The organism is Streptomyces sp. NPDC002817 (assembly GCF_053592055.1).
The window spans coordinates 1-53407 of the sequence record NZ_JBSFUY010000047.1 but is presented as its reverse complement, the minus strand read 5'-3'; the positions used below and the strand labels follow the sequence as shown (position 1 = coordinate 53407).

Genomic DNA, 53407 nt, shown 5'->3' with positions numbered 1-53407 from the left:
TCGGACGACGCAGGGACACTGCTGTCGTCATCGATCACCCAAGCCTCGATCATGAGCACGACGATCTCACAGCCGGATCTGAGAGACAGTGCCTATCCGTCGATGACGCATGGCGTGAGCTCGGCGATGGTCTTGCTCGACAGGCCGACAAGCGGCGCGGTTGGGGTCACGGAGACAACGACCAGCGGTGATTGGCAGGCCGGCGTGGACGGCCTTCGCCGGTGCCGTCGGTGCACTGCTCATGTCAGCGTGTACCTACCCCGGCAACCCTGCGGAGTTCGGCTACAAGAAGACGGCCGGCGGCGACATCGTGATCGCCTACCCACGGTGTCCTGGGTACACCGTGTCCGGCGGCGCTGCTATCTATGCCCGTGCTGACGACGAAGGGAAAATCGACTTCAAGACTCTCTGGCAGGCTGACCGACAGGCCTCCAAGTCCGTGGAAGCCGGAGTGTTCACCGTGGGAGTCCCGGAAGCTTCCAGACCGAGAAGCGACCGCTGAAGGGGGAGTTGCCCAACGGATTCCACGTCGAGGTCACCGAGACGTCCCAGGGCCGTACGGAGCACGGCAGAGACGGCTGGATCGACCTCAAGCGCCTGACGTCTGAGCCCCTCAAGAACGACGAGTTCATGACGAACGAGGGGGAAGTGATGACGCGGGCCGAGATATCTGACCAACTCAAGTGCGAGAGCGCCGGCCCGACCTCGTAGGCGAGGGAGCGCTTCACCCTGACACTGTGCCCGCCGGGCCCCCCGTACGGGCGGGCACAACGTTGCCGCACGGGCCGGTCGTATCGCTTCGGAAAATGTCGTCTACCTGCACAACCCTTTCGCTGTCTGGAGAGTCTTGCGGGCACGTCTGTGACGGTGTCCTGTCACGTCCCGTGTCGCGTTCTCTGGAGTTGCCCGTGCGTAAACGCACTCTGCTGATGTCCGCCACCCTGCTGGCCTCCGGCCTCACACCGCTGGCCATGGCGAGTGCCGAGGCCGCTGTCGGCACACCGGGTGACGTGAACAAGGATGGTTACCGCGACGTCGTCATCTCGGCTCCGGACGCCACCGTGGCGGGCCGCACGAAGGCCGGGGCGGTGGTGGTGCTCTACGGCACGGGGCACGGCATCGATCCCTCCAGACGCACCGTACTGACGCAGAACTCGACCGGCGTCCCGGGAACAGCCGAGTCCGGCGACCGGTTCGGCGCGGCCGTCGTCGTGTCGGATCTCAACCGGGACGGCTACAGCGACCTCGTGGTCGGCTCGCCCGGCGAGGAGGTTTCGGGGGACGCCGGCGGCGGCTCGGTCACCGTCGTCTACGGCACATCCTCTGGCTTGACGAAGGCGAAGCCGGTCGAGGACCCATGGCCGTCGTCTCACGACGCCTACGGGCGGACTCTTGCCGTGGGAACCTACAACGGCCTGAACCCCGTCAACGACGGCAAGCTGTCGATCGTCGTGGGCGCCAACGACGCCGAAATCACCTTCATGCCCGCCGACCTGTCCGGGCAGTCGGGGACCTCGGGCAACGGGTTCGCGTTCAACCCCGCCTACGGCATCGTCGCGCTCACGGCGATCGATCTGCCCGCTAGTGACGACGATCGCCTGATCGTCCACGGCCGGGGCGTCGGCGACGGCGGCTGGGGCTACGACGGCACCGGGGACGACCCGCGCGCCTATTTCGCCGACCCGGCCGGGTTCGAGGATGCCGACCTGCCCGCCGGTACCACGTCCGCCGTGGGGGACCTGGACGGCAACGGCTCCCTGGACCTCGTCATCGGCAATGCCGAGGACCCCTCGCAGAGCCCGGGCGCAGCGCTCGGCGGCAAGGTCACCATCTACTACGACGCCGGATACTCGGGCTCCTCGAGCCGGGTGCAGACCATCACCCAGGACACGGCGGGCGTGCCCGGGTCCGGTGAGGCCAATGACCGCTTCGGAGCTTCCGTCGCGATCGGCGACACCGACAAGGACGGCCGCGCCGACCTCGTGATCGGCGCCCCGGGCGAGAACGGCGCGAGCGGCGCCGTCACCGTCGTACGCGGCACCGCCGATCAACTGGACGCCGCCCACGCCCGCACCTGGTCGCAGAACACCGCGGGTGTAGCGGGCAGCTCAGAGACCGGCGACGCCTTCGGATCGGCCGTGCGGATCGTCGACACCAACAAGGACGGTTACGGCGACCTCCTTGTGGCTGCCTCCGGCGAGAACGGCGGTGCGGGAGCGCTGTGTTCGCTGCGCGGCTCGGCCGTGTCCGTCACCGCGACCGGCTCCACCAGCGTCAGCACCGGCGCACTGGGCCTCGGGTCGGCCGGCGCCGCGCACCTGGGAAGCGTGGTGACCGGTCCGTGATGCACCCCCGCCCCTTCTCGCACGCCACCGAACCCGGAGCCGTCATGACGCACCACGCGCCCGTTCGCCCCCGCCGCAGATCCTCCTCGCGCCTGCTGTCTGCCGCGATCGCCGTCAGCGCGACCACCACGCTGACCGCTGTCGTCCTGCCCGCCGGACTCGCGGCAGCCGCCGCACCCTACCGCGGCGCCAACACCCCGGCAGTGCAGGACGACTTCAACGGCGACGGCTACCACGATCTGGCCGTCGGAGCCCCCGGAGCCGCCAACGGCACGGTGGAGGCTGCCGGCGCGGTCGTCGTGCTGTACGGCTCGGCGAACGGCATCTCCGCCTCCCACCGCACGGTCATCACCCAGGCCACCACCGGAGTCCCCGGCAGCCCGGAGGAATGGGACGAGTTCGGCCGTGCGGTCACCTCGGCCGACCTCGACCGTGACGGCTACGCCGACCTGCTGATCGGCACACCGTCCGAGTCCGCCGGCACCATGGGGGGCGTCGGCTCACTGACCGTGGTGTGGGGAGGCTCGGCCGGCCTCAAGGGCGCGGCCTCCATCTCCCCGCCCACCGGACTGGACGAAGGCTGCGGTTTCGCGGCAAGTCTGGCCGTCGGGGACGTCACCGGTGACGGCGCACCCGACATCGCCGCCACCGGCAACTGCGGCGCTACCACTTACACCGGACCGTTCACCCGCACCGGCACCGCGGCGCAGCGGAACTTCGTTAACGCCCTCGGCACCAACCGCGGTGTCGTCATCGGCGACGTCGACGGCGACGGACGGGCCGAGCGCTTCTGGCTGCCCGGCCCCACCGACGGAGACGTGAGCGGACCCGTCTATGCCGAGGGCCACGACGGCCGCTACACCGAACTCCCGCTCGCCGACGGCCTGTCGGGCCAGATCGGCGACATCAACGGCGACGGCTACGGAGACCTGGTCACCGGCGTGCCCTACGACGCCTCCCTGAACCCGGGCGACACCCCCGCCCACCGCGGCGGCGAGATCCAGGTCCTCTACGGCAGCGCGCAGGGCATCACCCCCTCACAGAAGCCGCAGGTCATCCACCAGGACACCGCGGGCGTGCCCGGAACGGCCGAGGACGGCGACCAGTTCGGATCCTCCCTCGCCATCGGTGACACCAACGGCGACAAGTACGCCGACGTGCTGGTCGGCACTCCGGGAGAGGCCGTCGGGTCCGCCCAGTACGCGGGCGGGGCGACCCTGCTGCGAGGATCGGCCGCCGGTCTGACCACGACCGGAGCGACGGCCTACACGCAGAACACCAGCGGCGTCCCCGGGACAGCCGAGAGCGGCGACCAGCTCGGCGCTGCCACACACCTCGTCGACGTCACCAAGGACGGCAAGGCCGAGGTGATGGCGGGCACCCCCGGCGAGAACCACGACGGCGCGCTGTGGACCGCCCGGGGATCCGCCTCCGGCCCCCTCACCGGCGGATCCACCGCCATCAGCGGAACTGCCGCCGGACTCAAGTACAAATACACCGACATCGAATTCGGCGCGGCACTCCCCGCGGCCCGCTCCACCATCTGACCAGCCGAACAGCAACCAGCGGTGGCGGCGTGCCCCGGAGCCGGGCCGCCACCACCGGGACTCCTCGCTCGGCTGCAACGCCAAGGGCTCCCAGGAGGACGTGCGGACGTGCGGACGTGCTCTAGGTTGACTGACGTGAGCGAGTGGGGGCGGAGCTATCGATATGTCGGGCCGGCCGAGCTGAAAGCGGCAGTCCGGCCCGGTGACAGCGGGCGTCGCATCGGCTCGGCGGCTGACTTCAATGGCTTGATCAGGGAGCAATCGGCGACGGAGCTGACCGAACTGTTTACCTTCGTGGTCGGCATGGATGGCGTCCTTCGGCTGGCGCCGTGGCGAAGCGAGCACGTGGCCTGCGCGGGCGGCGACATGGCTGAGCGACGGCGAGATCAGCTTCGTACGTGGGGCAGACCGGTGGACCGTGAGCGAGGTCGGCAACCAGTCCACCGGCTGCTGCCCGGACGTCACCTCCTGGACGGAGGTCTCCCGCGCTCTGGACGCAGCAGAGCTCCGGCGGCCCTCCGGCTTCACCCACGAGGTGGTGTTCCGGCTGTGCCCCAACTGCCAGGAGCACAACATCGTCCGTGAGGACGACTTCGTCTGCGTCTTGTGCGGCAGCGATCTCCCCACGGCGTGGAACGCGGACTCACGGCATGACGGCCAAGGCGATACAGCCGATGAATGACGAGCCCGCGCCTGGCCAGGACGTTGCAGCGCAACATGGGTAACAGCGCTTTCGCACGTGAGGCATGTAGCCGATGGCACGCGAGACGTACGGTTTCGGGGCGGCCCTCGTGGGCTCGCCGCATTCGCCAGGGCAGCGTCAGCCGAACCCGATGAGCGAGGTGGCGACGCACACCGTCGGCCAGGTTCCGGCCGCTTGATCACCGACCGGCAAAGCCGGGAGCCCCTGCTTTCACAGCGCTTGTGACCTGCGGCTATCCTTTCGCCGCTGTCGTGCGGACGAACGTGAAGCCGTCCATTCGCCTTGGGGGAGGGGATCGGCAGCCATCCATTCGCCATGGGGGCACATTGAACCTGCGTACGCGCCGCAGATCCGCGGCGCTCACCACTGCCGCCGCACTCGCGGCGGGCCTCATCGCCGCGCTTCCCGGGCCGGCCGACGCCGTTCCCGGCAACTGGCCGGCCACCGACGGCAAGCTGCTCTACACGGACGTCGGCGATCAGATGGCGTTCGTCCGTCCCGACGGGTCATCGTGGTCCCAGTTCCACCCGACCGGACACCAGGGCGCCTGGTCCGCCGATGGCAGCCAGATCGCCTTCGTGAACCCTCACGACGACCATCTCCGCACGGCGTGGGCCGACTCCGAGGACACCGGTGTCGACTTCGCCATGCCGTCGGGCAGCGGCTGGCATCCTGCCGATCCGACCTTCTGGTACGGCGGCGGCGACATCGTCTTCACGGCCGGCGGCCGGCTGCGGCTGACCGCAGCCGACGGCACCCGCATGCCGAAGGCCCTGTTCGGTACCGATGTCGACGGCTGCGACTCCGAGCCAAGCGGCGCGGTGAACGGCATGCTGGCCTTCGTGCGCACCGGCACGAGCTGCGGGACCGCGGGTGCCCCTGCCGTCTGGGTCTACGACGGCCGCTCCGGGGCGTTCACCAAGCTGGCCGACGACGCCAAGGACCCGAGTATCTCCCCGGATGGCCGGTCAGTGGCCTTCACCCGGTCGGTCGATGGGCACAGGCAACTGTTCAAGGTCAACACCGACGGCACCGGGCTCACTCAGCTCACCACGGACGCCGTGGACCATCATCGGCCCGCCTGGTCGCCGCAGGGCAACCGGATCGCGTACGACGTCTACATCTCGGGCGACCCCGACGTCGCCGACGGACCCCAGGTGCGCATCCACGACCTCGGCACGGGCACGATGACGCGGGTACCCCAGGACACCGGCACCGACGTGGCCTGGCAGCCGCTGAGGAACAACGCGATCTCCCGGGTCTACGGCTCCGACACCTACGACACCAACATCGCGTCGTCCAAGTGGACCTGGAACACGGTCGGTGCCGGTGCGGCCGGCCTGCCGAACGCGAACGCGGCCGTGCTCATCAGCAAGTCCGACGCGGCCTACGCCACCACCGCGACATCGCTGGCCGGCAAGAAGCGGGGGCCGGTGCTGATGACCTCCGGGACGGTCCTGGATTCCTCGGTGCAGACAGAGCTCAAGCGCATGCTGCCCAAGGGCAAGACGGTGTACCTGGTCGGCGGCACCAAGATCCTCAGCAGCGCGGTGGCGTCCAAGGTGACCTCGCTCGGGTACGTGGCCAAACGGCTGTCCGACGTCTCGCGCTACTCGACCTCGGTGGCCGTGGCCAAGGCCATCACCAGCACACCGAAGTACGTCTTCCTGGCAACCGGCACCGACTACCACAACGCCCTCGCGGCGAGTTCCGCTGCCGGTTCGATGGGCTCAGCCGGTACCGCGACCGTCCTGCTGACCGAGGGTGGGACCATGACCGCGTCGGTCCACGGGTACCTCAACAAGTACAGTCCCGCCACGACGAAGATCATCACAGTGGGGACCGACACCGAGTCGGCGCTGACCAAGGCGTACAAGGCCGGGAAGATGCCGAACTGGCCCGGCTCGTTCAGCTACTACCGCGTCACCGGCGCCACGCCGCAGTCGAACGCCATGCGGCTCGCTGACATGTGGTGGTCGCTGCCGTCGAACGCCGCCGTCGCCTCCGCGGGGAGCTGGCGGGGCGGTGTCTCCGCATCCTCGGCGATGACCACCCACGGCCCGCTGCTGTGGACCGACGTCACCGCACTGTCGTCCGACACCAAGCGGTACCTGATGCGCATGTCGTCGAGCATGTACCACGTGGCCGTCTTCGGCGGCTCGGGATCGGTCGACGCCTCCGCCATCCCCAAGATCGGCGCGGCCATCGGCGTGGGCACCAACTACGTGTACACGTCGTACTACAAGGGCGTGGCATCGCAGATCCCGACCACGCAACCACTGCCCGGCGCCACCGGGCCCACGCCGAGCCCGGACCTCGCGCCCCTGCGGGTGGCGACAACGCGGTAGCCCTCACGGCCGGCAGGGCCCCGACCGGTCAGCCGCTCGGGGTCTTCAGCGCAGCCGCATGTCCGATGCAGCCAGCACACCCCCAGCCCGCAGAGGCCGGGCCCGTATCCAACACAGCCTCCAGCACACGCAGTTGGCGCGCTTCGCGCTTGCACCGGGCACAGCCGGGGCCCTTGGGGACCAGGGCCTGCCGCCTACCCGAAGCCAACGCCCGTCGCCAGCGGTTCGCCGACATCCGGGCCACCCTGACCCGCCGGGCCGCCTCCCCGTCACTGGCCCCGGCCTCGATCAGATCGGCGGCCGCCAACCTGACCCGCTCACGCCGAACCCGCTCCTCCGCCGTCAGCCATCCACCACCGGGACACCTCATCTCTACGGCATAGCGCGGCCTACGACAGCCGTCACAACCCCACGTAACCCAGACCCTTAAAGATCTCTAGCCTGACTACAGGTAGCCGGCCACCACCAAATCCGGGCCAAGGACATGAGGATGCCCAACTGTCGCCCACGGCCGCACCTTCTACCAGCGCATGCCGAGGGCATCGAGGTCCGCCCAGCGCTCTGCCGGCAGCCTGACCGCACGGCGCCAGGTGTTGTCCAGGAAGGACCTGAGCTTGATCTCCTCGCCGTCGACGACCTCGAGTGCTTGCGCGCCGGCCGCGGCCTGGACCTGTTGCAGGAGGCGTTCCCAGGTGCCGTCGGCCGACCACAGCCGGTGGCGTTCATAGACCGTTTTCCATGGCCGAACCGCTCGCAGCCGGTAGTCGCCGGGGCCGCTGAACGACAGAACGGGGAGCTCTTCGTCCAGGTCGTCCATCGTGCCGCGGACCACCAGGTCGCCGGAGACGGAGTGCGCCGAAACCTCCACGACCTCCTGCCAGTCACCCTCGCCGGGTACCGGCTCGGTTTCGTGGAGGGTGAGCGTGACGTCGACGGCCGAGGCGGCCGTCGCGGTGCACCGCGCGTGTCAGGCCAGGGACTTCTTCCCAGGCGGTCGGCTCACAGCACCGTCGGCGGACGTGCGCGTGTGGATCTCGGTAGGGTCAGAAGCGTTGACTGACCGTTGACCGAAGGGTGCGGGCATGCCGGTGGTGAGGCGTCAAGAACTTGAGCCGTATGTCGAGTTCTACGCCCTGTGGGCCGAGGACGCCGATGAAGAGGAGCCCGCAGAGAGTCCTGAGCCCGCTGAGGCTGAACTCCTCGAAGTGCGTGAGCGGCGTCTGTGCTTCAGGAGCGGCGGTCACACACATCATGCGTCCTTCACCGCGGAGGTGTGGGACCAGGAGCCGTCGGCGGACGAGCGGGAGATCTGGGAGTCGAGCGCGGATACCCAGTGGTATTGCCGCTCCGGGGAGATGGCGCTGTGGTCGTATGGCGGTCCGAGCGAGCCGGTCGTGGAACTGGGGATGGCGGACACACTGTGGCGGGTGCGCGCTTACGTGAGCGGGCAGGAGCGAGTACGCGAGCTCGCCCAGCAGGAGGTGCCCGCCGGGGTGGAACGGTTCCTGGTCCAGTTCTGGCCGGTGTGACCTTGACCGAACAGATAGAAGCACCCCCCGGACGGGCGCAACGATTCTCAGGCACGCACGGATTCCACGCCTTCGACGCGAAGTGGTGAGCCAAAGCGCGATGGTTGTCACCGAGATCGATGGGGCCGAGTAACGGGGTGGCCGCCGCTGCTGCCGCTCTCTGCTGCAACGGCCTTCGCAAGGCGGGACCTGCGACTCAAGGGGCCAGTACCGGCTTTCGGTGGCGGAGGAGGGTCGCCTTCGCCACCGAAAGCCGAAACCTGGGGGGCACTCAGAGTAAGCCAGTTCAGATGTCACCCGATCGTGCAGCAGACCCGTTCACGGCCTATCACAAGTAGCATGCCGGCAAGCTGCGTTCGCCCCCTGCTCGTCCGACGAAGAGGAAGACTCGTGCGAAAGCCCCTGATAGCGATGGGTGTGGCCCTGATGGCGACCATCGGGTTCGCCGCGCCCGCGCAAGCCGCTGTGACGATGCCCTTCAGCATGGCCTACGGCAACAGCACCATCGCCGGAACCATCCACTTCGGCGACGGGTACACCGCCAGCGTGAACGCCATGGTCCACGCGGCGAGCGACGCCCGCCGGGGTTACGCCTACGGGGTGAACGGCTTCGAGGAGAGCAACCGTCCCTACAGTTGGTGGGCCTGGGCGGGCGGGCAGGACGAGCCCCTCGCCGGATCGATGACGATCCCGTGGGAGGGCGGCGTGCGGAAGGTCTACATCACAATGGAGGACGGGAACAACAAACCGGTGGCCAGGGTGGTCTGCACTCGCAGTGGCTGTACGCGGGTAATCTGAGCTGACTGCCTGATGCCGACCGCGGCGGGCTGAGCGGGGGAGCCAGGTTTCCCGTTGGTGCTGCGTTCCCTCTGCTGCTGCATCAGACCTCACCTGAGCTTGGCGTTTAAGAAGCCGTATTTCAACCGAACTTGATCGTGTGATTCCTGCTGGTCAGGCATGGTCTCGCTCGGGGTGAGGCAGGCATGCGGCGTCTTGTGTCGGCTTGATGGTCGAGGGGTGCGCGGTGGCGTCGGTGCTGGGAATGCTGGAGGAGCGAGAGGCGGCTGACCGGGTGCGGGTGGAGGGCCTGCGGGAGGAAGTCGCGCGGCTGGCCGGGGTGTTGGAGGCTGCGGAGATCGAGCTGGACCGGAGGGTGATCGCGAGGGAGGAACTCCTCGAGGCCCTGGCGGTCACTGCGGCCGGGTCGACTGCCGTGACCGAGGCCGGGACGGAGCGGGAACCCGCGTCCTCACCCGTGCCGGGCTCGACGGTGCCGCCCTGGCGGGACGGGTTGGCAGAGACGGTTCTGGCGCCGGACTACCAGCGGCTCCTGGGTGTGCTGGAGGAGGGGCAGTCAGCGGGCAGGGGGCCGCTGAAGGCCAGGGAGATCGCGGTGGAGCTGGGCTTGGAGACGACGCCGGCGAAGGTCGAGGGAGTGCGCTCGAAGGCCAGGCGTCTGGCGGAGCGCGGGTGGCTGGTGCAGGAGTCGTCGGGAGCGTTCAGCGCCGTTCGGCGGCCGGTGGCCGTGCAAGACGCCGGCTCATCCGCGTGATCATCGACCATCGGATCATCGCTTCGCTGGTGGCGGGCAGGGTTTCGTAATCTCTCGCCAGGCGGCGGGAGTTCATCAGCCATGCGAATGTGCGCTCGGCCACCCAACGCCTGGGGAGCACCACGAATCCCTTCATGTCGTCGGTGCGCTTGACGATCTGCAGGGTGAGGGCGAGTTTCTGTCGGCACCAGTCGACGAGGTCGCCGGTGTAGCCGCCGTCGGCCCAGACAAGACAGATGTCGCGACGCAGACGGCGCAGTCGGGTCAGCAGGCCCGCGGCGGCGTCCCGGTCGCCGATGTTCGCGGCGGTGACCGCGACGACCAGGAGCAGGCCGAGGCAGTCGGTCACGATGTGCCGCTTGCGGCCCGGCACCTTCTTCCCGCCGTCGTAGCCGCGTGAGGCGGCCGGCACCGTTGCGGCGGCCCGCACCGACTGCGCGTCGATGATTCCGGCCGTGGGCTCGGCCTCACGGCCCTCGCACCTGTCCGCGCAGCCGGTCATGGAACTCGGTGATCAGCCCGTGCTCGCGCCAGTGGCGGAAGAACGCGTAGACCCGGCCCCAATCGGGGAAGTCCGCGGGCATCGCCCGCCAGGAGATCCCGCCCGCGACCAGATACCGGATCGCGTCCAGCAGCTGGCGGTGGCAGTAGCCCACCGGCTGCCCGCCCCGCCCCTGAAGCCAAGCCGGCACCGGCAGCAACGACCGGATGGCCGCCCACTCCGCGTCCGTCATGTCCGACGGATACCGCCGCACCCGATCGGGATGATCGGTCGCATTCCCGTACACGTGCGCGAGGCAATCACACGATCGAGAGCCCGAGTTGAGAACAGCGGGCGTGAGCGCGTACAACTGCGACAACAGGGCCTCCCGTGCCCGGAGCGAGGACAGATGATCAGTTGTTCCCGGCCCGCACCAACCACTTGAACATCGAACGGGACGGCAGCCACACCACTCCCGCACCGTAGGTGGTCTCTCGCCTGCCTGCGCCAGAGGTGTCATCTGAGTTGATCGTCGTCAACGCTTCCAGCACGCGCGGGTCTGCGGGAAGCTCGAGGAACGTTTTCTGACCGTCCGTCCGTCGAACAGTCCCTCAACACCCTATGCCTGTGCACGAGATCAAGCGTCTCGGCCTGGGCGGGCTTGCGCTTGGCGCGCTCCCCGCCGATCAGGTGCCTTGTCGACGAGGGCTTCGCAGTCCTCCCCGGCGACTTCGGAGAAGGGACGCCGGCAGGCCTTGCAGTAGGTGTCCAGGGCGTCGATGCGCTGCTCGGTCTTCGTCTTGAAGGAGCCGCGAAAATCCACAACGCGGGCAACGGCTTCTTCGACGACGCTTTCGGCTGCTACAACCCAGGTGTGGTGGTGCTTGGTCGCAGTGATGGAACGGGACGAGGACTCGTCGGTCACGTGCAGGTCTCTCCCTGAGAATTCCGGGCCCGCTCCAAGGCCATGTTCAATCTGGGAGACGCGGCAGTGCCTTGTTCCGTTACGTCAACTCCCGGGCACAGCCGCCGCTGAAGGCAGTCGGCCGCGCCCGGGAGCGCTACGCGCCGAGGGCCGGGGGCACCGCGGCGTGCGTGACCCCGTCCTCAATGCAGGCCATATCTCCCGTCGCCAGGGCCTGCAGGCTGATGAGTAGACGCGCCCGACCTGTTGTCCACTGGTCAAGGAACTGAAGAGTTGGCATGACGCGTACGGTGGCCCGAGGGTCGCGAAACACCAGGGCCGTGGCCTCGTCGCGGGCCATGGGCGCGGCTGCCATGACATGGGTGACTACTTTTCGGCGTCGCATCTGCACCCAGTCGACGGCGACGCGCCGCAGGAGCCTCAGCCCGCCATAGGGATGGGCAAGCATCTGGGAGCTGGCTTCCTCTGGTGTCTGCCCGTCGCGCACGCCGCCCACGGGAAGCATCAGCAGACCGTGGAGGTCGACGACGGTGATGCAGTCGGCTCCGACCGGGACGAGCAGCGAGACGCCAACCACGGGTGGCCGCCAGTTTTCGTAGGAGGCGTGACGGCTGCGCTGCGTGGGCGCGGTGGCCGTTGCGGTGGGCACTAGGCTTGCTCGTTCTGCACGGCAGCCACGATCTGGTCGAGGTGCCGGGACTGGCTGGTGCTGGGGATGGGGGCGATGTGGGAGCCCTGGGAGAGGAGCCAGTGCAGCGGAGCGGCGGGCCCGTGGACGCTTGCTATGACACCGGCGCCCAGCGGCCGGTAGGCCACGTACGGGATGTTGAGGTCGCGGCACATCTCCACGGCCGGGTCGTGGCAGTCGGTGGTGTTCAGCGCGTTCTGCACCGCGGTGACGGGCCGGTACTTGAGCACGTACCGGATGTCTTCGGGCGTGACCTTCGAAAGGCCGATGTACCCGATCTTTCCCTCGTCCTGCAGGGCATGCAGCACGGCAATCTGGTCGTCGCGCGAGACTTCGGGATCGATGCGGTGGAGGTAGCACAGCTCCAGCCGTTCCACGTGCAGGCGACGGAGGCTTGCTTCGACGCTGGCTCGCAGGTAGAAGGGGTTGCCAAGTGGCTTCCACTGGCCGGGGGCAGGGCGAGCCATGCCGACCTTCGTGGCGATCAGTAGATGGTCGGGGTAGGGGTACAGAGCTTTTCGTATGAGGTGTTCGACGGTGTGGGGACCGTAGGCATCGGCGGTGTCGATGTGGCTGGCCGTGGGTGTGCACAGCCTGGCGCAGCACGCTGAGAGCTGTGTCGCGGTCGTCCGGGTCACCCCACGTGCCGGGGCCGGTCAGGCGCATGGTGCCGAATCCCAGCCGGGAGACGGGTTTCCCGGCGATGGTGATGATGCCGGCGGGCGGTGCGGGGATCATACGAGCTCCTGCTTCAGGCAGTGCTGGACGGCGACGTCAACGGCGTGGGCCTGACTGTCGGGGTCGCTGGTCACCCTCTGGTGGGGGATGGCCTCGTTGGCCAGCAGACGGTGCACGCGGTCGTTGACGAGGTGCCGGAAGTGCCCGTCGTAGTCGTGGCTGGTATCGACGGGCACGCTCGCGTCGAGCACAGTCGCGAACAGCAGGTCGTACTTGGGGAGCTGCGTCGAGGCGAGGGCCAGCAGACGCTCGCGCTCGAGCCGGGGCGGAGTCTCGGCCCGGAACGCCATCGCCGCCTCGAAGTAGGCGATGGCGTCGTGGGCGGCGCGGTCGATGAGAACGACTTCGGCACCCTGAGCGGCGGTATGGGTCTCGTCGAGGATGCCCTGCGCGATGATCCACTCGGTGGACCGCACGGTGTGGTTCTGCATCTTGGGTAAGCCGGCCGCAGCGGCGCGTTTGCCGAGCTGCCCAGTGCGCGCCACGGTGAGGCCGTAGCCACGCAACTCCATCTCTATGCGCTTGAGGAGCGTCGTCTTGCCCGTGGAGTGGGTGCCGAGCACGGCGATCCGCAGGGGCTGTGAGGTCACCACAGGGTGGGGTCCCTTTCTGGTTCGGGGGCGCCGGGCAGGCCAGGCGGCACGGCCGCAGCGACCAGCTGGTCCCAGGTGTCGTAGCGGGAAGCCATGGCGATGAGGAGCTGCGCAGTGGCGAAGGCGTCGAAGGTGGCTCGGTGCCGGGCGCCGGGGGCTTCGCGAGATCGAGGCTCCGACGCTTGCGATGCGTGCCAGGTCGCCGCTGGTAAGGGTGTTGCCGTGCACGAACAGTGTGCGGTCATCAACGAGCCCTTTCGCCAGCAGTCGAGTGACATACCGAGTGCCTCTCGTGAAGGGGCCGTTGGCGACGTGGACCGTGAAGCGATGCGCGTCCAGGCGGCGGGCCAGTTCCACCTCGGGCACGGTGTAGTGCAGGGGGCAAAGAGGAATTCGCTGCCACTGAGCTTGACTCTGTCGGGGATCTTGGAGTTCCTCGGTGCGGCAGCATGATCAACGGGCATGCTCGGGTGGTTCCGTCGACCGATGCAGTTGTCGAGGTGCCCGTTGTCCCTTCGCCCTCGTTCCGGTGAGCAAGTCCCCTCTCTGACCGCGCAGATCGCGCGGGCGAGCAATCCGGGCGGTACGACGGCGATATGGGTACGCGATCGCCTCGATGGGCTGTGGTGCGACGAGGACTTCGCCGACTGGTACCCGCGGGATGGGCGCCCGGGGCTCTCGCCTGCTCAACTGGCCACCGTCTGTGTGCTGCAGTTCCTGCTCGGCCTGTCGGACCGGCAGGCCGCCGAGGCGGTCCGCTGTCGCATCGACTTCAAGTACGCCATGGCGATGGAACTGGACGATCCCGGGTTCCACCACAGCGTGCTGGCCGACTTCCGAGACCGTCTCGCCGAAGGCGACCGCGCTGATCGCCTCCTCGACCTCGCGTTGGCCCGCCTCACGGAGGCCGGACTGGTGCGCGAGCGCACCACGCAGCGCACCGACTCCACCCACGTCCTGGCCGCGGTGCGCGACTTGACCCGCCTGGAACTGGTCACCGAGGCGGTCCGCGCCGCACTCGAAGAAGTCGCCGGTATGTCCCCTCACCTGCTGGACGAGCTGGTCGATGAGGAGTGGGGCCGCCGCTACGGTCGGCCGGTCCGCCTGGGCAAGAACCCCACCAAGCCCACGACCAGGATCCTGGCCACCGGGAACGATGCCGTCCGGCTCCTGGAATACCTCTACCAGCACGGAGCAGGCCGCACGTCCGGCCCTCGCGTCCAGGCCCTGCGCCAGATCATGGTGCAGAACTACCACCGTGACCAGGCAGGCCGGCTGCGCTGGCGCATCGCCGAGAAGGAGGGCGGACCCGGGCTGCCGCCCTCGTCCCGGGCAGTCGTCTCGCCCTACGACACCTCGGCCCGCTATGCGAGGCACGGGCACATCATCAGCTGGAAGGGGTTCGCCGCTCATCTGACGGAGACCTGCGCTCCTGGCGGCCCCAACGTGATCACGGACGTGGCCACCACCGCGGCCACCACCCACGACAGTCAGGTCCTGCCCGGCATCCACACCCGTCTGGCGCGGCGCGGGCTGCTGCCCGCCGAGCATCTGGTCGACGCCGGCTACACGTCCCTGCCCCACCTCGAACAAGCCACCCGTGAACACCAGGTCACCGTCTCCGGGCCGCTGCGGAGCAACCCCACCCGCCAACACCGGCAGAACGAGGGCTTCGCCCGGGACGACTTCCACATCGACTACGACCGTCAGCAGGTCACGTGCCCCCAGGGGCAGGTCAGTGCGGGCTGGCACGGCCCTTACCCAACCTCGTCACCCACCGCGGCCCCGCTGATCGTGGCCAGGTTCACCAAGAGTCAGTGCCGTCCCTGCCCGGCCCGCACCCAGTGCACCTCCACCGCTGACAGCGCCCGAACCGTGGGCTTTCCCCCGCGAGAACTCCGTGACCTGCAACTTCGCGTCCGCGCGGAGCAACAGACGCCCGAGTGGAAGACCCGCTATGCGGTCCGCTCGGGAGTGGAGGGCACGGTCAACGAGTTCGCCCACGGACACGGCATGCGGCGTTGCCGCTACCGAGGACAAGGAAAGGTTCACATCCAGCACGTTCTGACGGCCATTGCCGTCAACATCGAGCGCCTCAGCGGACTGCCACCGGCCGAAGAAGCACCCACGTCCCGCCGACCGACTGCCTTCCAGCACTACCTCGACCAGCGCGAGATACCCCGGCTGAAGTCCTGGCGAACCCTGGGAACCTGACCGGCATCTCCAAGATCCCCGACAGAGTCAAGCTAAGACTTCATACGCTGCTGAAATTGCCCGCCGAAGTGACTCGGACAAGTGACGACTGGCATGGTGGGAGGACACCGCGCGGGAGTGTGGTGATCCGCTGCCGCAGACGATGGTGGCGGAGGCTTGAGCGGGCCCGGAGCGGGTGGCTGCGATGCAGCGGGGAGAGCATGCGGAGTGCCCGGTGTGCGGGCGGTCGTGGACGATAGTCCAGGCGGTGGGGCGCGCCAAGGGGCGGGTATCAACGTTGCCGCTGAGGTTCCTCGCGGCGGGGGCCGCACTCGCGACGGGATGCTGTTGGTTTATTCGGCCCTCGCGTGACGTCGGTCTCCACGATCTGGTTGTGGTCGTGGAGACCGGCGTTGTTGTGTGGGGTGGGTGTCGATGTCGATGCAGCCGAAGGGTCCGGGGGAGATTCCGGCGGAGACGGTGCGAGTCGCCCGGGCGGCGTTCCCGAAGGGAAGCCTGGCGATCCGGGTCCGGGACGAGCTGGGGCCGATGTTCCGCGACGAGGACTTCACGGATCTGTTCGCCTCACGAGGCCGGCCTGCCTGGTCTCCGGCCGGGCTGGCGCTGGTGTCGGTGTTGCAGTTCGTGGAGGGGCTGACCGACCGCCAGGCCGCGGAGGCGGTGCGGGCACGGATCGACTTCAAGTACGCACTCGGGCTTCAACTCGACGATCCTGGCTTCGACTTTTCGGTGCTGTCGGAGTTTCGGGACCGGTTGGCCGGGGCCGATGGCGGGCGCCGGGTCATGGACGGTGTGCTGGTGGCAGCACGCGAGAAGGGGCTGCTCCAGAGCGCGGGCCGGGCCCGAACCGATTCCTCGCATGTGCTGTCGTCGGCGCGTGAGCTGTGCTGGCTGGAGCAGGTGGCCGAGACGCTGCGTGCGGCGTTGAACGCGCTCGCGCAGGCCGCTCCGGACTGGTTGTCGCAGGTGGCGGAGCCGGACTGGTTCAGGCACTACGCCACCCGGACCGAGGACTCCCGGTTCCCCAAGGCCCGCGCGAAGCGGGACGAGGTGGGCCTGCGGATCGGCCGGGACGGGACACGTCTGCTGGAAGAGGTCTTCGCCGTCGGCGCCCCCGTAGCACTGCGTGCACTTGACGAGGTGGAGGTCCTGCGCCAGGTCTGGGTCCAGCACTTCCACCGGGTGGACGGCGAGGTGATGCGCAGGGGCCCAAAAGACCGGCCGCCGGGCGCGACGCGCCTGGTCAATCCCTATGACCCGGAGGCCCGTGTCGGCATCAAACGGGACACCATGTGGGACGGATACAAGGTTCACCTCACCGAGACCTGCGGCGAGGTGGACGTTCCGAACCTGGTCACCACCGTGGCAACCGTCGCGGACAACGCGATGAACGAGGAGATCCACACTTCCCTCGCCGCCCGGGACTGCCTGCCCGCCGAGCACTGGGTGGATGCCGGCTACCCCACCGCCGCCCACGTCCTCGCCGCCCGCACCCGGCACGGTGTCGAGCTGCACGGGCCACTGGTCGGCAACACATCGTCCCAGGCCAAGGGCGCTTTCGGGCTGGACGCGTTCACCGTCGACTGGGAACACCGGCAGGTGACCTGCCCAGGCGGAGCCACCGCCACGGACTGGTATCCCCGCAACGATTCCAAGGGCCTGCCGGTCGTCCGCGTCAGGTTCCCCGCCGGCCGCTGCGGCCCCTGTCACCACCTGCGGGACTGCGTCAGCTCGACCACCGGCCGCCGCCGGGAACTCATGCTGCGGCAACAGCAAGCCCAGCACGACGCCATCCGGCACCTCCGCGCTGAACAGCAGACCGATGCGTGGAAGGAGCGCTACAAGATCCGTGCCGGGGTCGAGGGCACCATTTCCCAAGCCGTCGGGCGCTGCGGCCTGCGCAGATCCCGCTACCGGGGCCTGACAAAGACCAGCCTCCAGCACCAGCTCACCGGAGCCGCGATCAACCTCACCCGCATCGACGCCCACCTCACCGGTACACCCCGAGCCCGCACCCGCACCAGCCACTTCGCAGCACTGTGCCCCGCCGAGCTGACGCTCGACGGGGCACAAGCAGGGGCCGAATAAGCCAACAGCATCTCTATGGGCGCGGCCCCCGCTCACAGCTCCAGCACCAACCGCTCTCCTTCCGGTGCGCGCGAGACGCAGGGCAGCATGGCGCCGGCCGCACGTTCGGTGGCGGTGAGCCGGCGGTCACGGTGATCGACATGGCCATGGGCCACCTGTACCCGGCAGGTGCCGCAAAATCCCTGGCGGCAGGAGAACGGCAGGTCTGGCAGGGCGTCGTGAAGAACATCCAGGGCGGAGCGGTCGTACGGCACTGGCAGGACCCGTCCGGTGTCGCCCAGTTGAAGTTCGAAGGGACGGCCGTCCGTGATCGGGGCCGGGGCGAAACGCTCGAAGTGCAGGGCGGACGCGCGGCTGTCACCGAACGCGCGCCGAACGCCGTCGATCATGGGCGCGGGTCCGCAGCAGTACACCGCACCCGTCGCCGGGCTCAAGCTCAGTAGATCGGCTGCTTCGGGCACGTCGGACTCGTCGTCAGGACGAATGGAGACCCGGCCAGGGGCTGTGGCCGCGAGTTCGGCCAGCTCTGCCGCGAAGGGCATCGAGCCGCGGCTACGGCCGGTGTGCACGAGCCGCCAGTCCAGTCCGCGCCGGGCGGCTTCCCGGGCCATCGGCAGGATCGGGGTGATTCCGATGCCGCCCGCGATGAGCAGGATGGATGCTTCGGCGGCGAAGGGGAAGGCGTTCCGGGGCCCGGTGATGGCGACCCGCATACCGTCTGCGAGGGCGTCGTGCACCTCGGCCGAACCTCCTGCGCCGTTGGCGATGCGGCGCACCGCGATGCGGTACTGGTACCGGTCGGCGGGGTCGCCGCACAGGGAGTACTGCCGCTTGCGGCCGGTGGGCAGGTGCAGTTCGATGTGGGCGCCGGGCTGCCAGGGCGGGAGTGTTCCCCCGTCGGGTGCTGCCAGCCGCAGGGAGACGACGTCCTCGGCCTCCTGGTGCCTGGCGGCGACCACCAGTTCCCGGATCGCGGGTATCTCGGTGGCCGGCGGGCGCCTGGGAGGAGTGCTGCGCCGCGCTAGGCGCGTGACCGCGTTGTCGCTGAAGGCCGCCAGCTTCTGCATGAAGGAGTCGCTGCGCGGTCGGCCGTACAGGTCCGGCGGCCGAGTGACGGGTGTGCTGATGTCCATGGGATGCCTTGCTGGTTGCTGGGTCATTGGGCAGCCGCTCGGGCAGCGGGGGATGCCGCCAGGTAGGCGACCGCCTGCTGGGTCGAGCCCTCCTGGGTCGGGTGGTAGCCGGGGCGGAAGTAGCGCAGTACCGAGCGGGTGAACGCGACCGGTGGCGGCAACAGGTTCTTGCGGGCGGCGGTCAGGTAGTCGCGGAAGCGGACCTTGACGAGGTCGTCGAGTTCGGGGTCGGCGCTCATCAGGAAGCGGACTCCGCGGATCCACAGCCGGGTCAGCACTGGAGCGGTGACGAGCATGCCGGCCACTCGGCGCCGGTACCGGGGATCGAGGTGCACCAGTAGGTCGAATGCGACGGAACGGTGTTCGACCTCCTCCGCGCCGTGCCAGCGGAACAGATCGAGCATCGCGGGGTCCGCGCCGGCCTGGTCCAGGTGCCCGTTGCTGAGAATCCAGTGACCCATGTACGCGGTGAAGTGCTCGAAGGCCGCTATGAGGGCGAGCCGTTGGAGGAGGTGCGCGTGTGTGGCGGCCGGCGTCAGTTCCGGCCGGTCCCCGAGCACCCTTCGGAAGATCCATTCGGACTGCACGGTGTACGGAGCCGGGTCCAGCCCCTTGGCGAGCAGGTGCTCCAGGACCCCCTGGTGCGCCTCGGCGTGCATCGCTTCCTGGCCGATGAAGCCGCGTGCGTCCTCGCGCAGCCGGTCATCGGTGATCAGTGGCAGTGCCTGCTCGAAGGTGCGCACGAACCAGCGTTCGAGCTCGGGGAGCATGAGGTGGAGCACATCGAAGGTGTGGGTTGCGAAGGGCTCACCCGGCAGCCAGTGCAGCGGGGTGGTGCCCCAGTCGAAGGTGACGTCCCGGGGTTGCAGCACCAGGTCGTGGTGGTCGATGGGTTCGGACGGACGGTGCGGGTGGGCAGGTGCGGCTCGGAGCATGACAGGTTCCTCCATCGGCGATCGCTGTGTGCGAGGGGGCGGTCAGGCAGTCGTCCAGTACTGCCGGTCTGTCAGATCGGGTGCGCGGTGCGGTCCGGAGTGCGGCGGGAGCCGTCTTCGATGCCGTTGGCGAACTCCGCGATCCGCGACGCGACCTCCTCGGGGTGGTTGAGCTGTACCCAGTGCCCGGCGTCGATCGGGCGCCGCTGTATCTGGCGCGTCCAGTGCTCCACTCCGTACGAGAGCACCGGGGTGACGCAGAAGTCGCGGGTGGGGATGATGAGTTGGATCGGGACGGTGGTCGGGCGGTCCCGGGGATGCAGCAGGCGGGGCAGCATGTTGGCGCGGTACAGCGCGGTGCCTGACACAGCGTCGCGGGTCAGCGTCGGCGTGGGGTAGGGGGTGTTGCCGGGTACGCCTTGGGAGCCGGTGAGGAAGGTGCGCCAGCGGTGTCCCAGTGCTCTCCAGGTCAGGGCGGGGAGGAGCGGGAAATGGAAGTAGGCGATGTACCAGGACCGTGCGGCCTGCCTCAGCATCTTCGGCAGATCCGGATGCCGCGGCCTAAGGCGGGCCCGGATCAGGTGGCCGACGTGGTCCAGGCAGGGTCCGGAGATGGAGGTGAACGAGGCGATCCGCCCGGCCAGGCGGGTGCCGGTGACCGACTCCCAGGAGTGGATCGATCCCCAGTCGTGTCCGACCAGGTGCACCGGGCGGTCGGGGCTCACAGCGTCGAGGACCGCCTCCAGGTCGGCTTCCAGTCGGGACATCCGGTAGGCGCGCAAACCCCTGGGCCGGTGCGAGGCACCGGCTCCCCGCACGTCGAAGGCGGTGACGTGGAAGCGGTCGGCCAGGCGCTCGGCGACGGGGTGCCACACGGCGCTGGTGTCCGGATAGCCGTGGACCAGCACCACCGGAGGAGCCGTGGACGCTCCCCACTGGTAGGCGGCCAACTCCACGCCGTCCGCGGCGATCCGGCGGGCGGCCAGGCCGGTCATCGGCCACCTCCGGCAGGGGTCAGTTCGCCGTAGTTCAGACCGCCGTGGAAGAAGCTGGGCTGCACAGGCCAGTGCCGCTTGAAGGGGGCCAGTTCCGAGGAGGGCAGGATCTGCAGCCAGCGCGGATCGCGCCGGCTGGGGTCGGCGAGAGTCTTCTCCTTGACCATGGAGTCGTACTGGTCGAGAGAGTCCTCCAGGGTGTTGGCGTTGGGAACCACCTCATGGCCGTAGAACGCGGCGTGGCGGCGCACCCCGGGGATGCGGGAGAGCTCGGGCTGCCAGTTGTCGGCCGAGATGCCGTTCTCGGAGGAGACCCACACGCCGTCGGGGGTGTTCAGCACCAGGGAGTGGTTGCCGTCCGTATGGCCGGGGGTCCACAACAGGCTGACACCGACGCCGAGTTCGACATCGCCGTCGAAGGCGGTGACGCGCTCGTCCGGTACCCCGTCCATGCCTCCGTCGACGTACCAGGCCCACTGCATCGGATGCGTCGATGCGAAGGTGCCCAGCTCCCTGCGGTGCACCAACAGTCGGGCGCGCGGGAACAGGGCTTCGCGGGGCGCCCGTTCGCCGGGAATGGTGCTGGTACTTCCCATGATCATGCGCACGTCCTGGACGTGCAGGTGGTCGAAGCTGACGAAGTCCACGTCCTCGGGTCGCAGACCGCAGGAGGGCAGGACGGTGTTCGGGTCCTGGTAGAAGCGGGCGAAGACGTGCTCGGTGAGAAAGTCCCCTGCCAGACGCTTGAGCTGTGCGTAGAACGGTGCTTGAGCCGTTCCGGCGGCGACGGTCGGCTCCCACACCAGTGTTTTCGGCTCACCGTCGAAGCCGTCGAACTGCACGACGAGCATCCGGTTGACGATGCTTACGAACGGGTTGACGGCGAGCGCGGCACCGTGGAAGCCGAACCGGGTCGGGTACGGGGCAGCTGCGATGTCGAAACTGCGGACGGCGTGGATGCGGCCCTGCTGGACGAAGCGCTCACGGTAGGTGGCCGCGGCGCTGCGCACGGCGCGCAGCCGGTCACCGCGGGGCCATACGTCGTGGACACCTTCGAATTCGGGGATGGGACGCGGAGCGGCGTCGTCCTGGGCTTTTTCCGCGCTGGGCGCCGGTTTGGGCGTGGTGGTCACGGGCTCAACTTTCGGGATGGCGGGCGGTTCGGGTGCGCTGCTCGTAGGCCGCGCGGACCGACCGGTCGGACAGGGCGGCGAGCTGGTCGGGGACGAGGAGGTGATGCAGGGCGTCGCGGGCACGGCCCGGCAGCACCGCGGCCAACCGGGTCAGGGCGGCCACCTGGCGGGGAACGAAGACCTCGAACCGCGGGCGCAGCACGACGTCGAGCACCGCGTCGGCCACCTGATCCGTCGTCAGGCGCCGGGTGGGTCCGGTCGCGGTGCCCACGGCCAGCTCGGTGTCCACGACGCCGGGCATCACCAGGGACATGCGCACGCCGGTGCCGCGCAGTTCGGCGCGGACGGCTGTGCTGTAGCCGTGGACGGCGTGCTTCGTCGCCGCGTAGGTCGCCTCGCCGGCGGGGGCGACCTTGCTGGCGGCGGAGGCGATGTTCACCACGTGGCCGCGCCCGCGTTTCCGCATCCCCGGGATCACGAGTTTCATCCCCCGCAGTACGCCGTGGACGTTGACGTCGAACTGGCGCAGGGCGGCTTCCTCCGGTTCCTCCTCGAAGGGGCCCACCCACATGATTCCGGCGTTATTGACCAGTACGTCGATCGGCCCCAGCCGGGTCTCGACGGTGCGCAGGAAGTCTTCGAAGGAAGGTGTGTCGGTGACGTCGAGAGACAGCCCGAGCAGCCGGCCACCGCGATGCGCGCCGATGGCACCAGCCGCCTCCATGGCGAGCTCCGCGTCGAGATCGCCGATCGCCACGGCCGCTCCGGCCGCGGCGAGCCGGGCCGCGACGGCGCGCCCGATTCCGCGGCCCGCCCCGGTGACCGCGATCACCCGGCCGGTCAGCGGTTGTGCGCGGGGGAGCTTGTCACGGTCTCTTCGGCTGGACGCGTACGGGTATTTGGGCGGTGCTGCCACGGTCGAGGCCCCTTTCCTGCCCTGCGCATGAGCGGAACGCCGAGTGACAAGCGGACCTCACGCGCGTCTGACACGATGCCATGTCAGATGAACTGACAAGCTAGAGTGTCAGTTCGGAGCACACCGGTGTCAACACCTCTGCGAAGGGGAAAAATGACCGGCACACAGACCGCCGGACGGCGCTATGGCGGACGCGACGCGGCGCAGCGGCAGCAGGAGCGCCGCACGCGCCTCATCCAGGCGGGCCTCGACCTGTTCGGCACGGTCGGATACGCCTCGGCCTCCGTCAAGCAGGTGTGCTCCCATGCCGGACTGACCGAGCGCTACTTCTACGAGTCGTTCCGCGACCGCGAAGACCTTCTCGCCGGGGTCTACAACGAGCTGATCACTGCGATCCAAGCCGAAACCGCACAGGCCGCAGCCGCTGTAGCACCCGATGTCGACGCCCAACTGCGCGCCGGCCTTGAGGTGTTCATCCGCACACTGGCCGACGATGCCCGCATGGCCCGCCTGGTGCTCATCGAGGTCGTGGGCGCCAGCCCCCGCCTCGAAGTACGGCGCCGCGAGGTCCTGCACGAATTCGCCGCACTGATCGCCGCCGTCGTTGCACCGCCTCCTGGCCCGGAAGCCTCCTCCAGCCGGCTCACCATGACCGCGATGAGTCTGGTCGGCGGAGTCAACGAACTCCTCGTGGACTGGACGCTCGGCCACCAGAACGCCACCGTCGAAGAACTGATCGACCTGTGCTACACCCTGTTCATCGCGGCCTACCGAGCCATCAGCGATCAGCCCTGATCACGCAGGCCCGGATTCCTTCACAGGAGCTTCCGCACCGGACGGCAGCCCACACCCCCTGCTCACCGGCCCGGCGCACTCGGCGGCCCTGTTTCGACCAGGCAGGCCGACGAGAAACATTGCGCAATGAGCGCAGCTGCGGCTATCGACTGTCGGACGGGTTCCATACTCATCATCCATCCGGAAGCGACGCAGGGCGATCGGGCTGAGGGGCCGCGAACCATGGCGGGCTCGTTAGCCTCGATCTTTCTTGACGGTCCGCCGACGGAGTCGGCGGACCGTTCGCTTTCGGTGGCTGAGGGTGGGCAGGCCGACAGCCCGAGTATCGAGTCGGGTGGGCGCCGGGTTCCACTGCTCCGGTGTGGTGGTGCGGATCGTTGGGGTGGTCGGTGTGGCTGGTCAGCCGGGGCTCGGCAAGGCATTGAGCCGGTCGCTTGCCCGGGTGATCTCGTCGGTCCAGGGCCATCGCGTGGTGAAGCGGAGCCAGCGGCGGCGGCTGGTGGTGACCAGTTGGGCGGCGGCGGAGAAGATCCTTAGGCGGAGCTTCTTGGGTTCCCAGCGGCGGGTTTGGCCGGTCAGGGCGAGCATCGGCATCCAGGCGAGGAGGTCGAGTGCGAGGGAGACGATCTCCAGCCAGATCTGGTTCTGTGCTGTGTCGTGCAAGGGGAGGTTGCGCAGGCCGGTGTCGCGGGCGCCGCGGATGCGGTCCTCGCAGCGGGCCCGTCTGCGGTGGCGTAGTTCGAGGTCGGCGAGCTGGCCGCCTTGGGTGTTGGTCGCGAAGCAGGTGAGCCGCAGTCCGTCGAGGTCGGTGAAGCGCAACTGGGCGCCGGGGTGCGGGCGTTCCTTGCGGACGACCAGCCGCATCCCTTTCGGCCACGTGCTCAGGTCGGGCATGTCGGTGATCTCCGCGACCCAGGCGCCGGGCCGCTCGGTGCCGCCCGCGTCATAGGCCGGTGTCCACGCCTTCTTCGGAATCTTCAGCACGGCCTGGTGGATGGCGTCGCTGATGGTCATTCCGACGGAATACGACAGCCACCGGCCGGGCCTGGAGAGCCAGTCGAGGAAGGCGTGGGTGCCGCCGGCGGAGTCGGTGCGGATCAGCGTCTGCCGGCCCCGCCGCAGGTGTCGGGGCAGTTGGGCCAGGGCGAGCCCAGTGGTGGTGATGTGGTCGGTGGCGGTGTTGGAGCCTGCGTTGCCGGGCCGCAGCAGAGCGGCCACAGGTTCCCCGGAGCCGGCCTGACCGTGGTCGACGAACGCGACGAGCGGGTGATGGCCGAAGGTCTTCTTCCAGGTCGCGGTGGCATCCTGCTTCTCGGAGTGCGCCAGGATCAGCACGCCGTCGATGTCCACGATCACCTGGCCGTCGGCGGCCGGACTGTCCGCACCGGCCAACTCCCAGACCCGCGACCGTACTTCGGCCCGTGCCGACCGGATCGCCGCGAGAGCCTTCGGGCCGGCTGCGGCCAGAGCGTCGACGAGACGGGAGACCGTCGGATCGGAGGCCACCGGGCCGAACACGTCAGGCTCGGCCCGCAGCATGCCGATGTCGGCCAGGCAGTCGCCGCCGAGTGCGACGGCCAGGGCCACATCCAGCAGGATCTTGCCCGGATCGTGCACCGTTCGCGGCTTGCGCCACGGCGCCATTGCCGCCGATATCGCGGTGTCCAGGCCGGACGTGCGGACCGTCTCGACCAGCAGCACGGCCCCGGCCTGGGCAACAACTCCACGGCCGCCGCCCACGACACGGACACGCGGGTACGACCCGCTACTCTTCTTCACCTGGAGAGTGCTTCTTTCCTTGCAGCTGACAGGACCCTCGACAAGTCCCATCGTTGCAGGTCAGCAGCACTCTCCATTTATTTGATCAAGACCCGGACAGACCCACTCGCGAAAGCGCGAGGTTAGAATCGAGTTCTGCGCCCTCGCCAGTGATCATCGTCGGCGACATCGGGCTCGTTCCCGTCTCACCGGACGCCGCCGAGGGCTTCTGCCGCCTGGTGGCTGCCGCGACGGCGTATCCCTGCATCTGCATCTGGAGCGTTTCAGGGTGCGCCGAGATCGGCCGCGTGTAACCGATCGCCATTGGGCTGCCCATGGCGCGGGAGGCCCGCTCGTGCCCTCATCCTTTTGGCCACGCTCTCGAACGCCAGGCGGGCGTTCTTCCATGCTCCGCGTCACGGCGGCGGCGATCGCCTTCCCGCCCGGGAAGAGTCGGAAGAGGTACGGCCGCGTGACACCGACACGCTTGGCAATCGCTTCGGCAGAGGTGCCGTAGTAGCCCTTGAGCGCGAACTCGCGATCGCGGGGCGCGCATGGCGCTGTCGCGTCTACCTGCCTGCTCATCCGGCGCGTGCCGCCATGTCGGCGAGCGCCGGTCAGCTCAACCTGAAGCCGGCCGGTGACGCGGCCCGGGATCAGTTCCGTGCTTGAGCTTGCGCATTGGAAACCGACCGGTTTACAGTGAGAACAAGGGGAAACCGATCGGTTTCCAAGGTGATTTCGGGAGTGCATGATGACGACAAATCGGCCGGTGGCCCTCGTGACGGGTGCGTCCTCCGGCATCGGCAAGCAGACCGCGCTCGCGCTGGTCGCGGCGGGTTTCGAGGTGGCCGGCACGGGCCGCGACACCTCACGCGTCACCCCGCTGCGGGGTGTGACGTTCTTCGACCTCGACGTGGTCAGTGACAAGTCGGTCACCGCCGTGGTCCAGCAGGTGATCGACCGGTTCGGGCGGATCGACGTCCTGGTCAACAACGCCGGCATCGGCTCGATCGGCGCGGCCGAGGAAACCTCACTCGCGCAGGCCCAGGGTGTCTTCGACATCAACGTCTTCGGGGTCATGCGCATGGTGAGGGAGGTTCTGCCGCACATGCGTTCCCAGGGGCGCGGGCGCATCATCAACCTCTCGTCAGTGCAGGGCTTCATCCCCGCTCCCTACATGGCCGTCTACGGCGCGTCCAAGCACGCGATCGAGGGCTACTCCCAGTCCCTGGACCACGAGGTCCGCCAGTACGGCGTCCGCTCGCTCCTCGTCGAACCCGCCTACACCAACACCGGATTCGAGGCCAACAGCGCCAAGCCCGACACCCCCCTGAAGACCTACGCCGAGCAGCGGCACGTCTTCGACAGCCTGATGACGGAGGCGATCAAGAGCGGTGACGACCCCGCCGTGGTGGCCAAGGCGATCGTCACGGCTGCCACCGACGCGAAGCCGAAGCTGCGCTACGCCGCTGGCCCCATGGCCGGACGCGCACGCATGCTCCGCTTCGTTCCCGCCTGGGTCCTGGACAAGCAGATCCGCACGATGAACAAGCTGGCCGGCTGACACCCACCACCCGCAAACCCCGCCACCCACAAGCCCGTTCGCGCTGTTGACACTGGGAGAGACCCATGTCCGAGACCCTGCCCTCCGCCGCCGCTACCGTCGCGAGCTGGCGCTCCGCCGAGGAACGCGGTGACGTCGACGCCGCGGTCGCGTGTCTGAGCCCGGACGTCGTGCTCAGCTCGCCGCTCACCGACCAGTTCCGCTTTGAGGGATCTGACCAGCTGCGTGACTTCCTGACCGTGGCGTTCGCGGTGGTCAAGGACGTCCATTACCACACCCAGACCGGCGAGGGCGACGCGTACGCCCTGGTCTACCGGGCGCGGGTGGGGTCCCAGTCGTTCGAGGAGGTGCAGATGCTGCGGCTCGACGACCAAGCACGCATTACGGAGATCACGCTCTTCGGGCGTCCGATGCCGGCCCTCACCGCCTTGATGCACCTCATGGGTCCGGCGCTCGCCCACCAGCAGGGCCGCCGGGGCCTTGCGACGCTCATGAGCGTCAGCACTGTATCCATTCACGCGATGGTCTCCTCGGGGGACAGCAGTATGGTCGCGAAGACCCGGCCGACAGCCCGGTAGACCTGAGAGCACCAGGTCCACCGGCCGTTTGGCTCCGTTCCCCTTCCAGGAGTTGGCGGCAGCCGCAGGCGATGTCTCCGGCAGACAGCTTCAGGTCGCAGGAACGCACGAGGTACCTGCCGTCCAGGTGGGCTCCGGCTCGCCCTGACCACACGGGCAGCCGACTCCCCGAGAGCGGCTGCTGGAGGCACCGTCCTCCACCGGCCACGGCAGACGTCAGGCCAATTCCGCCCCAAGCGCCGACGTGACGCGGTAACTCGCCGCGCCTTCCAGCAACTTGACGTCCAGGAGACGCTCCCATGAAGCGACGTACGTTCCTTACGGCGACCACCGCGTCGCTGGCCGCCACTCAACTCGCCGGACCCGCCTACGCCTCCGCCTCCCCCTCCGGTTCAACAACTGGTCACTACGAGGTCGATGCCCGCTTCTGGGGCGCGATGCCGACAGGTGTCACCGTCTCGCGCCGCGGCCGGATCTTCGTCAACTTCCCCCGCTGGGGCGACGACGTCCCGTTCACCGTCGCCGAACTGCGCGCCGGGAAGCCGGTGGCCTACCCCGACGCCGAGGTGAACCGTCAGGACGCCTCAGACCTGGCCGGGCACTTCCAGTCGGTGCAGAGCGTCGTCGTCGACCCGGCCGACCGGCTGTGGATCCTCGACACCGGAAGCCCGGGGTTCGCCGGGTCCTCCTACGGCGGTCCCAAGCTCGTGGCGGTCGACCTGCGCACCGACCGGATCGTACGGAAGATCCTCTTCCCGCCCGAGGTGGTGCCGGCGAACAGCTACCCCAACGACGTGCGCTTCGACCTGCGGCGCGGCGCCGAAGGCATGGCCTTCATCACCGACTCGCGCGGCTCCAACGGCATCATCGTGGTCGACCTCGCCACCGGCCGCTCCTGGAGGCGACTGAGCGGGCATCCCTCCGCGCTCCCGGACAAGCAGTTCCTTCCCGTCATCGAGGGCGAGCCCTTCATGGTCCGCCCCGCGGGCGGCGACCCCACGTACTACGAGACCGGCTCCGACGGCATCGCTCTCAGCGCCGACGGCACGTGCCTCTACTACTGCCCGCTGTCCAGCCGCCGACTGCACAGCGTGTCCACCGACGCCCTCGCCGACCCGGACGCCACGGACGCCGAGGTGGCGGCGACGGTCGAGGACCTCGGGTTCAAGCCGATGGCCGACGGCCTGGAGAGCGACGACAAGGGGCGGCTCTACGGCGGCGACCTCGAACACAACGCGATCTGGCGCAGGAGCCCGAACGGCACCTACCGGACCCTCGCCCAGGGACGCGATCTGCTCTGGGTCGACACCCTGTCCGTCGCCTCGGACCGGCACCTGTACGCCATCGCCAACCAGCTCAACCGGCTGTCGCCCTTCCACGAGGGCAAGGACCTGCGCCGCAAGCCCTATCTCCTGGTCCGCCTGCCGATCGACGCCGGGCCGGTCAGGCTCGCGTGACCGTTCCGACTCGCGCCAGTGCGACGCCGTAGGGCAACCGCCTGGTGCTCCAATGCGGTTCCGTGATCTATCCAGCAGGATTGTCGGCGGATCGTCGTCGGTAATGGCTGCGGCGGGCTGTTGCCTGGTGGCGTCTGCGCCAGTTGGACCAGTGCAGCAGTCTGGCCTCGGCGCGGCGTTGGTCGACGAGGCTGTGCGCCACGCTGGGCCCAAAAGGTGTACCCAACGGCACGGGAAGCGTACTCGGATTCCCGCGACCTCAGTCTTCACCCGGGCGCTGGAAGTGCGTTCTTCAAAGTCAGTCTCCGAGATGGCGCAAGTCGCGACCGACGTCAACATCATCATCAATCCATGCGTCCTGCTGCCGGTGCCCCGCGCCCGCCTAGAGCAGCGAACGCCAGTTTCCTGATACCGGAGAGGGTATTGGCAATGAGTGCGAATTCACAGAAGAAGAAGTTCTACGCCCTGAATATGTTTGACGTGGCCGACTTGGAGAAGTACCTCGCGTACTTCAGCCGTTTGCCTGAAGAAGCTCCGCAATATGGTGGTCGAATGGTGGCGTTTGGTCGTTTCCGAGACAACGTAGCCGGTGACCTCGCGCCACGACAGGTTCTGTTTGTCGTTGAATGGGAGTCCGAAGAGGCGTTCAACAGCTTCCGGGACGATCCGGACTTGGCCGATTTTCATCCGCTGCGGGAGAACGGTACGGCGTCCTATATCTGGCAGACGTTCGATGGTCTCGATATGAGTGACCCCGCCGACGTTTCGCTCGACGATGTGCTGGCGGTGCTCAAGCCTTAAAACCCGCACCGCTACGGAGCCGGATAAGCCGACTGACGAGTCGTCGGCTGGCGAAGGACGCCTCCGGCAAGCGCGGACTCCATGGGAGGTTCGGCGTCCAGTCCGTACTCCAGCCGGACTTCTGTATTCCTCATGGTCAGCGGCCTGGCGGTGGGGAGCATGGCGGGGGTTTGGCTCGGGTGGGACGGTCTTGGGCCGGCTGTCCCACCACCGTGTGCCCACGCCGCATGCAATGACAGCGCAGTGAGCAGTCCGTCGTCGTGATCCGCGATGTACCGACGAACGCCTGGGACCCGGGTGAAGGCCCGGCGGCGGACGCGGGACTACGTCCGCGGACTGCTCGGCGCGGTCGGCCGAAAGAACAGCTGGCAGCTCGCCGAGTGCACGGACGGGGTGGATGCCTCAATGCCGACCTTCTCCACGCGCGTGGTCGGGTACTTCAACTGCGCGGGGGTGTGCAGGCTGCGGTTCTCCGTGTGTCCGAAGGACGGCCGCTGACTGGAGCTCAGCGAAGGCCGGAGAAGAGGTCGTTCTCGGGCAGAGGCGCGCCGGTGGTGTCATGGACCCGGACGAACGTCTCCACGCCCATGAGCTGCGTGAACCTCTCCTTGCCCATCCGCAGGAAGAAGATGTTCTCACCCTGGCTGGCATGCGCGGCCAGCGCGTCGAACTTCTGGCTGCCGAACTCGGTGGTGTCCACCCACGTGGGGATCTCCTCGTCGGGGAGGCCGATTACGGGCCCCTCGCCGGCCTCGGGCGGACCCGGCTCCTCCCAGTCCGCGCCGAACTCGCGCATGATCTGCCCGAACTCCTTCATCATCGAGCGCGGCGCCGTCGTCCAGTACACCTTCGATGCCATCCCGGTCAGCGACAGCGCTGCCATCGTGATGCGGTTCGCCTGGATGTGATCGGGGTGGCCGTAGAACCCGTTCTCGTCGTAGGTCACGACGACATCAGGCTCGTAACGCAGCATCAGTTCGGCCAGCCGAGCGGCTGCCTCATCCACGGGCGTACTCCAGAACGATCCGGGTGCGGTGTTGGCCGGCCAGCCCATCATCCCGGAGTCGGCGTATCCGAGCAGCTCGAGATGACCGACCCCCAGGACGTCACAGCTCGCTTCGAGCTCGCCTCGACGCATGACGGCCACGGCAGCTGGATCATGCCCGGGGTCGCCGGGCTTGGCGCCCCCGGGACCGTCACCGCAGCTACCGTCCGTGCACGTGACGAGCACCGTGCGGATGCCCTCCGCCGCATAACGCGCCAGGACACCCCCTGTTCCCGTAGCTTCGTCGTCCGGGTGGGCGTGCACTGCCATCAGCGTCAAAGGCCGGTCAGTCATGAAATCCACCCCTGGTCGGTCAAGCGATCGAAGTCAGTCTGCAGCACGGTGGTACCTGTCCGTCCGCAGCCCGCCGAGTCCGTCCGGTGTCCCGCAGGATCCGACCGGCCTGGGTTCACCCGCTGCCGTACGTTCAGGCCCGAAGCGGTCCCGGCTCCGGACTCACGGCACGTCCGCGAACCCCTGAACCTTCCCCTCGCTCTCTCGCCACCCCGCTACCAATACCCCCAGGGCCCGCTCATAGCAGTCGGCGACCGCGAGCCCGGGCGGCTCGTTCCCCGACAGCACCAGGGACACCAGGCCATGGGCCGTTCCCCAGACCGACAGCGCGATGACCTCCGGGTCGGACTCCGGACTGAACTGCCCTGCCTGCTGTCCGCGCCGCACGGCGTCGACGAGGGGCCGGTAGGTCTCGATGGCCTCACGCGGCCTCTCCGACTCCGACTCCGACTCGGACGGGCACTGGACGCTGCGGTCGGAGAACAGGATCGCGTAGAGGTGAGGGTTGGCGACGGCGTATTCGCGATAGACGAGTCCGAGCCGGATCACGTCGCCGGCCGGGTCGTCCGTCGGACGGATGGCTGCCAGGCGCGCGACGAAGAGCCGCGCGGCCTCCTCGTACAGGCTGCTGAGCAGGCCCGCCTTGTTGCCGAACAGTGAGTAGACCGCCGTGGTCGAGGTCTTCACGTCCGCAGCGAGCTGTCGCAGGCTCAGCGCGGCCGTGCCGCGGTCGAAGACCGTGGCGGCAGCGCGGTGCAGGAGCCGGAGCCGGAGCGCTTCGTCATGTGTCTTGAGTCTGGCCATGGCGCCATCGTATTACAACGCCGTTACGAATGCTTCGAGGCAGCACTTTGGCTCGCCGTCGTCCACTCCGCCCCACGCCAGGGCCTGTCGATTCAGAATCGATCTCACCCTGTGTACCAGCAGGTCAGAGCAATGGAACTCGACCGCCCTCCGAATGAGAGGTGCGCAACAGCGTTGCGTCGAGCAATAAAAACACTGTTACGGTTCATTCGGCGCCGACCTACGGACGGTCCTGCCCGGCGCTGGCTAACGATCTAGGAGAAGTCATGTTTGAGGGGTTTGGGCGTCTGCTGTACCGCAGGCGAAAGCCGGTGCTGATACTGACCATGCTGTTCGCCGTCCTGTCCGGGGCCTACGGTGCCGGAGTCTTCGGCTCCCTGACGCCGCTCGGCTTCCAGGACCCCGGCTCGGACAGCGTGCGCGCGGCCCACATCGCCGAGAAGGCGTTCCCGCAGCGGACACCCGACGCGGTGATCGTCTACCGCGACAAGGACCGCACCGTCGACGACCCGTCCTTTCAGCAGGCGGTCGTCCAGCAGTTGGCGTCCCTGCCGAAGTCGGAGGTGACCGGCTACCTGGACTTCTGGACGACCAAGATGCCGGCGCAGGTCAGTCATGACCGGCACGCCACCTACGTCGCCCTGAACCTCCACGGCAGCAGCGAGAAGGCCAAGGAGGACGCGTACGAGGCGGTCAAGGACAAGATCCCGGCACCCGGCCTTCAGACGCTGCAAGGCGGAACGGTGCCCACCGGCCACCAGGCCAGTGAGAAGATCGAACACGACCTGAGGACCGCGGAAATCATCTCGGCCCCCGTGCTCTTCCTGCTCCTGCTGGTCGTGTTCGGCGGTCTGACCGCGGCCTTCCTCCCGCTGCTCGTCGGCGTGCTCTCCATCCTCGGTTCGATGGCCGTCCTGCGGACCATCGCCAACATCACCGACGTGTCCGTGTTCTCCATGAGCCTGGTCACCATCCTGGGTCTCGCGGTCGCCATCGACTACGGCCTGCTGATCGTCAGCCGCTACCGCGAGGAACTGGCGGCCGGCTATACCGGCGAAGCGGCGATCGGGCGCACCCTCGCCACGGCCGGGCGCACCGTGATGGTCTCCGGCACCACGGTCGCGGCGGCGCTGGCCGGCCTGACCCTCTTCCCGTCGACATTCCTGAAGTCGATGTCGTACGGCGGGGTGGCAGCGGTCCTGCTGGCGGTGCTCTTCTCACTGGTCGCACTGCCCGCCCTGCTCGCCGTCATGGGACCGAAGGTCAACGCCTTCCCGCTGCGCCGCAAGAAGGCCGTGCGCCCCACGGCGGCGGGCGAGGGCGCCTGGTACCGGTTCGGGCACGGCCTGATGCGGCGGCGATGGGTCGTGGTGGTGGGCGCGGTGGGCCTGCTGCTGACGCTCGCCCTGCCGTTCTCGAAGATCGAGTTCGGTTCCATCAACGCGCAGCAGCTGCGGAGCAGTTCCGAGGGCCGCCAGGTCTTCGACGCCATGGAGCACGACTTCGACGGCGACGCGGTGAAGTCCATCGACTCGCTGCTCGTGCTGAAGTCCGACGGGACCTCCAAGGACCAGGGCGCGGCGCTGAAGGCGTACGCCGAGCGGCTCGGCGCCACCGAGGGCGCCACGAGTGCCCGGATCACCGGAGTCGAGGGCACCACGGCCCGGGTGTCGGTCACCTACGACGGCAATCCCATCTCGACCCACGCGCGAGACCTGGTGAACCGGCTCAAGGACGTCCCCGAACCGCCGGGCGCCCGGGCGTACTTCGGCGGTGAGTCGGCGGTCTACGACGACACCCTGGACGCACTGGGCGAGACCCTGCCGTGGATGCTGCTCTACATCGCGGTGATGACGTACATCCTGTTGTTCCTCGCGTTCGGCTCGGTGCTGCTGCCGTTGAAGGCCATCGCGATGAACATGCTGTCGCTGACCGCGACCTTCGGCGTCCTGGTCTGGATCTTCCAGGACGGCCATCTGCACAACCTGCTCGGCTTCGATCCGACGGGCAACATCGAGCCCAACATGCCGATCATGCTGTTCGCGCTGATCTTCGGACTCTCCATGGACTACGAGGTGTTCCTGGTGTCCCGGATGCGGGAGCAGTACGACAAGTCAGGCGACAGCACGGAAGCCGTGGCGACCGGGCTGCAGTCCATCGGCCGCCTGGTCGTGAGCGCGGCGCTGCTGATGTGCGTGCCGCTCGCGGCGATCGGGATGAGCGATGTGCTGACCATCAAGCTCTTCGGCGTCGGCATGGTGTTCGCGGTCCTGGTGGACGTGCTGGTGGTGCGCATCCTGCTGGGAACGGCCGTCATGAGGCTGCTGGGCAGGGCGGCCTGGTGGGCTCCGGGCCCGCTGGCCCGCTTCTACGACCGGTTCGGCATCAAGGAGACCGACATGCCGGCCGACGACACCGCTGACGAGCGGGTTCCCGTCGCCGCGGGCTGAACTCTCCCGAGAGGCCGAAGTGCCTTCGCCCGAGGCGCTTCGGCCCTCGCTGCCGTCGCGAGCGGGGGTGCCGGCCGTGCCCTGCTGGGGACTCACTCCTCCGGATGCTCGCCCCGCCCGCACGCACGGCGATCATGGCGACGGTGGTTCGCGTCCTCCTGGGCCAGGCGCCGTAGCAGTCGGACGACTGGCTCGAACAGCACGGTGAGGACCACCGCCCGCTCGGCGAGGGCGATGCGGTCCTCGATCCCCTCGAACTGCGCGAAGTCCAAATCGGCGGTGGAGGTGGCGAGCCGTGCGTAGGGGATGAGGTCGTCGGCCGTGTAGTCGGCGCCGAGGCGGTTCAGCGCGGCGAGACTCTCGGCGAGTGCGGGGCGGTGCGGTGACGCGTCGGAGATCCGCCAGCCCATGTTCTCGATGAGAGCCTCGACCCTCGCGGCGGCTGCGCCCGGTACCGCCTCATCGGCGGCGCTCTCCGCTCCGGGGTCGTCCTTGTTGTCCGTGCCGCTCCTCCCGTTCGTCTCCGCGGAGGGCACGGGCAGCGCGTGGTGGACGACGCCCAGGGTCTCGAACGCATCCAGTGGACGGTCCACCGCATCGAGCACCTCACGGGTGCGGGCGACGGACAGCCCGCCGAGCTGGATGAGAGAACGGATCAGACGGAGGCGCTGGACGTGCACCTCGCCGTACTCGACCGCCGTCGGGTTCAGTGCGCGCCCCTCGGGGAGCAGCCCTTCCCGTCGGTAGTACTTGATGGTCGCCACCGGCACCCCGGACCGTCGGCTGAGCTCTGAAATCCTCATGCGCTCCCTCACGCTCAACTGTCCCACCAGTATCGCGTTACCGGGGGTTGCCCCACTGAGCTCGATAGTGCCACTATCGGGTACTCGGTAGTAACACTATCGAGCGCTTCTCCGGCGTGCCCACTTCTTCGTGTGCGTGGACGACATGCGCCCACGGAAGCCGCCTGCACCGCCACGGCCACACCCAGCCGCAGTTCTTCCCCCGCCCCGGGCCAGTCAGTTCTGGGTCCGGTCGTCTCGTACGCCTAGACAACGGAGAACCACACAATGTCCCAGCGAATCGGCAAGACCCACTGGAAGCGTTTCGCCATCGGTGCGGTGCCGACGGTGGCCGCCACCGCGGCGGTCGCCGTCTCCATGGCCCAGGGCGCACTGGCCGCTTCATTCAGCATCTCCGGCTCCGACTTCCAGGTCTCGGCCGGCAAGCTGAGCGGCACCGGATTCGGCAACTACGCCACGGTGGACGTCGCCAAGAACGGCAAGCATGTGCCCGTCTCCGTGTCGTCCATCAAGAACGCGACGATCGTCGACATGTGCCAGTCCGTGCCGGTGGACATACCCGTGCTCGGGACCTACACGATGACGCTCAAGGCCGGCGGATCGGGCACGCCGGTCAAGGCCAAGGACCTGTACATCGACATGACCGACCTCCAGGCCAAGAAGGGCACCTTCACCAACGTCGACATCGGCGTCGCCACCGGGGCCATGACCAAGGGTCAGGTCAACCCGAAGGACAAGGTCGATCCCAACGGCTATGCCCAGCAGGCGGACGCGGTCGAGATCATCGATGCCCACCAGAAGGTCTGGGCCAGTTCTGCGGGCACGTTCGAACTGTCGGGCCTGCACATGAACATCGCGGCCGGCCGCCACGACTGCTTCTGACCTCGCTCCCGCCCTCTGTTCTCCCGTGCGCGCAAGCGACCGGTGATTGCCCGGGGGCGGCAGTGCTCCACCGTCCTCGCGAACACCCTCACCCACTCACGACTTGGGAACCTCCACATGACGAGTGTCGGCGCACCCGCGCACCCCCACAGTGACAGCGGCTTCATCCGCGCTCGCCGGGACTTCCGGGACTGGCGGCGCACCCGCCCCTTCTGGGCGGGTCTGCTGGTGCTCATTGCCGCTGCGCCCATCATCTACTTCCCGTATTTCAACCTTTCCCTGGGCGCCCTGTCCGTGGCGATGTCCACCACCGCGGGGGCCGGATCCCTGGTCATCGGCCTGACGCTGATCGTCCTCGGCGGCCTCCTCTGGTTCCAGCCGATCATCAGGTTCTTCGCCGGCTGCGTCGCGGTGTTCCTCGGCGTGCTGTCGCTTCCCATCTCCAACTTCGGCGGATTCTTCGTCGGCACACTGCTCGCGGCGACGGGCGGACTCCTGGCTCTGGCGTGGGGCCCGGTGGACGTGGACGGGCACCCGGAGGACATACCCGACGGCACCGAGGGGCCGTCGGCCGCCGTCAGCCGGGCGGGAGGACAGGGGAGTGAGTGACCAGTCGCCCGACACCCGCGGCGTGGCCGCAGAGCCCCGATTCGCTCGATCACCGAGGGGCCGGCACGCCATCCCCCGTACGTCCGCGCTGACACGTCTGCGTCTGCCGGTCGGGAGGGCTCTCGCGCTGACCGCGCTGCCGACCGCCCTCATCCTGGGAAGTCAACGCCTGCCCGAGCCCGCGGACACGAGCGCCACCGCGGCGCTCTCCGTTTCCGACGAGGGGTCAGGCGCGCCTGGAACCAGCGGTGTCGACTGCGCCCGTCCCGACGACACCTCAACCTCCGCGACGAACACTCCCGCAAACCCCACCCCGTCCGCTGATCCCCGCACGGCCGGCGCTCACCCAAGCGGGGAGCCCGTCAAGCCGCCGTCGCACGCGGAGGACGAGGGAGCGGGCCCGACCCCAGCACCGACCGCCACTCCCACCCCCTCGCCCAGCGCAACCTCCGCGACAACGAGCCTTGCGGACATCCTCGGTCCCCTCTTCCGTGACGACGCCGAGCAGCAAAGCCCGTCACCCGACGCGAGCCCCTCACCCCACGCGAGCTCTTCACCAAGCTCGGCAACTTCGAGGCCAGAGTCCGCAGCGCCGCCCGAGCCCCGACTGTCCATTACGCCTGTATCCCCTGCTCCCAGCCACCGGGTCGGCGAGCCGTCGCCCCGACCGGGGTCGTCCCAAGGCACTACCCGCACCTGCGACATCAGCGACCTCAAGGCCCCGGAGGAACATGAGGCCGGCCGATTCTCCGCCGAGGCATGGAACATGAAGGGGAGCCGACTTGAACTGCACGATCTCGTCTTCGGCGGCGTGGTGACCGTGGAGACAGCCGCCGGGCCCAAGCGGGTACTCAAGTTCACTGCGGCGGCGGTCACGATCCGCGATTTGAAGATGGCGGTGCCCGTCGGCCCACAGATCCAGCACATTGACGGAGCGCCCGGTTCCACCTCCACGCTCCGGGGCGACGCCATCACCATGTACGTCGAAAGTCTGACGGGCACCCTCTCCAGCATCGAAAACCTTCCCGCACCACCCGTCCTGCGCCTGCACCTCACCCCGGACACCATTCCGGAGTGGCTCTACGACACGCTCGGGAAGCTTGGCCTCAAGCTCCAACTCGGCCTGGACGACGCCGACATCGACCAGGCCGGACAGACAGGCGGAAAACTCGCCGTCCCGGGGATCCACGGCTACGGAACGCCACGCTGAAGCCAGCCTCAAGCGGCCGTGGTCTGTGCGTCGGGGGCCGGTTTTCGCAGGCGCGGTGCGAGGCGTCGTCGCCTCAAAGGGCACTGGAGAGGTAATGCAGGTAGGGGAGATGGAGCGGGTCGATCTGGGTGAGGTGCCGTATGAGGTGGCGCAGGCCGACATGGCTGGTTGGGTGGCCGAGCGGAAGCAGGGGCGTACTGGGGATCGGCTGTTTCTGCTCACCCACCCTCCCGTGATCACCTACACGGCGCGAACACCGGTCGACCAACTGCCAGAACCGGCTGCACCGATCACCCTGGTCGAAGTCGACCGGGGCGGTCACGCCACCTATCACGGGCCAGGGCAGCTGATCGGGTATCTCGTGCTGAACGTACGCGAGCTGGGACCGCGCGGCTTGATACGACGGATCGAACACGCCCTGATCCGTGCGCTGGGATCACTCGGATTCGAGGCGATACGCCGGGACACACCCCGAGGCGCCGAGAGCCTGGTCGGCGTGTGGACCCCCGACCACCGCAAAATCGCCTCCATCGGCATGCGCATCAGCGGCGGCGTCACCAGCCACGGATTCGCGCTCAACGTCGACCCGGACCTCGACGTCTACACCACGTTCACGGCCTGCGCCCTGCCCGGTGTCCGGATGACCTCGTTGGCTCAACTCGCTGCCGAACTCGGCCGGCACACGCCCACGGAGGCGCAGGTGAGGGACGCTGTGGCCGACGCCGTAGCAGCCGAGCTGGCGCCAACGCGCACACCCTCCTGAGCCGGGGCAGGCGCTTGCGTGGTGGCCGCCGCTCAGTTTCCCGCCTCGGTAACGGCGACTGCTGGGCGGGGCGGCCCCGATGGCCGTGTTCGGCGCGACGGACCTGGACCGCTTGCGCGACCTGGAGCGAGCCGGTCCACTCGCGGCTCGAAGTGACCCGATGACAGAGGCGGTGCCGGCGTGCGGCTTCCTGGCGCTGCTGGGATATGGGCCGGCGCCTCGACTTGGAATTTGTAAACTGATCGGTTTACGATGGGTCTGAAAACCGACCGGTTTCATCCTGCCGGAGTCCGGCGGGAGTGCTGCATGCCCGGTTGTGCGTCGACGGCAGCGTGTGCCGAGATCGAACGTTCCGAGGGTCGCCGGGTCGCAATGAAGCTGTCCGCCCTTCTCCGTCTATGAGTGTGTTGTCCGAGACCGGAGTAAGTCATGAGTGGGATTCACCCGTTCCGCGTCCTGCGTGCCAAACCCCTGTGGATCGCCAACGGCGTCATCACGGGCGTCCTCGCGCTGCTGTTCACCGTGTTCTACGTCGGGGCCAACATCGATCCCGTCGACCACATGAAGAATCTGCCCGTCGGACTGGTCAACGCAGACAAGGGGGCCGCTGTCGGCGGCAGGCAGGTCAACCTGGGGGCTCGGATCACCGAGTCGATCAAGAAGTCCACCGCGAGCGGGGGCAAGATCGACTGGAAGGTGATGGACGAGAAGGGGATGAAGGAGGAACTCGGCAAGGGCAAGCTGTACGGCGCGCTCGTCGTCCCCGCCGACTTCACCTCAGCCACCACCGCACTCACCGACGCCGCGACCACCGGGACCCCGACCCGGCCGACGCTGACGGTGCTGACCAACCAGTCCGCCGGCAGTGTGGGCTCCAGTCTGGCCCGGACTGTGACGACGAAGGCGGCCGAAAGGGCCTCGCTCCAAGTGGGTAAGGAGCTCACGTCCCAGGGCGGGACCGGGCAGGCGAAGCTGCCCGCCGCGGCACGCATCCTCCTGGCCGACCCGGCCGCCGTCACTGTCGAGGACGGCCATCCCCTCGACTCGCATAGCGGTCTGGGCCTGACGGCGTTCTACTACGCGCTGGTCCTGGTGGTGTGCGGGATGCTCTCCGCGAACGTCATCAGCGGCCAGGTGGACCACGCCCTCGGCTATACCCACAACGACATGGGCCCGCTGCGCCTGCACCGCCCGCTGATCCGGACGACGCGGGTGCAGACCCTCGCCATCAGCAGCACTCTCATGGCCGGGCTGTCGCTGCTGATGGGCAGCCTGGTCATGGTGGGCGCGGTCGGCCTCATGGGGATGCACGCCGCCCATCTGCCACTGCTGTGGCTGTACTCGGTGTGCGCCATCGCGGTTTCCGGGATCGGTGCACTCACCCTGCTCGCAGTGTTCGGTACGCCCGGCATGCTGGTGGTCACTCTGGTCTTCATCGGGATGGCTGTGCCGACGGCCAACGCCACCACGCCGCTTCAGGCGCTGCCCGGCTTCTACCGCTTCCTGGCGGAGTTCGAGCCGCTGCGGCAGATCACCGGCGGCATCCGCTCGATCCTCTACTACGACGCTCAGGCCGACGCCGGCCTGACCCGGGGCTGGGTCATGATGGCCGTCGGCCTCGCGGCAGCCGCCCTCTTCGGCTTCGGCGTGACGGGCTGGTACGACCGCAAGGGGTTGCACCGCATTCCCGCCGAGACGGAGCCCGCGAAGACCGCTGCCCCGGCGTAGCGGAAGGCGGCTCACCCAAAAGACGGGGCCATTACTCGGAGTGGCCCCGGTGTGTGGCGCCCCCGTGGGGACGAGAGGCGCGCGCACCATCAGGGCTCGGCGACGGTCTCTCCCCCAAGACCGTCGCCGAGCCTCTGGCCGGGCTTCAGGCGTCCGCACGGCGGCGGGCATCTCCCCGACACCCCATGGAAACCGATCGGTTTCTATTTCGTCCGATTCGAGTTAACCTCGCGGTATGACTACCGAAGTGAAGCAAAGTCCCCGGGAGCGGCTGCTGGAGGCCGCGGCCACGCTCACCTACCGCGACGGCGTCGGCATCGGCATCGAGGCGCTGTGCAAGGCGGCAGGGGTGTCGAAGCGCTCCATGTACCAGCTGTTCGAGAGTAAAGATGAACTGCTGGCGGCGAGCCTGAAGGAGCGTTCCGCTGCCTTCGTGGCGAGGGCTCTGCCCCCGGCGGACGATGGCCGTTCCCCCCGTGAGCGGATCCTGTACGTCTTCGAGCGGGTGGAGTCGCAGGCGGGTGCGGCCGAGTTCCGAGGCTGCCGCTACCTGGCTGTGCAGATCGAGCTCAAGGATCAGACCCACCCCGCGAGCCGGGTGGCCCACCAGATCAAAGCGGACCTGACGGCCTTCTTCCGTGCCGAGGCCGAACAGGGTGGCGCGAGCAACCCTGACCTGCTGGCCCGGCAGCTCATCCTGGTCTTCGACGGCGCCAGCGCCCGCGCGGGGATCGGCGCCGACAATCTGACCGGGCTCATCGCGCCCACTGTGACTACCCTGCTCGATGCGGCAGACATGCACTGATCCACTCCGTCTTCGAGCAGGATCGGCGACCGAAGCGCTCTTTCGGGTTGATGCCCGACTCCGGCAGCCGGAGCAGCGCCCATGGCCTCAAGCCCCGGCTTCCCTGTAATCGGAGGGGAGCCCGATGGCCGTAAGAGTGTTGCCGAGCATGCCGCAAGCAAAGAAGCTTGTGGTCGCGTGGACATCGGCCCCCAGCGACAGGTGCACGGTTTCCCACAATCTCATCCAGCCGGCCCGGACGAGTTCGCCCGTCTGGTCATCGCCCTCTGCCTCGGCAGCCGCGACGACGGCGTATCCCTGCATCTGCATCAGGAGTGTTTCGGGGTGTGCTGAGGTCAGCCGTGCGTACGCGTCCGCCAAGGCGCCGCGCGTTTGCTCGCTGCCTTCCATCCCATCGGTCGCCCGCTCGAAAGCCAGACGGGTGTCTTCCATGCTCCGCACCAAGGCGGCGACGAAGATCGCCTTCTTGCCCGGGAAGAGCCGGAAGAGGTACGGCTGCGTGACGCCGACGCGTTTGGCGATCGCCTCGGTGGAGGTGCCGTAGTAGCCCTTGAGTGCGAACTCGGCGATCGCTGCGCTGACGACGTTTTCGCGTCTCTCCTGCGCACTGATCCTGGCCATGCCGTCATTGTGGCAGGGGCCGGTCGGTTTGCGTCTGCCGGCAGGCAAGGCGCCTGACCGGGCGCTGGCCCGCAGGGCCCTCCTGGCGGCCGACCGCCATGAGCCGGGCCCCCGTCTGCCGCGCGTCACGAACAGCACTCCGCCTCGGCAGCCCAGATCCAGTTTGCGCTTGAGCTTGCACATGGAAACCGATCGGTTTATTGTGAACGGAAACTGATCGGTTTCTGGCGGGTAAGGCATCCATGATGACGACGAACCGGCCGGTGGCACTCGTGACGGGTGCGTCATCCGGCATCGGGAAGGAAACCGCGCTCGCCCTGGTCGCAGCCGGCTTCAACGTGGTCGGCACAAGCCGTGACACCTCACGCGTCACCCCGCTCGACGGCGTGACGTTCCTCGGGCTCGACGTCGCCAGTGACGCCTCGGTCTCCGCAGCGGTCCAGGAGGTGAGCGAGCGGTTCGGGCGGATCGACGTCCTGGTCAACAACGCCGGCGTCGGCTCGATGGGTGCGGCCGAGGAAACCTCCGTCGAGCAGGCCCGGTCCGTCTTCGACACCAACGTCTTCGGGGTCATGCGCATGGTGAACGAGGTCCTGCCGCACATGCGCGCTCAGCGACGCGGGCGCATCATCAACATCTCGTCCGTGCTCGGGTTCCTGCCCCAGCCCTACATGGCCGCTTACGCCGCCTCCAAGCATGCGATCGAGGGCTACACCGAGTCCCTCGACCACGAGGTCCGCGACCACGGCGTCCGGGCTCTCATCGTCGAACCCGCCTACACCAGGACGGGATTCGAGGCCAACAGCGCGAAGCCCGACACCCCCCTGCACGCCTACGCGAAGCAGCGGCTCAGCGTCGACCGCGTGATGGCGGAGGCGATCAGGGACGGTGACGCCCCCGCCATCGTCGCCAAGGCGATCGTCGCGGCGGCGACCGACGCCAAACCGAAGCTGCGCTACACCGCCGGGTCCCTGGCCGGACGCGGGCGCATACTGCGCCGCGTCGCTCCCGCCGGGGTCTTCGACAAGCAGATCCGCAAGATGAACAAGCTGGCCGGCTGACGCCTGCCCTCACTCAAACGCCCCGCAAGTAAAAGACGTTCAGACGTAAGACGTAATGGAGCGGCACATGGCGGAGATACAGATCGAGTTCGACGTTCCGGCGGAGATGCGTGACGGCACGGTGCTGCGCGCAGATGTCTACCGGCCCGGCGGTACGGGGCCGTGGCCGGTGCTGCTGGCCCGGCTGCCATACGGCAAGCAGACCCCGATGATGGGCGTCGTACTCGATCCTCTGGCGGCGGCCAGGCACGGTTTCATGGTGGTCCTGCAGGACACCCGTGGCCGCTTCGCCTCCGAGGGCGAGTGGGAGCCGTTCACGCATGAGGAGAGCGACGGTTACGACACCGTGCGGTGGGTCGCCGCGCTGCCCGGCTCGAACGGTTCCGTCGGCATGATCGGCGGCAGTTACTTCGGTAACACCCAGTGGATGGCGGCGCTGTCGAAGCCGCCGGAGCTGAAGGCCATCGCGCCGATGATCACCTGGTCCGACCCGGACGACGGGCTGTGGACGCGTGGCGGTGCGATCGAGCCCGGCCTCAGCGTGCCCTGGTCGCTCCTGCAGGGGGCCGACACCCTGATGCGCCGTCACTCCACCGATCTGGACGGGCTCGTGAACGCCATCACCGGGTTCGTGCAGGATTTCGACGGCTTGGCGAGCGGCGGTTACGGGGAGCTGCCCACCGGGCGGTTTCCCGCGTTCGCCCGGCACGACCTGCCCGAGCTGGGTTACGAGCGTTCCCGGCGGGAGCCCGAGTGGGCGGCGTCCTGCCGGGTCGCGGGCCGGCACGGTGAGGTCGAGTTGCCCACCTTCCAGGTCGGCGGCTGGTTCGACATCTTCGGCCAGGGCACGCTCGACAACTTCATCGCCATGCGCCGCGGCGGCCGGTCCGCCACGCTGGTCATGGGCCCGTGGACCCACACCAACTGGCGGCACGTGGTCGGTGACGTCAACTTCGGGTTCGCCGCGAACTCCGACTACATGGGCATGCGCGGACGCCTGACGCAGGAGCCGCCGTCCACCGCCGAGCAGGCCGAGGAGTTCACCTACGACCCCATGGACCCGGTGGCGACCACCGGCGGCGCGCTCGTCATGGGCGGCGGGCTCCTGAACGCCGACGAGTTCCGTCCCGGGCCGCTCCACCAGGCGGCCGTCGAGGCGCGCGAGGACGTCCTGGTCTTCACCACTGAACCGCTCACCGAGGACGTCGAGGTGACCGGCCGGGTCCGGGTGGTGCTCTTCGCAGCCACGGACGGACCCTCGACCGACTGGGTGGCACGCCTGTGCGACGTCGATGAGAGCGGTGTCTCCCGCAACGTGACCGACGGCATCGTGCGGGTGCGCGGCGACGCCGGGCGAGGCGGCCGAGCACGTCGTGGACCTGTGGTCGACCAGCATCGTCTTCCGGGCGGGCCACCGGTTACGGGTCCAGATCACCTCCAGCAACTTCCCCCGCTGGGACCGCAACCTCAACACGGGCGAACCCGAGGAGAGCGCGACCACGGCCCGAGTGGCCCGCCAGCAGGTCTTCCATGACCCCGCCCGGCCTTCCCGCATCGTCCTGCCCGTGGTCCCGGCCCAATAGGAAACACCGGAGATCCACATCGTGGACTTGGGCTACTCCATCTCGCACAGGGTGATCCCCGGCACTACGTCCGTCGAGCCGCCACAGACGTGGGATTGATCGTCACCCACCGGCCTGATCTGTTTCCCTCCCAACGCACCAGCAACCGGGTCGCCTTTGCGTGCGGCGTCGGGCACCCGGCGACCGGCGCGGTACCGCGGCGGCGACAGGCGACACAAGGAGGGCCGGATCGGGGGCCGGATCATCCTGCGACTCTGGTACGTGGGCTCCAGCTCACGAAGGGTGCGTGACCCGTCTGTACGGGGCAGCGCGCCGACCCCCGCGGACTGGGCTCCTCGTCGCGAGGTCGCGTCGCCGCAAAGGTCGTCGGCCGTCGGGCTTGTCTTCCCTGTCGTCGCGCGCCTTGCCGACCCGCCCGCCGTACTTGGTCGCCGACCCCAGGCCAGGCTCGCAAGGGTGCGCGGCCGAGCATGTCGGCGATGCCGAACCGCCCGACACGCCACTTCTCACGTCAGTCCGCTGAACTCCGCCTGAGATCCAGCCAGGCCACGTCGATCGCGGCCGGCGGACTCGCGGCTTCACAGGCCTGCGCCCGGCGAGTACGGACCTCGCTGATGGACACGAGGCCAGCCGGCCCCTGAAGCCTGAGCTCCGCCCGACTCTACTTCGACCCCGCGTGCCTTGGGCATCCGCGCACAACCCGACTTGCATCACAAAACCGATCGGTTTACGGTGGTGAAACCGATCGGTTTTCATCTGTGTGGAGGTAGTCATGACAGCAATCAAGGGCGCCGGCGTCTTCGTGACCGGGGGCAGTCGCGGCATCGGCAAGATGCTGGTCGAGGAGCTCTACGCACGCGGGGCCGGCAAGGTCTATGCCACGGCCCGCGACCCGCGTACGGTGACGCACCCCGATGCCGTTCCGCTGGCGCTCGAGGCCACTGATCCGGCATCCGTGGCAGCCGCGGCCGAGCAGGCCCAGGACGTCACCATCCTGATCAACAACGCCGGCGCCTCCGTACGCGCTTCGTACCTCGACTCCCCGATGGAGGACGTGCGCCGGGATCTGGAGACCAACTTCTACGGGCCGCTGCTGGTGACCCGGGCCTTCGTGCCGGTCATCGAGCGCAACGGTGGGGGCCATATCCTCAACGCCCACTCCGCTCTGTCCTGGCTGGCCGACGGCACGCCCTATGGCGCCTCCAAGGCCGCTTTGTGGTCGCAGACCAACTCTCTGCGCCTGGAGTTGCAGCCGCGTGGAATCGCGGTGACCGGGCTCCACATGGCCTACGTGGACACTGAAATGACCTCGGGTCTCGACGCGCCCAAGGCCGACCCGCGCGACATCGCCGTGGCCGCACTCGACGGCATCGAGGCGGGAGCGCACGAGGTGCTGGCCGACGACACCACCCGCTGGGTCAAGTCCCAGCTGTCCTCCGACCTGGAAGCCATGTACGCCCAGTTGAAGAAGTGACACGACCCGCGGTTTCCAGGGAGCCCCGTGTGGACAGCTCGCCCACCCACCGCTTCGCCGATGTGAGGGGTTCCGGCTGCACATCGCTGAACAGGGGCAGGGCCGCTGGTCCTGCTGCTGCACGGCCGGCCGGAGGGCTGGTGCTCCTGGCGTCACCGGTTCGGGGCGCTGGGGTCGGCCGGGTACCGGGTCGTCGCCCCCGGCCAGCGCGGCTACGCCGGGAGTCACCCGCACTCCCGGCGTGGCCGACGGAGGACGACATTCGGGAGTACGCGGAGGACTTTGTCCTGCACGGCGGGCAGGCGTTCACCGGGGGCCTTCGACGGGTGCCGGAACACCGAACGCTACAACGAACTGCTCGCACCCTTCCGGGGGTTCGGGATCGACGTTCCTGCGCGCTGTATGTGGTGGGAGACCTCGACAAGGACACCGCGCTGTGTCCCCCCGGGCGGGGGCAGCTCGCTGAGCGAGATTTTCCGTGGCCAGGCGGGTCGGACACCCCGCTGACCGCTGCCGCGCCTCAACTACACGGCCCGGTGGTGCTGCCGGGCTGCGGGCACCGGACACAGCAAGGAGCGTCCCGCCGAGGTCAACGCCGCACTCCTCGACTTCCCTCACCCGCATCAACGACCCCGCGTCCCGATGACGCCACGCGCCATCCGCCACGTGGCTTTCTCAACAACTGAATCCCCCACCACCCAGACAGAGGACACACTGATGCCAGAGCGCAACCCCATCCTGATCACCGGTGCAGCCGGCGAAGTCGGCGGTGTGAGCCGGACGATGGTCGACATGCTGCTCGAACAAGGGCACCCGGTGCGCGCGTTCGTGCGCCAGGACGACGAACGCGCGCATGCGCTCCGCCAGGTCGGGGCAGAGGTCTTCGTCGGTGACCTGCTCACCATCGCCGACGTGAGCGCCGCGCTGAAGGGCGTCCGCCGTATCTACTTCAGCATGAGCTTGTCGCCGTACTACACCGACGCCGTCAGCCTGATGGCCGCCGCGGCACGGGCGCAGGGCGACATCGAGGTCTTCGTCAACATCTCCGAGTACGAGCAGTCGTTCATGACGTTCGACAAGATGACCGCGCCGGAGGAAGAGCGGCGTGCGTGGCTCGGTGGACTCGTCGCAAACTGGTCGCCGCAGCAACGCGCCCACTGGGTCGCCGAGCAGGTGCTGGACTGGTCCGGCCTCCCGACCGTCAACATCCGGGCGGCCATGTTCGTCGAGAACCCCCTGATGACCTGGCTGGCGCTGGAGCCGCTGAGCAGGGGTGAACTGCGTCTGCCCTTCGGTGACCATCGGCTCGCGCCCATCGCGGGCTACGACGTGGCGGAGCTGTGCGTGAAGATCCTGGCCGACCCGGATCCGCACATCTCCAAGTCCTACGACCTCAACGGCCCGGAGCTGAAGGACATGCACGAGTTCGCGGAGGACTACGCGGCCGTTCTGGGACGCGAGGTCACGTACGTTCCCGAAGAGGTAGAAACCTGGAACGAGACCTACGTGGACACTGCCCTGGCCGCGCTCCCGCACACCGCGGAGCACCTGAAGACCCTAACCCGACTGTTGGGCGGCGGCGGATACCGCGGAGCCACCGACCAACTGGAAACCCTCCTCGGACGCCCGCCGAAGACCGTGCGGTGGGCGCTGGAGAACCATCTGCGCATCCGGAAGCTGGCGTCTGCCTGAACCGCTGAGCGATCCGGCCCACCTCTCCATGCAGTTCATCGGACCGCAGGGCCAAGACGGCTGACCGAGGATGGGCAGCGCCTCACTGGGCGTCTCCGTGGGGCGCCGCCCGGTAAGCGGCCGACATCGTCATGGCCTGGCACGTTCCGTTCCTGCTCCGGTACGCCACGCAGAGACCCAGCAGCCCGACCAGCGCCGCCCTTCTGGTGCCGCCAGACCCTCAGTTCGGCAGAGTGCTGGCCGGGTTCTGTTCCGGCACTACTTCCGACTCCTGTATATCGGTCCCTGCCGATAATCGGCCAGCCCTTGGCGTGGGGCCGGACCCAGGCCCGGGCGCACCCGTAGACCGGGTCGTGGCTGCAGTCGTGCAGCAGGTCGGCCCACGAATCGGTCGACTCACGCAGGCCCTCGGCCAGCGCGATCAGTTCCTTGGTGTCGTCCAAGCGCACACCCATCAGCACCAGGACACAGGAGTGCGCTTGCCCGAGCCTGACCTTGGGATGCACCCCGTCCGCCCACACGTACACGTACACGTAGTCGGACTCGGCGAGGTCGCGCTGCTGGAAGGCGGCACGGTCGTCGCTCCACTGCTTCGTCAGCCGGGTCACGGTGGCTGGCGACAGCCCGGCCGCCGAGCCGAGGAACTGCTCCAGCGCAGGCACGAAGTTCCCCGAGGACAGCCCGCGCAGGTAGAGCAGCGGCAGCACCTCGCTGACCTTGGGAGACTTGCGGCACCACGCGACGGAACCTGCGGCAGTGGTCACGGTGCGCGGCCGGTGGTGGCCGTCGCGGACCACCAGGCGGCGCCCGGCCTCGTCCGTCTCCGCAGCCAACTCAGCTATGTACTTCGGCCTCCAGCGCGGCGACGAGCATCCGCTGGGCGCCCTCGCGGACGATCTCGTCGATCAGGGAGCCAGACTCGGTGGAGCCGTCGGCGTTCACTACGCTGAGCACGGGCATGCCTTCCCGACCCGCGCTGCGAACGCGGGCCTACTCGGTGACCATCACAGGATCATTCGGGAAGGTACGCCCTCCGCGCCCAACCCGAAGCCGATCCACAGGTCTTGAGCATTCCTCCTGTAAGAGGGCGGTGATGAGCCGTCCGCCAAGGCGGCATCGGCAAGGACGGCGTCGTAACCTCCGTGCGAACGGGGTCAGCCGATCACCGTCCAGTTCACGATCACGAAGCGGCCGTGGCACCTGCGCGAGCGGGGGTGAGCCGGAGCCAGGACTGACGTGTCAGCGCATCAGCGCGTGATCCCTGGGAAAGCAGGGGGTGGGCCGTGGCAGGGGGACGGGGATCTGCTCCACTGCGTACGGTCCCTGCGCGAGCAGGGGTGAACCCGACAAGAACCATGACGGCTACATCGACGGGACGGTGGTCCCCGCACGAGCGGGGGTGGACCGTAGTCCCACGGGAAGTTCGGGCCGGGGTCGTAGTGCTCCCCGCCGACGCGGGGGTGAGCCGGTCCTGAACCCCGTCGACATGAACGGTGTCTTCTCATGGTCGGTCGACCAGCCGATTCGCCGTTCTCGGTGCCTGACCGCTCACAAGGCCAGGCACCGAGGCTTTCAACGCGGCAGCGCCTGTCCGCTAGTTGATATTGATGTTGAAAGTGGACGTGCTGCCGTCTGCCATGGCCAAGGTGACCGGCCCGAAGGTGATCATCACCGTGGAGTTGCCTCCGGGGCCTCGATAGAAGCCGGTCGCTTCCGTGATTTTTACGGCCAATGCCGTGAGTGTCGCCGCTACTTGCTCGTCAGCATCGATCTCGGGCTTGACCAGAGCATGGTGCCCATGGGCTTCGGCCCAGTCCCGAACGCTCCGGGCGTCGTGGCTCAGTTCGGGCAGGATGCTCTTGTTCGCCCACGCCCACACCCATGAGCCGGACGAGGGACTGAAACTGCCGAGGATCTGAGCAGGCGCCGTTGCTGTCTTGTCGGGAAAGGTCCAGGTGATCAGGCCAGTTGTCTGATCCAGTCCCCAGCGGTCCGCCGAGCCCAGTCCCCAGGACATGTGAGCACGGGCGAGCTGATCCATCATGTCCTCCCCCTGCAGCAGCAACGTGCTCAGATCAGCGCTATCCATGGCCTGATCAGCACCCTCGGACTTTTTGACCCGCTTGAACAAGCTCATGCCGCGAAGTTAACCAGAGGCCACTTCCACCGCCGTAGCCGCCTCGATCGCGGACAGTCTCACCCCAGCCGACCAGTTGGGGAATTGCATGATCAGGGCCCCGGGGAATTGCGTGGTTCAGGCCGCGATTTTGTGAATCCCCAGGCGGACGCGCGAGTAGGCCGACAAACGTTCCGTGAGGTGTCTGGGCCCGTATCCGCTGGTGCGAAGCGCGCGTGCGGGGGCGGATCGGGGTGTCAGGCCCAGGGGACGGGGGTGGCGGTGAAGCTTCCCCGTGATCTTGGACACTCGATCCCTATGCTGCGAGGTCGTGTTGGTGCCGTTGCCGGGTCTCGGCCGGGGTCAGGTAGCCGAAGACCTTGTGATTGCGCAGGCGGCGGCGGTTATAGAACGTCTCGATGAAGTCGAAGAACTCAGCGCGGGCAGTGGCTCGGTCGGACCAGATGCGGGTGCCGATCTCTTCTTTGAGCAGGGCCCAGAAACTCTCTGCGGCGGCGTTGTCGAAGCAGGATCCGGTGCGTCCGCAGCTTTGCCTGAGCCCCAACGCGCCTATTTCAAACCGGAATTGACTACTCGTGTATTCGCTGCCGCGATCCGAATGCGCTATGCAGCCGGGCCGGAGCCGGCCCCGGCCCGCGGCCATCTTCAGCGCATCGACGACAAGGTCGGCGCGGTGGTGGTCGGCCATCGAGTAGCCGACGACCTCGCGGGTGGCCAGGTCCAGCCAGCAGGCGAGGTAGAGCCAGCCCTCGGATGTGGGCAGAGCAGTGATGTCGCCGACCAGTTTCGTGCCGGGAACCTCGGCCTGGAAGTCGCGGCCGATCAGGTCCGGGGCCGGCCTGGCCTTCTTGTCCGGCCGTGTCAGCGAACGGCGCTTGCGACGGGTGACGCCCTGGATGCCGTGCTCGCGCATGAGGCGGGCGACGCGTTTGCGGTTCACCGCCCGGCCCAGGCGCCGCAGTTCGGCATGGATGCGCGGCACGCCGTAGGTGTGGCGGGAGGCCACGTGGATGACGGTGATCTCATGGACCAGGTCCTGGTCGGCGGCCTTGCGAGCGGCCCGGGCCTTCGCCGCGGCGAGCCAGGCATAAAACGAGGAACGGGCCACCTTCAGCAGGCGGCAGAGGAAAGCAACACCGTGGGTGGTCTTCTCCGCCTCGATGAACGTGTACATCGCGTTCACCGATCGCTCTCCTTCGCGAAGAAGACCGCCGTCTTTCTTCGCGGCCGAGCTCGACCGGCCACACACACGCTCGTAGCGTTCATCGACGAGTACAAGGACCGCTTCGGCGGTGTCGAGCCGATCTGCCGCGTGCTGACCGCACACGACTGCAGGATCGCCCCCTCCACCTACTACGCCCACCGCAAGCGGCAGGTCCGGCCGGCTGCCCGCACGCTTCGCGACGCCGAGCTGAAAGCTCTGATCATCCAGGCGTACGAGGCCAACTACCGTGTCTACGGCGCCCGGAAGATCTGGAGGCACCTGAACCGGCAGGGTGTCGCGGTGGCCCGCTGCACCGTCGAACGCCTGATGCGTGACCTCGGCATCAGCGGCGCGGTCCGCGGCAGGAAGGTCATCACCACGATCCCCGATCCACGTGCGGAACGTGCCCCCGACCTGGTGGACCGTGACTTCGTCGCCCCGAGCCCGAACCGCTGCTGGGTCGCCGACTTCACCCACGTCACCACGTTCGCCGGTGTCGTCTACGTCGCCTTCGTCGTGGACACCCTTTCCCGCCGCATCGTCGGCTGGTCGGCAGCCACGTCGAAGGAGACCCGGCTCGTCCTGGACGCCCTCGAGATGGCCCTGTGGCAACGCGACCGCGACCAACACCCCTATGTGAAAAGAGAGTTGATCCACCACAGCGACGCCGGGTCGCAATACACATCGTTCGCACTCGCCGAGCACCTCGACCGGGCAGGCATCGCCGCGTCCATCGGATCGGTCGGCGACGCCTACGACTGTCAGTCTTTTCGCACCGGATCCCGCAAGGATCGGGTAGTCCCGGCTGAGGCGGTCTGACTCTTGCTTACGACCGACCCTTGGGTGTCCTGGCGTTGATCTGTCGACCGCCCGGCCGGGCACGCAGCAAGCGCTGCCGCCGGACGGACGTGACCTGATATGAGCCTGGAGCCGACTCGCCAAAGCGTCCCCGTGACAGTCCTGTCCGTCCGACCGGCGACAGCGTGAACCCCCACGCTACCGACCGGAAGGAACTCCGTGCAGACCAGCGAGCAACCCAGGTCCGGGCACGTCGTGATCGGCGTCGACACGCACAAGCACGTGCACGTCGCAGCGGTGATGGACACTATCGGCGGAATCCTGGCCACCCTCACGATTCCCACCGACACGGGCGGCTTCCAGCAACTGGTCGATTGGGCGGGCTCGTTCGGCAGGATCCTCGCATTCGGGATCGAGGGCACAGGGTCCTACGGGGCCACGTTGACCTCATTCCTGCGCAGGGCCGGTCACAAGGTGGTCGAGGCCGGACTCCCGGACCGGCGGCTGCGGCGCATGAACGGGAAGTCCGACACCCTGGACGCTGAGAACGCCGCTCGCGCCGTGCTGGCCGGGTTCGCGACGGCCACGCCGAAGACTGCCGACGGCGAGGCCGAAATGATCCGCCAGCTCAAGATCGCCCATGACCAGGCTGTCGAACAGCGCGCGACGGCGATGGTCACGATGAAGGCGATGCTCGTTCACGCCTCGGACGCCCTGCGTCGGGAGACTGCCGGCAAGACACAGATCAGCCTGGCGCGGCAGCTGGCAGCCCTGCGTCCTCGCCGTCTGGAAGGTCCCGAGGACGCCCTTCGGTACACCCTGCGGACGCTCGCCCAGCGATGGCAATACCTGGACGCCGAGGCCAAGGAACTGACGAAGATGATCGGTGACCTGGTCCAGCGGGTCGCCCCGCAACTGCTCGAGCCCTTCGGTATCGGCGTGGACACGGCCGCGGAGATCCTTGTCGTGACCGGCGACAACCCCGAGCGGATCAAGTCCGAGGCCGCCCTGGCCAAGCTCGCGGGCATCGCATCGGTACCCACCGGCTCCGGCATGACCGGCGGCAGACATCGCATCAACCACGGCGGCCACCGCCAGCTCAACGCCGCGATCTACCGAACCGTCATTGTCCGAATGCGGTTCTACCAGCCCACGATCAACTACGTCGCCCGCCGCACCGCCGAGGGCAAGACGAAACGCGAGATCATCCGGTGCCTCAAGCGCTACGTCATCCGCGAGGTCTACCACCTGCTTCGGCCGGTCCCACGGAGGGCCTCCGCGGCAAGTTGACAACTATAGGAGCGTCAATGCCCTGATGGAGTCCACGATCGGCTTGTTCAAGACCGAGTTGATCAAGCCCCGCAGGCCTTGGAAGACACTCTCCGAGGTCGAGCTGGCCACCGCCGAGTGGATCGACTGGTACTGCCACCGCCGACTCCACGGTGAGATCGGGCACATCCCACCCGCCGAATACGAGACCAACCACTACCGCGAAACCACGAAGTCCCAGCTCACAGCCGCAACCTAGAGTGGTATGCCCCGGTTCTAATGGAGTCGGGTTGCTGGACAATTGACGATCCAGCAGCCTTCGGAGGCCGTGATGCCCCGCAGCTATCCGCCCGAGT

49 protein-coding genes and 6 pseudogenes are annotated in these 53407 nt (G+C 68.2%); 33 read left to right on the top strand and 22 right to left on the bottom strand.

Annotation, left to right across the window (positions count from 1 at the left end):
* Positions 1-187: 187 nt before the first annotated feature.
* The 6 genes and pseudogenes from ACWD3I_RS44990 (at position 188) to ACWD3I_RS44965 (ending at position 6943) form a co-directional block, all read left to right on the top strand.
* Positions 188-502, top strand: a complete 315-nt coding sequence (locus tag ACWD3I_RS44990) for a hypothetical protein (protein ID WP_365406826.1) — start codon at positions 188-190, stop codon at positions 500-502.
* Positions 503-510: 8 nt separating this feature from the next.
* Positions 511-711: a hypothetical protein gene (locus tag ACWD3I_RS44985; protein WP_365406829.1), complete on the top strand. Its 201-nt coding sequence runs from the start codon at positions 511-513 to the stop codon at positions 709-711.
* A gap of 197 nt (positions 712-908) precedes the next feature.
* Entirely contained in the window at positions 909-2345 is a 1437-nt protein-coding gene (locus ACWD3I_RS44980; RefSeq protein WP_365406832.1) for an integrin alpha, read from the top strand.
* A 44-nt stretch (positions 2346-2389) separates the two neighbouring features.
* Positions 2390-3892 carry an FG-GAP-like repeat-containing protein gene (locus ACWD3I_RS44975; protein WP_365406835.1) on the top strand — a complete coding sequence of 501 codons (1503 nt, stop codon included), beginning with the start codon at positions 2390-2392 and terminating at the stop codon, positions 3890-3892.
* 135 nt (positions 3893-4027) lie between these two features.
* Positions 4028-4574 (top strand): annotated as a pseudogene (locus ACWD3I_RS44970) (hypothetical protein).
* A 347-nt stretch (positions 4575-4921) separates the two neighbouring features.
* Positions 4922-6943, top strand: a complete 2022-nt coding sequence (locus ACWD3I_RS44965; RefSeq protein ID WP_365406837.1) for a cell wall-binding repeat-containing protein — start codon at positions 4922-4924, stop codon at positions 6941-6943.
* A gap of 82 nt (positions 6944-7025) precedes the next feature.
* On the opposite strand, the pseudogene ACWD3I_RS44960 reads toward ACWD3I_RS44965, so the two are convergent.
* Both ACWD3I_RS44960 and ACWD3I_RS44955 read right to left on the bottom strand, forming a co-directional pair.
* Positions 7026-7313, bottom strand: a pseudogene (locus ACWD3I_RS44960) (IS630 family transposase); the annotation flags it as partial.
* A 278-nt stretch (positions 7314-7591) separates the two neighbouring features.
* A pseudogene (locus ACWD3I_RS44955) lies at positions 7592-7682 on the bottom strand (IS5/IS1182 family transposase); the annotation flags it as partial.
* A gap of 343 nt (positions 7683-8025) precedes the next feature.
* Between ACWD3I_RS44955 and ACWD3I_RS44950 the strand changes: the two are divergent.
* The 3 genes from ACWD3I_RS44950 (at position 8026) to ACWD3I_RS44940 (ending at position 10024) form a co-directional block, all read left to right on the top strand.
* Positions 8026-8472 carry a hypothetical protein gene (locus ACWD3I_RS44950; protein WP_365406840.1) on the top strand — a complete coding sequence of 149 codons (447 nt, stop codon included), beginning with the start codon at positions 8026-8028 and terminating at the stop codon, positions 8470-8472.
* 390 nt (positions 8473-8862) lie between these two features.
* Positions 8863-9270 (top strand): hypothetical protein, encoded by a 408-nt coding sequence (locus ACWD3I_RS44945; protein ID WP_365406843.1) that lies wholly within the window; start codon positions 8863-8865, stop codon positions 9268-9270.
* Positions 9271-9478: 208 nt separating this feature from the next.
* Entirely contained in the window at positions 9479-10024 is a 546-nt protein-coding gene (locus ACWD3I_RS44940) for a hypothetical protein (RefSeq protein WP_365406846.1), read from the top strand.
* Here the strand turns inward: ACWD3I_RS44940 and ACWD3I_RS44935 are convergent.
* From ACWD3I_RS44935 to ACWD3I_RS44910, 6 genes are all read right to left on the bottom strand, one after another.
* Complete coding sequence (locus tag ACWD3I_RS44935; RefSeq protein WP_451084372.1) at positions 9972-10526, bottom strand: transposase; 555 nt, start codon at positions 10524-10526, stop codon at positions 9972-9974. The two genes, ACWD3I_RS44940 and ACWD3I_RS44935, sit on opposite strands and share 53 nt — an antisense overlap.
* A complete protein-coding gene (locus ACWD3I_RS44930; protein WP_451084371.1) occupies positions 10492-10758 on the bottom strand; it encodes a transposase in 267 nt (88 codons plus the stop codon). Before ACWD3I_RS44930 ends, ACWD3I_RS44935 begins: the two co-directional genes overlap by 35 nt.
* A 384-nt stretch (positions 10759-11142) precedes the next feature.
* Entirely contained in the window at positions 11143-11430 is a 288-nt protein-coding gene (locus tag ACWD3I_RS44925; protein ID WP_365406849.1) for a hypothetical protein, read from the bottom strand.
* 136 nt (positions 11431-11566) lie between these two features.
* Complete coding sequence (locus ACWD3I_RS44920) at positions 11567-12079, bottom strand: hypothetical protein (protein WP_365406852.1); 513 nt, start codon at positions 12077-12079, stop codon at positions 11567-11569.
* Positions 12079-12756: an aldo/keto reductase gene (locus ACWD3I_RS44915; protein ID WP_365406855.1), complete on the bottom strand. Its 678-nt coding sequence runs from the start codon at positions 12754-12756 to the stop codon at positions 12079-12081. The genes ACWD3I_RS44920 and ACWD3I_RS44915 overlap by 1 nt, the downstream gene beginning before the upstream one ends.
* A 96-nt stretch (positions 12757-12852) precedes the next feature.
* A complete protein-coding gene (locus ACWD3I_RS44910; RefSeq protein ID WP_365406858.1) occupies positions 12853-13446 on the bottom strand; it encodes an AAA family ATPase in 594 nt (197 codons plus the stop codon).
* A gap of 510 nt (positions 13447-13956) precedes the next feature.
* Between ACWD3I_RS44910 and ACWD3I_RS44905 the strand changes: the two genes are divergently transcribed.
* Together ACWD3I_RS44905 and ACWD3I_RS44900 are read left to right on the top strand one after the other, a co-directional pair.
* A complete protein-coding gene (locus tag ACWD3I_RS44905; RefSeq protein WP_365406862.1) occupies positions 13957-15663 on the top strand; it encodes an IS1182 family transposase in 1707 nt (568 codons plus the stop codon).
* A 414-nt stretch (positions 15664-16077) separates the two neighbouring features.
* Positions 16078-17751, top strand: a complete 1674-nt coding sequence (locus ACWD3I_RS44900) for an IS1182 family transposase (RefSeq protein WP_365406864.1) — start codon at positions 16078-16080, stop codon at positions 17749-17751.
* A gap of 32 nt (positions 17752-17783) precedes the next feature.
* On the opposite strand, the gene ACWD3I_RS44895 is transcribed toward ACWD3I_RS44900, so the two are convergent.
* The 5 genes from ACWD3I_RS44895 to ACWD3I_RS44875 form a co-directional block, all read right to left on the bottom strand.
* Positions 17784-18884, bottom strand: a complete 1101-nt coding sequence (locus tag ACWD3I_RS44895) for a PDR/VanB family oxidoreductase (RefSeq protein WP_365406867.1) — start codon at positions 18882-18884, stop codon at positions 17784-17786.
* Between the two features lie 23 nt (positions 18885-18907).
* Positions 18908-19819 (bottom strand): metal-dependent hydrolase, encoded by a 912-nt coding sequence (locus ACWD3I_RS44890; RefSeq protein ID WP_365406870.1) that lies wholly within the window; start codon positions 19817-19819, stop codon positions 18908-18910.
* A 71-nt stretch (positions 19820-19890) separates the two neighbouring features.
* Positions 19891-20814: an alpha/beta fold hydrolase gene (locus ACWD3I_RS44885; protein WP_365406872.1), complete on the bottom strand. Its 924-nt coding sequence runs from the start codon at positions 20812-20814 to the stop codon at positions 19891-19893.
* Positions 20811-21947 carry an MBL fold metallo-hydrolase gene (locus tag ACWD3I_RS44880; RefSeq protein WP_365406875.1) on the bottom strand — a complete coding sequence of 379 codons (1137 nt, stop codon included), beginning with the start codon at positions 21945-21947 and terminating at the stop codon, positions 20811-20813. Before ACWD3I_RS44880 ends, ACWD3I_RS44885 begins: the two co-directional genes overlap by 4 nt.
* Positions 21948-21951: 4 nt before the next feature.
* A complete protein-coding gene (locus tag ACWD3I_RS44875; protein WP_365406878.1) occupies positions 21952-22863 on the bottom strand; it encodes an SDR family oxidoreductase in 912 nt (303 codons plus the stop codon).
* A gap of 153 nt (positions 22864-23016) precedes the next feature.
* Here ACWD3I_RS44875 and ACWD3I_RS44870 point away from each other — a divergent pair, with 153 nt between their 5' ends.
* On the top strand, positions 23017-23658 hold the full coding sequence (locus ACWD3I_RS44870; RefSeq protein ID WP_365406881.1) for a TetR/AcrR family transcriptional regulator: 642 nt from the start codon (positions 23017-23019) through the stop codon (positions 23656-23658).
* 399 nt (positions 23659-24057) lie between these two features.
* Here the strand turns inward: ACWD3I_RS44870 and ACWD3I_RS44865 are convergent, their stop codons facing one another.
* The gene (locus ACWD3I_RS44865) at positions 24058-25437 is read right to left on the bottom strand and encodes an IS1380 family transposase (protein ID WP_365406884.1); all 1380 of its coding nucleotides are present in this window, start codon (positions 25435-25437) and stop codon (positions 24058-24060) included.
* 153 nt (positions 25438-25590) lie between these two features.
* Positions 25591-26001, bottom strand: coding sequence for a helix-turn-helix domain-containing protein (locus ACWD3I_RS44860; protein ID WP_451084370.1), 411 nt, complete (start codon positions 25999-26001; stop codon positions 25591-25593).
* Between the two features lie 169 nt (positions 26002-26170).
* On the opposite strand from ACWD3I_RS44860, the gene ACWD3I_RS44855 reads away from it, so the two are divergent.
* From ACWD3I_RS44855 to ACWD3I_RS44835, 5 genes are all read left to right on the top strand, one after another.
* Positions 26171-26983, top strand: coding sequence for an oxidoreductase (locus tag ACWD3I_RS44855; protein ID WP_365406889.1), 813 nt, complete (start codon positions 26171-26173; stop codon positions 26981-26983).
* A 65-nt stretch (positions 26984-27048) separates the two neighbouring features.
* Positions 27049-27561 carry a nuclear transport factor 2 family protein gene (locus tag ACWD3I_RS44850; protein ID WP_365406892.1) on the top strand — a complete coding sequence of 171 codons (513 nt, stop codon included), beginning with the start codon at positions 27049-27051 and terminating at the stop codon, positions 27559-27561.
* Positions 27562-27860: 299 nt separating this feature from the next.
* On the top strand, positions 27861-29018 hold the full coding sequence (locus ACWD3I_RS44845; protein WP_365406895.1) for an L-dopachrome tautomerase-related protein: 1158 nt from the start codon (positions 27861-27863) through the stop codon (positions 29016-29018).
* Positions 29019-29369: 351 nt separating this feature from the next.
* The gene (locus tag ACWD3I_RS44840; protein WP_365406897.1) at positions 29370-29819 is read left to right on the top strand and encodes a DUF1330 domain-containing protein; all 450 of its coding nucleotides are present in this window, start codon (positions 29370-29372) and stop codon (positions 29817-29819) included.
* 270 nt (positions 29820-30089) lie between these two features.
* Positions 30090-30317: a hypothetical protein gene (locus ACWD3I_RS44835; protein ID WP_365406925.1), complete on the top strand. Its 228-nt coding sequence runs from the start codon at positions 30090-30092 to the stop codon at positions 30315-30317.
* Positions 30318-30324: 7 nt separating this feature from the next.
* On the opposite strand, the gene ACWD3I_RS44830 is transcribed toward ACWD3I_RS44835, so the two are convergent.
* Complete coding sequence (locus ACWD3I_RS44830) at positions 30325-31158, bottom strand: PIG-L family deacetylase (protein WP_365406900.1); 834 nt, start codon at positions 31156-31158, stop codon at positions 30325-30327.
* A gap of 162 nt (positions 31159-31320) precedes the next feature.
* Positions 31321-31962 carry a TetR/AcrR family transcriptional regulator gene (locus tag ACWD3I_RS44825; RefSeq protein WP_365406902.1) on the bottom strand — a complete coding sequence of 214 codons (642 nt, stop codon included), beginning with the start codon at positions 31960-31962 and terminating at the stop codon, positions 31321-31323.
* 266 nt (positions 31963-32228) lie between these two features.
* On the opposite strand from ACWD3I_RS44825, the gene ACWD3I_RS44820 reads away from it, so the two are divergent.
* A complete protein-coding gene (locus ACWD3I_RS44820; RefSeq protein ID WP_365406905.1) occupies positions 32229-34412 on the top strand; it encodes an MMPL family transporter in 2184 nt (727 codons plus the stop codon).
* Positions 34413-34504: 92 nt separating this feature from the next.
* On the opposite strand, the gene ACWD3I_RS44815 is transcribed toward ACWD3I_RS44820, so the two are convergent.
* Positions 34505-35215, bottom strand: coding sequence for a MerR family transcriptional regulator (locus ACWD3I_RS44815; protein WP_365406908.1), 711 nt, complete (start codon positions 35213-35215; stop codon positions 34505-34507).
* A 267-nt stretch (positions 35216-35482) separates the two neighbouring features.
* Here ACWD3I_RS44815 and ACWD3I_RS44810 point away from each other — a divergent pair, with 267 nt between their 5' ends.
* From ACWD3I_RS44810 to ACWD3I_RS44785, 6 genes are all read left to right on the top strand, one after another.
* Positions 35483-36097 (top strand): DUF6230 family protein, encoded by a 615-nt coding sequence (locus tag ACWD3I_RS44810; RefSeq protein WP_358803800.1) that lies wholly within the window; start codon positions 35483-35485, stop codon positions 36095-36097.
* A 117-nt stretch (positions 36098-36214) separates the two neighbouring features.
* Positions 36215-36706 (top strand): DUF6114 domain-containing protein, encoded by a 492-nt coding sequence (locus tag ACWD3I_RS44805; RefSeq protein ID WP_365406912.1) that lies wholly within the window; start codon positions 36215-36217, stop codon positions 36704-36706.
* 766 nt (positions 36707-37472) lie between these two features.
* Positions 37473-37916 (top strand): hypothetical protein, encoded by a 444-nt coding sequence (locus tag ACWD3I_RS44800; protein ID WP_365406915.1) that lies wholly within the window; start codon positions 37473-37475, stop codon positions 37914-37916.
* 94 nt (positions 37917-38010) lie between these two features.
* Entirely contained in the window at positions 38011-38679 is a 669-nt protein-coding gene (gene lipB / locus ACWD3I_RS44795; RefSeq protein ID WP_365406917.1) for a lipoyl(octanoyl) transferase LipB, read from the top strand.
* Between the two features lie 429 nt (positions 38680-39108).
* Positions 39109-40407 (top strand): SNG1 family protein, encoded by a 1299-nt coding sequence (locus tag ACWD3I_RS44790; protein ID WP_365406919.1) that lies wholly within the window; start codon positions 39109-39111, stop codon positions 40405-40407.
* A gap of 235 nt (positions 40408-40642) precedes the next feature.
* Entirely contained in the window at positions 40643-41212 is a 570-nt protein-coding gene (locus tag ACWD3I_RS44785) for a TetR/AcrR family transcriptional regulator (protein ID WP_365413983.1), read from the top strand.
* An 87-nt stretch (positions 41213-41299) separates the two neighbouring features.
* On the opposite strand, the gene ACWD3I_RS44780 is transcribed toward ACWD3I_RS44785, so the two are convergent.
* Positions 41300-41833 carry a TetR/AcrR family transcriptional regulator gene (locus tag ACWD3I_RS44780; RefSeq protein WP_365413985.1) on the bottom strand — a complete coding sequence of 178 codons (534 nt, stop codon included), beginning with the start codon at positions 41831-41833 and terminating at the stop codon, positions 41300-41302.
* Positions 41834-42078: 245 nt separating this feature from the next.
* Between ACWD3I_RS44780 and ACWD3I_RS44775 the strand changes: the two genes are divergently transcribed.
* From ACWD3I_RS44775 to ACWD3I_RS44750, 6 genes and pseudogenes are all read left to right on the top strand, one after another.
* A complete protein-coding gene (locus ACWD3I_RS44775) occupies positions 42079-42894 on the top strand; it encodes an oxidoreductase (protein ID WP_365413987.1) in 816 nt (271 codons plus the stop codon).
* A 55-nt stretch (positions 42895-42949) separates the two neighbouring features.
* Positions 42950-44176 (top strand): annotated as a pseudogene (locus tag ACWD3I_RS44770) (CocE/NonD family hydrolase); the annotation flags it as partial.
* 91 nt (positions 44177-44267) lie between these two features.
* Positions 44268-44477 (top strand): CocE/NonD family hydrolase C-terminal non-catalytic domain-containing protein, encoded by a 210-nt coding sequence (locus tag ACWD3I_RS44765; RefSeq protein WP_365413989.1) that lies wholly within the window; start codon positions 44268-44270, stop codon positions 44475-44477.
* A 772-nt stretch (positions 44478-45249) separates the two neighbouring features.
* Positions 45250-45951: an SDR family oxidoreductase gene (locus tag ACWD3I_RS44760; protein WP_451084369.1), complete on the top strand. Its 702-nt coding sequence runs from the start codon at positions 45250-45252 to the stop codon at positions 45949-45951.
* A 76-nt stretch (positions 45952-46027) separates the two neighbouring features.
* A pseudogene (locus ACWD3I_RS44755) lies at positions 46028-46182 on the top strand (alpha/beta fold hydrolase); the annotation flags it as partial.
* A 486-nt stretch (positions 46183-46668) separates the two neighbouring features.
* Positions 46669-47643 carry an NmrA family NAD(P)-binding protein gene (locus ACWD3I_RS44750; RefSeq protein WP_365413616.1) on the top strand — a complete coding sequence of 325 codons (975 nt, stop codon included), beginning with the start codon at positions 46669-46671 and terminating at the stop codon, positions 47641-47643.
* A 359-nt stretch (positions 47644-48002) separates the two neighbouring features.
* Here the strand turns inward: ACWD3I_RS44750 and ACWD3I_RS44745 are convergent.
* The 3 genes and pseudogenes from ACWD3I_RS44745 to ACWD3I_RS44735 all read right to left on the bottom strand — a co-directional run.
* Positions 48003-48597 (bottom strand): annotated as a pseudogene (locus ACWD3I_RS44745) (transposase); the annotation flags it as partial.
* Positions 48598-49237: 640 nt separating this feature from the next.
* Entirely contained in the window at positions 49238-49780 is a 543-nt protein-coding gene (locus ACWD3I_RS44740; protein WP_365413614.1) for a DUF6882 domain-containing protein, read from the bottom strand.
* A 295-nt stretch (positions 49781-50075) separates the two neighbouring features.
* Positions 50076-51029: an IS3 family transposase gene (locus ACWD3I_RS44735; protein ID WP_365413612.1), complete on the bottom strand. Its 954-nt coding sequence runs from the start codon at positions 51027-51029 to the stop codon at positions 50076-50078.
* On the opposite strand from ACWD3I_RS44735, the gene ACWD3I_RS44730 reads away from it, so the two are divergent.
* The 3 genes from ACWD3I_RS44730 to ACWD3I_RS44720 all read left to right on the top strand — a co-directional run bounded on the left by ACWD3I_RS44730 (position 50919) and on the right by ACWD3I_RS44720 (position 53310).
* Positions 50919-51803, top strand: coding sequence for an IS3 family transposase (locus tag ACWD3I_RS44730; protein WP_365413610.1), 885 nt, complete (start codon positions 50919-50921; stop codon positions 51801-51803). The genes ACWD3I_RS44735 and ACWD3I_RS44730 overlap by 111 nt on opposite strands.
* Before the next feature lie 198 nt (positions 51804-52001).
* The gene (locus ACWD3I_RS44725) at positions 52002-53072 is read left to right on the top strand and encodes an IS110 family RNA-guided transposase (protein WP_365413608.1); all 1071 of its coding nucleotides are present in this window, start codon (positions 52002-52004) and stop codon (positions 53070-53072) included.
* Positions 53073-53097: 25 nt separating this feature from the next.
* On the top strand, positions 53098-53310 hold the full coding sequence (locus ACWD3I_RS44720; RefSeq protein ID WP_365413606.1) for an integrase core domain-containing protein: 213 nt from the start codon (positions 53098-53100) through the stop codon (positions 53308-53310).
* Positions 53311-53407: the final 97 nt, after the last annotated feature.

Excerpts from the sequence above, each read along its gene's own strand:
- ACWD3I_RS44785 (WP_365413983.1), top strand. The coding sequence starts at position 40,643 with ATGACTACCGAAGTGAAGCAAAGTCCCCGGGAGCGGCTGCTGGAGGCC.
- ACWD3I_RS44900 (WP_365406864.1), top strand. The coding sequence starts at position 16,078 with ATGTCGATGCAGCCGAAGGGTCCGGGGGAGATTCCGGCGGAGACGGTG.
- ACWD3I_RS44885 (WP_365406872.1), bottom strand. The coding sequence starts at position 20,814 with ATGACCGGCCTGGCCGCCCGCCGGATCGCCGCGGACGGCGTGGAGTTG.
- ACWD3I_RS44805 (WP_365406912.1), top strand. The coding sequence starts at position 36,215 with ATGACGAGTGTCGGCGCACCCGCGCACCCCCACAGTGACAGCGGCTTC.
- ACWD3I_RS44775 (WP_365413987.1), top strand. The coding sequence starts at position 42,079 with ATGACGACGAACCGGCCGGTGGCACTCGTGACGGGTGCGTCATCCGGC.
- ACWD3I_RS44975 (WP_365406835.1), top strand. The coding sequence starts at position 2,390 with ATGACGCACCACGCGCCCGTTCGCCCCCGCCGCAGATCCTCCTCGCGC.
- ACWD3I_RS44845 (WP_365406895.1), top strand. The coding sequence starts at position 27,861 with ATGAAGCGACGTACGTTCCTTACGGCGACCACCGCGTCGCTGGCCGCC.
- lipB (WP_365406917.1), top strand. The coding sequence starts at position 38,011 with ATGCAGGTAGGGGAGATGGAGCGGGTCGATCTGGGTGAGGTGCCGTAT.
- ACWD3I_RS44815 (WP_365406908.1), bottom strand. The coding sequence starts at position 35,215 with ATGAGGATTTCAGAGCTCAGCCGACGGTCCGGGGTGCCGGTGGCGACC.
- ACWD3I_RS44790 (WP_365406919.1), top strand. The coding sequence starts at position 39,109 with ATGAGTGGGATTCACCCGTTCCGCGTCCTGCGTGCCAAACCCCTGTGG.
- ACWD3I_RS44780 (WP_365413985.1), bottom strand. The coding sequence starts at position 41,833 with ATGGCCAGGATCAGTGCGCAGGAGAGACGCGAAAACGTCGTCAGCGCA.
- ACWD3I_RS44940 (WP_365406846.1), top strand. The coding sequence starts at position 9,479 with ATGGTCGAGGGGTGCGCGGTGGCGTCGGTGCTGGGAATGCTGGAGGAG.
- ACWD3I_RS44890 (WP_365406870.1), bottom strand. The coding sequence starts at position 19,819 with ATGCTCCGAGCCGCACCTGCCCACCCGCACCGTCCGTCCGAACCCATC.
- ACWD3I_RS44750 (WP_365413616.1), top strand. The coding sequence starts at position 46,669 with ATGCCAGAGCGCAACCCCATCCTGATCACCGGTGCAGCCGGCGAAGTC.
- ACWD3I_RS44895 (WP_365406867.1), bottom strand. The coding sequence starts at position 18,884 with ATGGACATCAGCACACCCGTCACTCGGCCGCCGGACCTGTACGGCCGA.
- ACWD3I_RS44855 (WP_365406889.1), top strand. The coding sequence starts at position 26,171 with ATGACGACAAATCGGCCGGTGGCCCTCGTGACGGGTGCGTCCTCCGGC.
- ACWD3I_RS44870 (WP_365406881.1), top strand. The coding sequence starts at position 23,017 with ATGACCGGCACACAGACCGCCGGACGGCGCTATGGCGGACGCGACGCG.
- ACWD3I_RS44935 (WP_451084372.1), bottom strand. The coding sequence starts at position 10,526 with ATGACCGGCTGCGCGGACAGGTGCGAGGGCCGTGAGGCCGAGCCCACG.
- ACWD3I_RS44930 (WP_451084371.1), bottom strand. The coding sequence starts at position 10,758 with ATGACGGACGCGGAGTGGGCGGCCATCCGGTCGTTGCTGCCGGTGCCG.
- ACWD3I_RS44810 (WP_358803800.1), top strand. The coding sequence starts at position 35,483 with ATGTCCCAGCGAATCGGCAAGACCCACTGGAAGCGTTTCGCCATCGGT.
- ACWD3I_RS44825 (WP_365406902.1), bottom strand. The coding sequence starts at position 31,962 with ATGGCCAGACTCAAGACACATGACGAAGCGCTCCGGCTCCGGCTCCTG.
- ACWD3I_RS44820 (WP_365406905.1), top strand. The coding sequence starts at position 32,229 with ATGTTTGAGGGGTTTGGGCGTCTGCTGTACCGCAGGCGAAAGCCGGTG.
- ACWD3I_RS44850 (WP_365406892.1), top strand. The coding sequence starts at position 27,049 with ATGTCCGAGACCCTGCCCTCCGCCGCCGCTACCGTCGCGAGCTGGCGC.
- ACWD3I_RS44720 (WP_365413606.1), top strand. The coding sequence starts at position 53,098 with ATGGAGTCCACGATCGGCTTGTTCAAGACCGAGTTGATCAAGCCCCGC.
- ACWD3I_RS44860 (WP_451084370.1), bottom strand. The coding sequence starts at position 26,001 with ATGAGCAGGCAGGTAGACGCGACAGCGCCATGCGCGCCCCGCGATCGC.
- ACWD3I_RS44740 (WP_365413614.1), bottom strand. The coding sequence starts at position 49,780 with ATGAGCTTGTTCAAGCGGGTCAAAAAGTCCGAGGGTGCTGATCAGGCC.
- ACWD3I_RS44830 (WP_365406900.1), bottom strand. The coding sequence starts at position 31,158 with ATGACTGACCGGCCTTTGACGCTGATGGCAGTGCACGCCCACCCGGAC.
- ACWD3I_RS44950 (WP_365406840.1), top strand. The coding sequence starts at position 8,026 with ATGCCGGTGGTGAGGCGTCAAGAACTTGAGCCGTATGTCGAGTTCTAC.
- ACWD3I_RS44840 (WP_365406897.1), top strand. The coding sequence starts at position 29,370 with ATGCGTCCTGCTGCCGGTGCCCCGCGCCCGCCTAGAGCAGCGAACGCC.
- ACWD3I_RS44800 (WP_365406915.1), top strand. The coding sequence starts at position 37,473 with ATGAAGGGGAGCCGACTTGAACTGCACGATCTCGTCTTCGGCGGCGTG.
- ACWD3I_RS44760 (WP_451084369.1), top strand. The coding sequence starts at position 45,250 with ATGACAGCAATCAAGGGCGCCGGCGTCTTCGTGACCGGGGGCAGTCGC.
- ACWD3I_RS44835 (WP_365406925.1), top strand. The coding sequence starts at position 30,090 with ATGTACCGACGAACGCCTGGGACCCGGGTGAAGGCCCGGCGGCGGACG.